The organism is Pseudomonas sp. SWRI22 (assembly GCF_014268395.2).
GTDB classification, from domain to species: domain Bacteria; phylum Pseudomonadota; class Gammaproteobacteria; order Pseudomonadales; family Pseudomonadaceae; genus Aquipseudomonas; species Aquipseudomonas paracarnis.
The window spans coordinates 3,095,411-3,153,081 of sequence record NZ_JABWQK020000001.1 but is presented as its reverse complement, the minus strand read 5'-3'; the positions used below and the strand labels follow the sequence as shown (position 1 = coordinate 3,153,081).

General features: G+C 59.4%; 47 protein-coding genes and 2 pseudogenes (2 of these 49 running past the window's edge). 29 read left to right on the top strand and 20 right to left on the bottom strand.

Annotation, left to right across the window (positions count from 1 at the left end):
* The 13 genes and pseudogenes from tssE to HU730_RS13745 all read left to right on the top strand — a co-directional run.
* Nucleotides 1-129: the 3' portion of a type VI secretion system baseplate subunit TssE gene (tssE, locus tag HU730_RS13805; protein ID WP_034129256.1), read on the top strand. Its footprint begins 387 nt before the window's first position; the window shows 129 of its 516 coding nt (coding positions 388-516); its start codon lies beyond the left edge, outside the window; its stop codon occupies nt 127-129.
* Nucleotides 126-1,985 (top strand): type VI secretion system baseplate subunit TssF, encoded by a 1,860-nt coding sequence (tssF, locus tag HU730_RS13800; protein ID WP_072445649.1) that lies wholly within the window; start codon nt 126-128, stop codon nt 1,983-1,985. The genes tssE and tssF overlap by 4 nt, the downstream gene beginning before the upstream one ends.
* Nucleotides 1,949-2,992, top strand: coding sequence for a type VI secretion system baseplate subunit TssG (gene tssG, locus HU730_RS13795; RefSeq protein WP_054919762.1), 1,044 nt, complete (start codon nt 1,949-1,951; stop codon nt 2,990-2,992). The genes tssF and tssG overlap by 37 nt, the downstream gene beginning before the upstream one ends.
* Nucleotides 2,985-5,645 (top strand): type VI secretion system ATPase TssH, encoded by a 2,661-nt coding sequence (gene tssH, locus HU730_RS13790; protein WP_186527262.1) that lies wholly within the window; start codon nt 2,985-2,987, stop codon nt 5,643-5,645. Before tssG ends, tssH begins: the two co-directional genes overlap by 8 nt.
* 156 nt (nt 5,646-5,801) lie before the next feature.
* Nucleotides 5,802-7,745 carry a type VI secretion system tip protein VgrG gene (locus HU730_RS13785; protein WP_186527263.1) on the top strand — a complete coding sequence of 648 codons (1,944 nt, stop codon included), beginning with the start codon at nt 5,802-5,804 and terminating at the stop codon, nt 7,743-7,745.
* 15 nt (nt 7,746-7,760) lie between these two features.
* The gene (locus HU730_RS13780) at nt 7,761-8,195 is read left to right on the top strand and encodes a DcrB-related protein (protein ID WP_120247443.1); all 435 of its coding nucleotides are present in this window, start codon (nt 7,761-7,763) and stop codon (nt 8,193-8,195) included.
* Nucleotides 8,196-8,207: 12 nt separating this feature from the next.
* The gene (locus HU730_RS13775; protein ID WP_217862458.1) at nt 8,208-12,584 is read left to right on the top strand and encodes an RHS repeat-associated core domain-containing protein; all 4,377 of its coding nucleotides are present in this window, start codon (nt 8,208-8,210) and stop codon (nt 12,582-12,584) included.
* On the top strand, nt 12,578-13,129 hold the full coding sequence (locus tag HU730_RS13770) for a hypothetical protein (protein ID WP_034129263.1): 552 nt from the start codon (nt 12,578-12,580) through the stop codon (nt 13,127-13,129). The genes HU730_RS13775 and HU730_RS13770 overlap by 7 nt, the downstream gene beginning before the upstream one ends.
* Nucleotides 13,126-13,434: a hypothetical protein gene (locus tag HU730_RS13765; RefSeq protein WP_034129264.1), complete on the top strand. Its 309-nt coding sequence runs from the start codon at nt 13,126-13,128 to the stop codon at nt 13,432-13,434. Before HU730_RS13770 ends, HU730_RS13765 begins: the two co-directional genes overlap by 4 nt.
* Nucleotides 13,435-13,518: 84 nt before the next feature.
* Nucleotides 13,519-13,950, top strand: a complete 432-nt coding sequence (locus HU730_RS13760) for a hypothetical protein (protein ID WP_034129265.1) — start codon at nt 13,519-13,521, stop codon at nt 13,948-13,950.
* A 21-nt stretch (nt 13,951-13,971) separates the two neighbouring features.
* Nucleotides 13,972-15,108: pseudogene (locus tag HU730_RS13755) on the top strand (RHS repeat-associated core domain-containing protein); the annotation flags it as partial.
* 344 nt (nt 15,109-15,452) lie between these two features.
* Nucleotides 15,453-16,112, top strand: coding sequence for a hypothetical protein (locus tag HU730_RS13750; RefSeq protein ID WP_057975240.1), 660 nt, complete (start codon nt 15,453-15,455; stop codon nt 16,110-16,112).
* A 136-nt stretch (nt 16,113-16,248) separates the two neighbouring features.
* Nucleotides 16,249-16,911 (top strand): hypothetical protein, encoded by a 663-nt coding sequence (locus HU730_RS13745; RefSeq protein WP_186527047.1) that lies wholly within the window; start codon nt 16,249-16,251, stop codon nt 16,909-16,911.
* 129 nt (nt 16,912-17,040) lie between these two features.
* Here HU730_RS13745 and HU730_RS13740 read toward each other — a convergent pair whose 3' ends face one another.
* From HU730_RS13740 to HU730_RS13730, 3 genes are all read right to left on the bottom strand, one after another.
* Nucleotides 17,041-17,316, bottom strand: coding sequence for an HU family DNA-binding protein (locus HU730_RS13740; protein WP_003195589.1), 276 nt, complete (start codon nt 17,314-17,316; stop codon nt 17,041-17,043).
* A gap of 190 nt (nt 17,317-17,506) precedes the next feature.
* On the bottom strand, nt 17,507-18,655 hold the full coding sequence (locus HU730_RS13735) for an FAD-dependent oxidoreductase (RefSeq protein ID WP_054896057.1): 1,149 nt from the start codon (nt 18,653-18,655) through the stop codon (nt 17,507-17,509).
* Nucleotides 18,656-18,691: 36 nt separating this feature from the next.
* The gene (locus tag HU730_RS13730; protein ID WP_014720509.1) at nt 18,692-18,859 is read right to left on the bottom strand and encodes a rubredoxin; all 168 of its coding nucleotides are present in this window, start codon (nt 18,857-18,859) and stop codon (nt 18,692-18,694) included.
* A 195-nt stretch (nt 18,860-19,054) separates the two neighbouring features.
* On the opposite strand from HU730_RS13730, the gene HU730_RS13725 reads away from it, so the two are divergent.
* Together HU730_RS13725 and ubiA are read left to right on the top strand one after the other, a co-directional pair.
* The gene (locus HU730_RS13725) at nt 19,055-19,618 is read left to right on the top strand and encodes a chorismate lyase (protein ID WP_186527046.1); all 564 of its coding nucleotides are present in this window, start codon (nt 19,055-19,057) and stop codon (nt 19,616-19,618) included.
* The gene (gene ubiA, locus HU730_RS13720) at nt 19,618-20,508 is read left to right on the top strand and encodes a 4-hydroxybenzoate octaprenyltransferase (protein ID WP_014720511.1); all 891 of its coding nucleotides are present in this window, start codon (nt 19,618-19,620) and stop codon (nt 20,506-20,508) included. Before HU730_RS13725 ends, ubiA begins: the two co-directional genes overlap by 1 nt.
* Nucleotides 20,509-20,631: 123 nt before the next feature.
* On the opposite strand, the gene HU730_RS13715 is transcribed toward ubiA, so the two are convergent.
* A complete protein-coding gene (locus tag HU730_RS13715) occupies nt 20,632-21,009 on the bottom strand; it encodes a hypothetical protein (RefSeq protein WP_186527045.1) in 378 nt (125 codons plus the stop codon).
* Nucleotides 21,010-21,161: 152 nt separating this feature from the next.
* Between HU730_RS13715 and phoB the strand changes: the two genes are divergently transcribed.
* From phoB to HU730_RS13700, 3 genes are all read left to right on the top strand, one after another.
* Nucleotides 21,162-21,851, top strand: coding sequence for a phosphate regulon transcriptional regulator PhoB (gene phoB / locus HU730_RS13710; protein WP_003195617.1), 690 nt, complete (start codon nt 21,162-21,164; stop codon nt 21,849-21,851).
* A 126-nt stretch (nt 21,852-21,977) separates the two neighbouring features.
* Nucleotides 21,978-23,264: a phosphate regulon sensor histidine kinase PhoR gene (phoR, locus tag HU730_RS13705; protein WP_254914116.1), complete on the top strand. Its 1,287-nt coding sequence runs from the start codon at nt 21,978-21,980 to the stop codon at nt 23,262-23,264.
* A gap of 257 nt (nt 23,265-23,521) precedes the next feature.
* Nucleotides 23,522-24,862, top strand: a complete 1,341-nt coding sequence (locus tag HU730_RS13700; RefSeq protein ID WP_003195620.1) for a hemolysin family protein — start codon at nt 23,522-23,524, stop codon at nt 24,860-24,862.
* A gap of 140 nt (nt 24,863-25,002) precedes the next feature.
* On the opposite strand, the gene HU730_RS13695 is transcribed toward HU730_RS13700, so the two are convergent.
* The 7 genes from HU730_RS13695 to HU730_RS13665 all read right to left on the bottom strand — a co-directional run bounded on the left by HU730_RS13695 (nt 25,003) and on the right by HU730_RS13665 (nt 34,554).
* Nucleotides 25,003-25,902 (bottom strand): response regulator, encoded by a 900-nt coding sequence (locus HU730_RS13695; protein WP_034129124.1) that lies wholly within the window; start codon nt 25,900-25,902, stop codon nt 25,003-25,005.
* A 164-nt stretch (nt 25,903-26,066) separates the two neighbouring features.
* The gene (phoU, locus tag HU730_RS13690; RefSeq protein ID WP_034129125.1) at nt 26,067-26,828 is read right to left on the bottom strand and encodes a phosphate signaling complex protein PhoU; all 762 of its coding nucleotides are present in this window, start codon (nt 26,826-26,828) and stop codon (nt 26,067-26,069) included.
* A gap of 115 nt (nt 26,829-26,943) precedes the next feature.
* Nucleotides 26,944-27,777 carry a phosphate ABC transporter ATP-binding protein PstB gene (pstB, locus tag HU730_RS13685; RefSeq protein ID WP_003195626.1) on the bottom strand — a complete coding sequence of 278 codons (834 nt, stop codon included), beginning with the start codon at nt 27,775-27,777 and terminating at the stop codon, nt 26,944-26,946.
* 177 nt (nt 27,778-27,954) lie between these two features.
* Nucleotides 27,955-29,625: a phosphate ABC transporter permease PstA gene (gene pstA, locus HU730_RS13680; RefSeq protein WP_034129126.1), complete on the bottom strand. Its 1,671-nt coding sequence runs from the start codon at nt 29,623-29,625 to the stop codon at nt 27,955-27,957.
* Between the two features lie 15 nt (nt 29,626-29,640).
* Nucleotides 29,641-31,674 (bottom strand): ABC transporter permease subunit, encoded by a 2,034-nt coding sequence (locus HU730_RS13675; protein WP_186527048.1) that lies wholly within the window; start codon nt 31,672-31,674, stop codon nt 29,641-29,643.
* A gap of 484 nt (nt 31,675-32,158) precedes the next feature.
* The gene (locus tag HU730_RS13670) at nt 32,159-33,145 is read right to left on the bottom strand and encodes a phosphate ABC transporter substrate-binding protein PstS (RefSeq protein ID WP_003195633.1); all 987 of its coding nucleotides are present in this window, start codon (nt 33,143-33,145) and stop codon (nt 32,159-32,161) included.
* 119 nt (nt 33,146-33,264) lie between these two features.
* Nucleotides 33,265-34,554 carry an MFS transporter gene (locus HU730_RS13665; protein WP_034129128.1) on the bottom strand — a complete coding sequence of 430 codons (1,290 nt, stop codon included), beginning with the start codon at nt 34,552-34,554 and terminating at the stop codon, nt 33,265-33,267.
* 406 nt (nt 34,555-34,960) lie between these two features.
* On the opposite strand from HU730_RS13665, the gene HU730_RS13660 reads away from it, so the two are divergent.
* Together HU730_RS13660 and HU730_RS13655 are read left to right on the top strand one after the other, a co-directional pair.
* Nucleotides 34,961-35,365, top strand: a complete 405-nt coding sequence (locus HU730_RS13660; protein WP_003176975.1) for an acyl-CoA thioesterase — start codon at nt 34,961-34,963, stop codon at nt 35,363-35,365.
* Nucleotides 35,366-35,423: 58 nt separating this feature from the next.
* A complete protein-coding gene (locus tag HU730_RS13655; protein WP_186527044.1) occupies nt 35,424-36,323 on the top strand; it encodes a D-hexose-6-phosphate mutarotase in 900 nt (299 codons plus the stop codon).
* 116 nt (nt 36,324-36,439) lie between these two features.
* Here the strand turns inward: HU730_RS13655 and HU730_RS13650 are convergent, their stop codons facing one another.
* From HU730_RS13650 to HU730_RS13615, 8 genes and pseudogenes are all read right to left on the bottom strand, one after another.
* Nucleotides 36,440-36,976, bottom strand: coding sequence for a DUF3299 domain-containing protein (locus HU730_RS13650; RefSeq protein ID WP_014720519.1), 537 nt, complete (start codon nt 36,974-36,976; stop codon nt 36,440-36,442).
* 77 nt (nt 36,977-37,053) lie between these two features.
* Nucleotides 37,054-37,299 (bottom strand): GlsB/YeaQ/YmgE family stress response membrane protein, encoded by a 246-nt coding sequence (locus HU730_RS13645; protein WP_005792540.1) that lies wholly within the window; start codon nt 37,297-37,299, stop codon nt 37,054-37,056.
* A gap of 105 nt (nt 37,300-37,404) precedes the next feature.
* Complete coding sequence (locus HU730_RS13640) at nt 37,405-38,490, bottom strand: 5-(carboxyamino)imidazole ribonucleotide synthase (protein ID WP_020302828.1); 1,086 nt, start codon at nt 38,488-38,490, stop codon at nt 37,405-37,407.
* Between the two features lie 11 nt (nt 38,491-38,501).
* Nucleotides 38,502-38,993, bottom strand: coding sequence for a 5-(carboxyamino)imidazole ribonucleotide mutase (gene purE / locus HU730_RS13635; protein ID WP_003195648.1), 492 nt, complete (start codon nt 38,991-38,993; stop codon nt 38,502-38,504).
* A gap of 197 nt (nt 38,994-39,190) precedes the next feature.
* A complete protein-coding gene (locus HU730_RS13630; protein WP_052200006.1) occupies nt 39,191-39,727 on the bottom strand; it encodes a HipA domain-containing protein in 537 nt (178 codons plus the stop codon).
* Nucleotides 39,724-39,876 carry a hypothetical protein gene (locus HU730_RS13625; RefSeq protein WP_080757762.1) on the bottom strand — a complete coding sequence of 51 codons (153 nt, stop codon included), beginning with the start codon at nt 39,874-39,876 and terminating at the stop codon, nt 39,724-39,726. The genes HU730_RS13630 and HU730_RS13625 overlap by 4 nt, the downstream gene beginning before the upstream one ends.
* A 39-nt stretch (nt 39,877-39,915) precedes the next feature.
* A complete protein-coding gene (locus HU730_RS13620; RefSeq protein ID WP_052200007.1) occupies nt 39,916-40,122 on the bottom strand; it encodes a hypothetical protein in 207 nt (68 codons plus the stop codon).
* Between the two features lie 110 nt (nt 40,123-40,232).
* Nucleotides 40,233-40,565, bottom strand: a pseudogene (locus HU730_RS13615) (hypothetical protein); the annotation flags it as partial.
* A gap of 151 nt (nt 40,566-40,716) precedes the next feature.
* On the opposite strand from HU730_RS13615, the gene HU730_RS13610 reads away from it, so the two are divergent.
* Complete coding sequence (locus HU730_RS13610) at nt 40,717-41,370, top strand: reprolysin-like metallopeptidase (RefSeq protein ID WP_034129131.1); 654 nt, start codon at nt 40,717-40,719, stop codon at nt 41,368-41,370.
* Nucleotides 41,371-41,429: 59 nt separating this feature from the next.
* On the opposite strand, the gene HU730_RS13605 is transcribed toward HU730_RS13610, so the two are convergent.
* Nucleotides 41,430-42,344, bottom strand: a complete 915-nt coding sequence (locus HU730_RS13605; protein ID WP_034129132.1) for a LysR substrate-binding domain-containing protein — start codon at nt 42,342-42,344, stop codon at nt 41,430-41,432.
* A 181-nt stretch (nt 42,345-42,525) separates the two neighbouring features.
* On the opposite strand from HU730_RS13605, the gene aspA reads away from it, so the two are divergent.
* The 8 genes from aspA to HU730_RS13565 form a co-directional block, all read left to right on the top strand.
* On the top strand, nt 42,526-43,950 hold the full coding sequence (gene aspA / locus HU730_RS13600; RefSeq protein WP_186527043.1) for an aspartate ammonia-lyase: 1,425 nt from the start codon (nt 42,526-42,528) through the stop codon (nt 43,948-43,950).
* Nucleotides 43,951-44,342: 392 nt separating this feature from the next.
* Nucleotides 44,343-45,788, top strand: a complete 1,446-nt coding sequence (locus HU730_RS13595) for an alanine/glycine:cation symporter family protein (protein WP_034129133.1) — start codon at nt 44,343-44,345, stop codon at nt 45,786-45,788.
* 76 nt (nt 45,789-45,864) lie between these two features.
* Nucleotides 45,865-46,842: an asparaginase gene (locus tag HU730_RS13590; RefSeq protein WP_072445656.1), complete on the top strand. Its 978-nt coding sequence runs from the start codon at nt 45,865-45,867 to the stop codon at nt 46,840-46,842.
* A gap of 115 nt (nt 46,843-46,957) precedes the next feature.
* Nucleotides 46,958-51,595 (top strand): hypothetical protein, encoded by a 4,638-nt coding sequence (locus HU730_RS13585; RefSeq protein ID WP_186527042.1) that lies wholly within the window; start codon nt 46,958-46,960, stop codon nt 51,593-51,595.
* Nucleotides 51,596-51,658: 63 nt separating this feature from the next.
* Nucleotides 51,659-52,651, top strand: a complete 993-nt coding sequence (locus tag HU730_RS13580; RefSeq protein ID WP_186527041.1) for an AraC family transcriptional regulator — start codon at nt 51,659-51,661, stop codon at nt 52,649-52,651.
* 127 nt (nt 52,652-52,778) lie between these two features.
* Nucleotides 52,779-53,813 carry a histone deacetylase family protein gene (locus HU730_RS13575; protein ID WP_034129137.1) on the top strand — a complete coding sequence of 345 codons (1,035 nt, stop codon included), beginning with the start codon at nt 52,779-52,781 and terminating at the stop codon, nt 53,811-53,813.
* Nucleotides 53,810-54,901, top strand: coding sequence for a polyamine ABC transporter substrate-binding protein (locus HU730_RS13570; RefSeq protein ID WP_060763881.1), 1,092 nt, complete (start codon nt 53,810-53,812; stop codon nt 54,899-54,901). Before HU730_RS13575 ends, HU730_RS13570 begins: the two co-directional genes overlap by 4 nt.
* A 115-nt stretch (nt 54,902-55,016) precedes the next feature.
* Nucleotides 55,017-57,671: the 5' portion of a DUF6543 domain-containing protein gene (locus HU730_RS13565; protein WP_186527040.1), read on the top strand. Its footprint extends 1,956 nt past the window's final position; 2,655 of the gene's 4,611 nt are visible here — the first part of the coding sequence; the start codon lies at nt 55,017-55,019; the stop codon falls past the right edge of the window.

Here is a 57,671-nt window from a genome sequence, read left to right as displayed (position 1 = left end):
CTGAGTTTCGAGATTGAAGGCGACCTGTGGGCACAGCCGGTGCCGTTGCGTTTGCTGTTGCAGACCGACGTGGACCTGGAGTCCGGCCATGTGCGCGTGCTGAATGCCGACCAGCGGAGACGCCCATGAACCCGCGCCTGCTGGAGCTGTACAACCAGGAACTGCACCACGTGCGCGAAAGCGCTGCCGAGTTCGCCAAGGAATACCCGAAGATCGCCAGTCGGCTGACCCTGTCCGGTATGGACTGCGCCGACCCGTACGTCGAACGTTTGCTTGAAGGCTTCGCCTATCTCACGGCCCGCGTGCAGCTCAAGCTCGACGCCGAGTACCCGACCTTCACCCACAACTTGCTGGAAATCGCCTACCCGCACTACCTGGCACCGACGCCGTCGATGACCGTAGTGCAACTGCAGACCGACCCCGATGAAGGCTCCCTGGCCGGCGGTTTCCCGCTACCCCGTGACACGGTGCTGCGTGCCGCCCTGGGCCGTGAAACCCAGACCTGCTGCGAGTACCGCACCGCGCACCCGGTGACACTGTGGCCGTTGCAGGTCAGCAACGCCGAATATTTCGGCAACCCCGCCGCCGTGCTCGGGCGCCTGGCCGCCAGCGAACCGAAAGCCAAGGCCGGCCTGCGCCTGACCCTGCGCACCGGTGCCGAGCTGCCGTTCAACAGCCTCGACCTGGATACCTTGCCGCTGTACCTGAGCGGCGCTGATGAACAACCGTTTCGCCTTTACGAACAACTACTGGGCAACGCCTGCGCGGTGTTTGCGCGCGAGCCCGGTGGCGATTGGGTCGAGCGCCTGCCCCAGGGCGCGTTGCGCTCGCGGGGGTTCGATGATGCCGATGCGGCCATGCCGGTGGTAGCGCGGGCGTTCCAGGGCTATCGCCTGTTGCAGGAGTACTTCGCCCTGCCCCATCGCTTCCTGTTCGTTGAGTTCGCCGAGTTGAGCCGTGCGGTCAAACGGTGTGACGGCCAGGAGCTGGAACTGATCGTGCTGTTCGACCGCCACGAACCGAGCCTGGAAGGCAGTGTCGGCGCGGCGCAGTTCTTGCCGTTCTGCACGCCCGCCATCAACCTGTTCCCCAAGCGCGTGGACCGCATCCATTTGTCCGACCGGGTCAATGAACACCACGTGATCGCCGACCGTACGCGGCCGATGGATTTCGAGATTCACTCCTTGAGCGGCATTACTGGCCATGGCACCGGACCGGAGCAGCCGTTCTTGCCGTTCTATGCGGTGCGCGATCCGTCGCGCTATGGCCGCGACCAAGCGTATTACAGCGTGCGCCGCGAGCCGCGTGTGCTGTCCAGCGATCAGCGCCGCAATGGCCCGCGCTCCACTTATGTGGGCAGTGAAACCTTCGTCAGCCTGGTGGACAGCCGCCAGGCGCCGTATCGCCATGACCTGCGCCAGTTGGGCGTGACGGCACTGTGCACCAACCGGGACCTGCCGCTGTTCATGAGCGTGGGCAACGGCAAGACCGACTTCACCCTGGCCGACAGTGCACCGGTACTGGCCGTGCGGTGCGTCGCCGGGCCAAGCCGCCCGCGTGCCAGCCATGCGCATGACGCCAAGGCCTGGCGCCTGATCAGCCAGTTGTCGCTCAACTACCTGTCCTTGAGCGAAGAGGGCCAGGGCGCCGGCGCCTTGCGCGAACTGCTGCGCCTGTACGGCGACAGCAATGACGCCGCCCTGCAATTGCAGATCGAAGGCCTGCGCGAAGTCAGCAGCAAGGCGGTGACTCGACGCCTGCCGATGCCTGGCCCGATTGTGTTTGGCCGCGGCCTGGAAATCACCTTGGAGTTCGATGAAAACGCGTTTCGCGGCACCGGCGTGTTCCTGCTCGGTGCAGTGCTGGAGCGCTTCCTGGCACGCTACGTGTCGATCAACAGCTTTACCGAGACGGTAATCCGTACCACCGAACGCGGCGAGATCATGCGATGGAAAGCCAAGCCCGGACGGCGTCCGACCCTGTGAGAACCCTGGACGCGATGCACCAGGAGCCCTGGGAATATGACTTCTTCCAGGCATTGCGGCGCATCGAGTGCGAAACGCCCGAGCTGCCACGCCTGGGCCATTCCCTACGCCTGGCCGATGACCCGCTGCGCCTGGGGCAGCAGGCCGATTGCACCTTCGCACCCGCCACCCTCGCCTCGGTCGACCCCGGTGGCGACGGCAAGCCGGCGCGGTTGGAGCAGTTCTTTTTCGGCCTCGGCGGCCCCAACGGGCCGCTGCCGCTGCACATCACCGAGTACGTGCGCGAGCGCCAACGCAACAACGCCGACAGCACCAGCAAGCAGTTCCTGGATGTGTTCCACCATCGCTTGCTGACCCTGTTCTATCGGGCCTGGGCCGAGGCGCGGCCAACGGTCAGCCATGACCGCCCGGACGATGACTACTGGTCCGCCCGCCTCGCCGCCCTGAGTGGCCGCGGGATGCCGAGCCTGCTCAATCAAGGGCTGATCCCCGATACCGCGAAGCTGCATTACAGCGGCCATCTGTCGGCGCAAACCCGTTACCCGGATGGCTTGAAAGCGATCCTCAGCGAGTACTTCGGCCTGCCGGTAGAGATCGAGGAATACGTCGGCCAATGGCTGGAACTGCCCGAACGCAGCCGCGTGGGGGTCAGCGCCAACCAGTTGGGCGTGGACTTCTGCCTGGGTAGCCACGTGTGGGACCGCCAGCACAAATTCCGCATCCGCCTGGGCCCGCTCACGCTGGATGACTACATGGGCATGCTGCCCGGCCAACAGCCGTTCAACGAGCTGGTGGCGTGGGTGGCCGAGTACCTGGGCCATGAAATGGACTGGGACTTGAACCTGGTTTTGCAACAACCCGAAGTTCCGGCGCTGCAACTCAACGGCCAGTTCCGCCTGGGCTTCAACACCTGGCTCGGCCAACCTGCGCATGACGCCAACGACCTAATCCTGGCCCGGCATTACGCCGACCACGCCACCACCTCAAGGAATCCAGAGCATGGGTGAAATCAGTCGCGCCGCACTGTTCGGCAAACTCAACAGCGTGGCCTACAAAGCCATCGAAGCCGCCACCGTGTTCTGCAAGTTGCGGGGCAATCCGTATGTGGAACTGGCCCACTGGTTTCACCAGTTGCTGCAACTGCAGGACTCGGACCTGCACCGCATCATCCGCCAGTTCAACGTGGAGCCGGCGCGCCTGGCCCGTGACCTCACCGAAGCCCTGGATCGCCTGCCGCGTGGCTCGACGTCGATCACCGACCTGTCGTCCCACGTGGAAGAAGCCGTAGAACGCGGCTGGGTGTATGGCAGCCTGATGTTCGGCGAAAGCCAGGTGCGCACCGGTTATCTGGTGCTGGGCATCTTGAAGACACCGAGCCTGCGCCATGCGCTGCTGGGTTTGTCCGGCGAGTTCGACAAGATCAAGGCCGAGGCCCTGAGCGAGCGCTTTGATGAATACGTCGGTGACTCGCCGGAAAATGCCTTGAGCGCCAGCGATGGCTTCAATGCCGGCGTCCCTGGCGAGGCCAGCGGTGCCATGGCGCCCAGCGCGATGGGCAAGCAGGAAGCGCTCAAGCGCTTCACTGTGGACCTGACCGAACAGGCCCGCAGCGGCAAGCTCGACCCAATCGTGGGCCGTGACGAGGAGATTCGCCAACTGGTGGATATCCTCATGCGTCGGCGCCAGAACAACCCGATCCTCACTGGTGAGGCCGGGGTGGGCAAGACCGCCGTGGTCGAAGGTTTCGCCCTGCGTATCGTCGCCGGTGACGTACCGCCTGCGCTCAAGGACGTGGAACTGCGCAGCCTCGACGTGGGCCTGTTGCAAGCCGGCGCCAGCATGAAAGGCGAGTTCGAACAGCGCCTGCGCCAGGTCATCGAAGACGTGCAGGCTTCACCCAAGCCGATCATCCTGTTTATCGACGAAGCCCATACCCTGGTAGGTGCCGGTGGCGCCGCCGGCACCGGTGACGCGGCCAACCTGCTCAAGCCTGCCCTGGCCCGTGGCACCTTGCGTACCGTGGCGGCCACCACGTGGGCCGAGTACAAAAAGCACATCGAGAAAGACCCGGCCCTGACCCGCCGTTTCCAGGTGGTACAGGTTGCCGAGCCGTCGGAAGACAAGGCCCTGCTGATGATGCGCGGCGTGGCTTCCACAATGGAAAAACACCACCAGGTGCAGATCCTCGACGAAGCTCTGGAAGCCTCGGTGAAGCTCTCCCACCGCTACATTCCGGCGCGCCAGTTGCCGGACAAATCCGTGAGCCTGCTGGACACCGCCTGCGCGCGCGTCGCCATCAGCCTGCACGCGGTCCCCGCGGAAGTGGACGACAGCCGTCGCCGTATCGAAGCCCTGGAAACCGAGCTGCAAATCATCGCCCGTGAGCATGCGATCGGCATTGCCATTGGAGCGCGTCAAACCCATAGCGAAGCGCTGCTGACCGCCGAACGTGAGCGTCTGGCCACGCTGGAAAGCCGTTGGGCCGAAGAGAAAACCCTGGTGGATGAGCTGCTCGCCACCCGCGCAACCCTGCGCGAGAAGGCCGGGGTTGTGGACAGCGGCAACGATGAACTGCGTGCAAAACTGGTCGATCTGCAACAGCGCCTCACCGCTCTGCAAGGCGAAACCCCTTTGATCCTGCCGACCGTGGATTACCAGGCCGTGGCCTCGGTGGTCGCCGACTGGACCGGCATCCCGGTGGGCCGCATGGCCCGCAACGAACTGGAAACCGTGCTCAACCTCGACCAGCACCTGAAGAAACGCATCATCGGCCAGGACCATGCCCTGCAAATGATCGCCAAGCGCATCCAGACCTCCCGCGCCGGCCTCGACAACCCGAGCAAGCCGATTGGCGTGTTCATGCTGGCCGGCACCTCGGGTGTGGGCAAGACCGAAACAGCCCTGGCCCTGGCCGAAGCCATGTACGGCGGCGAGCAGAACGTCATCACCATCAACATGAGTGAGTTCCAGGAAGCCCACACCGTGTCCACACTCAAGGGCGCGCCACCGGGCTATATCGGCTACGGCGAAGGCGGTGTGCTGACCGAAGCGGTACGGCGCAAACCCTACAGCGTGGTACTGCTCGATGAGGTGGAGAAAGCTCACCCGGACGTGCACGAGATTTTCTTCCAGGTGTTCGACAAGGGCGTGATGGAAGACGGCGAAGGCCGGGTGATCGACTTCAAGAACACCCTGATCCTGCTGACCACCAATGCCGGTACCGAACTGATTTCCCACGTCTGCAAGGACCCGGCGAACATCCCCGAGCCCGAGGAAATCGCCAAGGCCCTGCGCCAGCCTCTGCTGGAGATTTTCCCACCGGCCTTGCTCGGTCGCCTGGTGACCATCCCGTACTACCCGCTCAGCGATGAGATGCTCAAGGCGATCACGCGCCTGCAACTGAACCGCATCAAGAAGCGTGTGGAGAACACCCATAAAGTCGCGTTCGAGTATGACGACGCAGTGGTCGACCTGATCGTCTCGCGCTGCACCGAAACCGAAAGTGGCGGGCGCATGATCGATACCATCCTCACCAACAGCCTGCTGCCGGACATGAGCCGCGAATTCCTCACGCGCATGTTGGAAGGCAAGGCACTGGCGGGGGTGCGGATCAGCAGTCGGGATAATGAATTGCACTACGACTTCAGCGACACCGAATAACTATTGTTGGAATACGGTCAGTGTGGGAGCTGGCTTGCCTGCGATAGCGGTCTGACATTCAGCATGGATGTTGACTGATCCACCGCTATCGCAGGCAAGCCAGCTCCCACAGTTGATCCGGTTCCGTCAGTGATGACGGTATTTACGGGACTACCGATGCTATTCAACCAAGCCTCACGCCTGGCCAAGATCAACAGCCCCCTCGGGCCGGATGTGCTGCTGCTCAACGAAATGGGCGGCGGTGAAGAGCTGGGCCGGCTGTTCAACTATGAGCTGCAACTGACGTCCCTGGACGCCAACATCGACCTCAACCAATTGCTGGGTAAACCGATGAGCGTCGGCCTGCAACTGGCGGACGGCGGCGAGCGGCATTTCCACGGGATCGTTGCGCGGTGCAGCCAGAACATCGACAAAGGCCAGTTCGCCAGTTACCAAGTCACCCTGCGCCCTTGGCTGTGGTTGCTCAGCCGGACCTCCGACTGCCGTATCTTCCAGAACCTGAGCATCCCGCAGATCATCAAGCAGGTGTTCCGTGACCTGGGTTTTTCCGACTTCGAAGACGCGCTCAGCCGGCCGTATCGCGAGTGGGAGTACTGCGTGCAGTACCGCGAGACCAGCTTCGATTTCGTCAGCCGGCTGATGGAACAGGAAGGCATCTACTACTTCTTCCGCCATGAACAGGACCGCCATGTGCTGGTGCTGGCCGACGCCTATGGCGCCCACACCAGCGTGCCCGGCTACGCGTCGATCCCCTACTACCCCAAGGACGAGCAGCAGCGCGAACGCGACCATATGCACAATTGGCACTTGGCGCAGGAGGTGCAGCCGGGCTCGCTGGAGCTCAACGACTACGACTTCCAGCGCCCCAGCGCGAGCATCGACGTGCGCTCGGCCATGCCGCGCCCGCACACCGCCGGCGACTACCCGCTGTACGACTACCCCGGTACCTACGTGCAAAGCGCCGACGGCGAACACTATGCGCGCACCCGCATCGAGGCCCTGCAAACCCTGCATGAACAGATCGAGTTCAGCGGCAATGCGCGCGGCCTGGGCTCGGGCCATCTGTTCAGCCTCACCGGCTTCAGCCGCCAGGACCAGAACCGCGAGTACCTGATCGTCGGTTGCCGTTACTTCGTCGTGCAAGAAAGCCTGGAAAGCGGTGGCGGTTCAGGCTCCGCGCAGTTCGAAAGCAGCCTGACCTGCATCGACGCCCAACAGAGTTTCCGCCCGCTGGCCAACACCCACCGTCCTATCGTCAAAGGCCCGCAGACCGCGCTGGTGGTAGGCCCCAAGGGCGAGGAAATCTGGACCGACCAGTACGGCCGCGTGAAGGTGCATTTCTACTGGGACCGCCACGACCAATCCAACGAGAACAGCTCGTGCTGGATTCGTGTGTCGCAATCCTGGGCCGGCAAGAACTGGGGCTCGATGCAGATTCCACGCATCGGCCAAGAGGTGATCGTCAGCTTCCTCGAAGGCGACCCCGACCGACCGATCATCACCGGGCGGGTTTACAACGCTGAGCAGACGGTGCCCTACGACTTGCCGGAAAACGCCACCCAGAGCGGCATGAAAAGCCGCTCCAGCAAAGGCGGCACGCCGGCCAACTTCAATGAAATCCGCATGGAGGACAAGAAGGGGTTGGAGCAGTTGTATATCCATGCCGAGCGTAACCAGGACATCGTGGTGGAGGTGGATGAAAGCCACTCGGTGGGGCATGACCGGAATAAGAGCATCGGGCATGACGAAATCGTGACCGTCGGCAACGACCGGGTACGCGCAGTCAAGCACGACGACATGCTCATGGTGGGGTTCAGCAAGACAGACGCCATCAGTAAAAGTTACCTGATTGAAGTGGGCGAAAACCTGCGTCTGGTTTGTGGCAAAAGCGTGCTGGAGCTCAATGCCAGCGGGCAGATCAATCTCACCGGTGTTCAGATCAATGTGTATTCCGAAGGCAGCTCCGAGATCAACACCGGAGGCAATCTGCATTTGAATATTGGCGGCAAAGGCGGCACCACACCCATGGGCCAAGGGGTCAAGGGCGACATTGACGCCGCCGTCAACGCCATGTTTCCCAAGCCGTCTTCCGGCCAATAACGAGACTCCGTTTCAATGACCTATCGACTCAATGAATTTGAATTCACCCTGCCCAGCGATGAGGTTCAGGATGCTTCCATCAATATTCTGAAGTTCGCCGCGCTGGGTACGTCGCTGATCGTTAGCCGCAGCCTGCTGGGTGATGGCGAGACGCTGCAGAGCAACTTCGAAGAGCAACTGGCGAAGCTGGAAAAGCAGGTACAGGACTTGCGCTATCAACCGGCCAAGGCTCTTCGTGTAGGCGCGGCGCAGGAGATAGACGCCATCGAAGTGCATAACCAGTTCAGCAAAGGCACCGAGCGCATCCATCAATACCAGTTAGCACTTGTGATACCCGGCACTCGGCAGATGCTTGCCCTGAGTTATGTCAAAGCCCAACCCCTGGGCGATGCTGAAAGCGCCCATTGGGCAACCATCAAAAGCACCCTGCAGCTGAATCCCAAACCTTGAAGCCCCTAATCCATGTCTGACGCTCTCTGGGCGGCACGCCTCGGCGACGGCCTGCTGCACACTTCGGCGATGGCCGACATCCTGGGCGGCGTGCTGGAAATTGCGGCCAACATCGCTATTACGGCCGTCGCCACGGCTGCGATTGTGGCCGCCACCGGTATTACGGTTGTAACCGGCGGGCTAGGCTGCTTTGTACTAGGCGCCGTGGTAGGCATCATCGTCGGCATTGGCATGAGCAAGACGGGGGCAGACAAGGGACTGACAAAAGTTTGTGACTGGATAGGCAATGCGTTATTCCCGCCGGTGGTGATGGCGACCATTGCCACCGGCTCACATAACACCTTCACCAACGGCATACCCGCTGCGCGTGCCGCAGGCGCAATCGGCCCGGTCAGCCCGCAACCTGCCGAAGGCGGCAATCCCGAGGAAGCCAGCTACCTGGACATGGCCAAGGGATTTTTCTCGCAGATGTGGCGCCCCACCGTGGCGGTTCCTGCGCCGGGCGCAGTCCCCAAACCGCTGGACATCGTCATCTGCACCAAGCATCCACCCATGCCACCGCAGTTTATTGCCGAAGGCTCCAGCAAGGTCACGATTAATGGTCAGCCGGCCGCCCGCAGCGGTGACCGAAGTACCTGCGACGCATCGATTGTCGAGTCGGGGATGATCTCCAGCAACGTGCGTATTGGCGGCAGCCCCGTGGTGGTGCGCGAGATCCGCAGCGGCAAGACCCCCGGTGTCGGGCTGGCGGTGACCGCGCTGTTGATGCTGCGCGGTGGGGGCTCCAAGTTTTTCAGCAAGCTGCCGTGCATGGTCGTTGGTGGACTGGTGTCGTGGGGCACCAGCCAAGTGACCAATGCCATTACCTCCGCGGTAGCAGGCTCGCCTAACCCGGTACACAGCTCCACGGGCGCGAAAATTCTTGATGGGGAAGACGATCTGGACTTCGCCCTGCCCGGCCTGCTCCCTATCGAGTGGCAGCGCTACTACAGCAGCCGGGACGAGCGTCGCGACGGTCTGTTCGGTGCCAGCTGGAGCGTGATCTACGAGGTCTGCGTCGAGATCGGCGTACACCCCGAAGGTGGGCAACGGCTGGTCTATACCGATGAGCAAGCGCGACAGATCGACATGGGCGTGATCCCGCTGGGCGGTGCCGTATTCAGCGCAGGAGAAGGCTTGAGCGTACGGCGCAATACCAATGGCCAACTACTGATCGAAAGCGTTGATGGGCTATATCGGCTATTCGAACCCACGCCAGGCAACGCCTCACACATGCGCCTTAGCCAATTGGGGGATCGCAACGACAACCGAATCTTCCTTGACTATGACATTCAGGGTCGGCTGAGCCACTTACGAGATACGTTCGACCATGTGCGTGTCGAACTTGTTTACAGCCAGCAATGGCCTGCGCGAGTGGAGCAAGTCAAACGGCTATACCCCGATCACAGCCGAGAAACCCTTGTCAGTTACGGCTACGATGCTCGCGGCGACCTGGCCGAAGTTCGCGATACCGACGCAAATGTGCAACGCCGCTTCACCTACGACAGCGGCCAGCGCATGGTCGAGCATCAGCTGCCCACCGGGCTGCGTTGTTACTACCAATGGGACTGTGTGGACGGTAGCGAATGGCGCGTGGTGCGGCACTGGACCGACGAAGGTGACGAGTACCGGTTCGACTATGACCTGCCGGGCGGTGTGACGCGCATTACTGATGGTTTGCAACGGGTCAGCACACGCCGCTGGAACCCGCAGTATCAGATAACCGAGTACACCGACAACCTGGGAAAAACCTGGCAGTTTGAATGGAATGACGAGCGTCAGCTGCTCAGCGCCACCGATCCGCAAGGCGGCAAATGGCAGTTCGGCTACGACGAGTCCGGCAACCTGTGCAGCACTCGGGATCCATTGGGGCGTATCGAGTCGACTTTATGGCTGGAGCATTGGTCGCTGCCGTTGGTGGAGACCGATGCGGCAGGCCACGCGTGGCAATATCAGTATGACCAGCGCGGCAATTGCGTCAGTGAAATCGATCCGTTGGGGCATGTCACACGGTATCGCTACGATACGTTTGGACAGGTGGTGGAGATCATCGATGCCACGGGCAAAAGCAAAACCCTGCGTTGGAATGAAACCGGACAGTTAATCCAGCATATCGACTGTTCGGGGTACCCCACAGCATTCGAGTACGACCGCCAGGGTCATTTGCAGGTGGTCATTGACGCCTTGGGTGAGCGCCAGCGCTATCAACACGACAGCCAAGGCCGGTTGCTACAGAGCGAAATGCCGGACGGCCGCATCGAGCAGTACCTGCGTGACACCAGCGGGTTGTTGATCGGCTATACCGATGCCGCAGGTCACATTACCCGCTACCAATACGGACGCCGCGGGCAAGTGCGCCAACGAATAGATGCCCATGGCCGGCAGATTGAGTTCCGCTACGACGCCTACGGACACCTCCAAACCCTGACCAATGAAAATGGTGAGAGTTACCGCTTTACCTGGGACCCGTGCGACCGTCTGGTAGAGCAGCAAGACCTCGACGGCAGCGCCCGACGTTATGCCTATGACCTTCTGGATAACGTAGCCGCCGTTGAGTACGTGCCCACGGGGCAGACACCTGAGCCTTCAATTGTGCATCGACTTGAACGCGATGCAGTGGGCCGCTTGCTGTTGAAACAAACCGATGATGGTCGCACCGAATACGCCTATGACCCGTTGGACCAACTCACCGCTGTCACCTTCATCGGCAATGACGAAACCACCCAGGCACTGGCCTTCGCCTACGACGCGCGCGGCCAATTGCTTATCGAACAAAGCGCCGCCGGCAGCCTGAACTACCACTACGATGAGCTCGGCAACCTGATCCAGACGCAATTGCCCGACGGCCGTTGGCTCAACCGCCTGTACTACGGCAGCGGCCACCTGCACCAGATCAACCTCGACGGGCGCGTCATCTGCGACTTCGAACGCGACCGCCTGCACCGTGAAGTCCTGCGTACCCAAGGCCAGATCACCACGCGCAGCGAATACGACCGCAGCGGCCGCCTGCGCTCACGGATACGCCGTTCCAACGGCCAGCCCACGCAACTGCCGGCCGCCCAGCAAAAACACTTTGACTATGACCCGGCCGATAACCTGATCGGCCGCCTGGAGCGTGACCGCGATAACCGTCGGGACCAGCGCCAACTGCTCCACTACGACGCCACCGGGCGCATTATCGCCAGCCAGGACAACGCTCAGGGCCAGCGAGAAACGTTTGCCTACGATGCCGCTGCCAACCTGCTGGACGGTCCGTCAGCCAGTGCGGGGCTGGTGGTGCATAACAAGCTGTTGACCTATCAGGACAAACGCTACCGTTACGACGGTTTCGGCCGAATGATCGAAAAGCGCAGTGCCCTACGCGGCGTACAGCTCTTTGCCTACGACGCAGAGCATCGCCTGATCGAAGTCCGTAGCCAGAAGGATGGACGCGAAACGGTCGTAAAAATGACCTATGACCCCCTCGGCCGGCGCATCGCTAAAACCGAACATGACAGCAACGGTTATCCGTTGGGTGAAACCCGCTTTGATTGGGAGGGGTTGCGCCTGCTGCAGGAGCATCGGCATAGCCAGACCAGCCTCTATCTCTATGAAGAAGACGGCTATGTACCGCTGGCTCGAGTGGACGGCACGGGTGAGCATCAAAGCGTGCGCTACTACCACAACGACCTGAATGGATTGCCTGAGCAACTGACCGAAGCTGATGGGAAAACGGTGTGGCAGGCGCGCTATCAGGTGTGGGGGAATGCGGACGAAGAAGTGCGTGAAGCGTACTTTATCGAAGAGCAGAATTTGCGGCTCCAGGGGCAGTATCTGGATCGGGAGATTGGGCTGCACTACAACACGTTTCGGTTTTATGATCCGGATGTGGGGAGGTTTACGACGCCGGATCCGATTGGGTTGATGGGTGGATTCAATCTTTACCAGTACGCGCCGAATCCCATTGGTTGGATTGACCCGTGGGGATGGGCAGGTGACCCTGCGAAAGCGACACACATCACTTACGTCGGCGTGAAAGACGGTAAACCTTATGTGGGTTACGCCAGCAAGCCTGGGTTGGGGCATTCCGCGCAAGCTGTGTTGGACTACCGCTATCCTAATAAGCAAATTTTTGACGTTGCACCAGAGGCAGTATTCAAAGGAGATGGGCAAAAAGGAAAAGACATTGCAAGGGGCCTGGAACAAAGAATATATGAAGACAAATTGAAAGAAGGCCCTGTCGCGAACAAACAAAGACCTGTCGGCCCGAATAACAAAAGACGGGATATTTATCTCGCGGCCGCAGATAAACATAGAGGCGTCAAACCTCAAAAATCAACTAAGAAATTCAAAGGTCCCGGAAGATGCTGAAGAAGATCACATGGCAAGAAGGCAAGATTCTAAGTTTAAAACTAAAAGATGACCTCTACACGCTTGTCCAGATGCGTGAAAACTACTACCTGCAGTTTTTCGACTTGACAAATACTCAGGATACCTGGACAGGTGTAAACCTCCAAAAAGTCGACCCGCTATTTTTTATCTTCGCGTCCACGAAGGCTTTGAAGGGCCTCGCCATAAGTGAGCCGTCATCGGATAAAGTCCGCATAGACATGCGCCCTCCCGAAAAAAAAATGCTGAGAGCTATTATTGGCGGCAATTACGGCGCGGATCTTATAGAACTGACTGATTCTTTTGAAACTCTTGATGCAATTACATTGAAAAGCAACTTAACATTAACCGACGACCTCGACACCATTTATAAATATGAATTATCAGGCATGATCGGCGATCCAGAAAAGCTACAAAATCGTTTAATAAACTATTTTGAAAACGGAGTGAATTGGGACAAATCCAAAGAATTCTTATTCAAAGGCATCTCAGCGCCACACGCCAAAAAATTGAGTACAACCAAATGAAAAACAAAGAGTTACAGGACTTTCAAAAGCATCACCTTAATCTAGAGGGTGAAAAAAAACTTATCGCCAAGATAACGAGGCTGCTCGAAGCACTTATCAGTGAATTGCAACAACTTCCTGAAAAAACAAATCAATCAACCATCTTGGAACACTTCAAAAAGTGCATACTTAACATTAATTATTTCGAGAATGAAATAGAAACTATCGAACGCGAATCTATATTTGAACACATTTATACCTTAGGAAAAATTGTCGGCCTTGACCCAACATCAGAGTATGCTGATGAGTGGCGAGGCGATTGGTAACGGATCAAATGGCTGAGGCAAAAAGGGATGGATGCATTTCGTTTTAATTAAAGTTATTCTCTTTATCTACAATGGATGCGGAAGATGAACATTCTTAATCTAATAGAAAACGCTGACTGCACGACAGCACCTTCTACTGGGTTGCCGAGTAATCCCGTCCCCGATGACTTGACCGATTTTTATAACCATTACAGCAGCGCTGTTTTCTATCCAAAGGCACAGTACAGCTTCATGATTCAGGCGCCAGAACTTGAACGCTCCGACTTTGTCGTTATGGACGAAGACTTGGAGGACCCAGACTCAGCTAACTGGTACGCGCTCGTTAAATGTGCGGATCAAATAATTTCAATTAACCTGAAACCTGGCCCGCAATTTGGCTACTGCTACGACTCGTTCTGGGACAGTTACCCGACCGCCGATGAGAGCACACTGATCGCAAAATCATTTACTGAGCTGATTGAGAAGATCATTAAATCCGGAGGTAAAAATTTATTCTGGATACCGGGCCACACTTGATAGTGAGACCAGACTATATGACCCGACGACCGTTGGCTCAACCGCCTGTACTACGGCAGCGGCCACCTGCACCAGATCAACCTCGACGGGCGCGTCATCTGCGACTTCGAACGCGACCGCCTGCACCGTGAAGTCCTGCGTACCCAAGGCCAGATCACTACGCGCAGCGAATATGACCGCAGCGGCCGCCTGCGCTCACGGATACGCCGTTCCAACGGCCAGCCCACGCAACTGCCGGCCGCCCAGCAAAAACACTTTGACTATGACCCGGCCGATAACCTGATCGGCCGCCTGGAGCGTGACCGCGATAACCGTCGGGATCAGCGCCAACTGCTCCACTACGACGCCACCGGGCGCATTATCGCCAACCAGGACAACGCTCAGGGCCAGCGAGAAACGTTTGCCTACGATGCCGCAGCAAACCTGCTGGACGGACCATCAGCCAGTGCGGGGCTGGTGGTGAATAACAAGCTGTTGACCTATCAGGACAAACGCTATCGTTACGACGGCTTTGGCCGAATGATCGAAAAGCGCAGTGCCCTACGCGGCGTACAGCTCTTTGCCTACGACGCAGAGCATCGCCTGATCAAAGTCCGTAGCCAGAAGGATGGACGCGAAACGGTCGTAAAAATGACCTATGACCCCCTCGGCCGGCGCATCGCTAAAACCGAACATGACAGCAACGGTTATCCGTTGGGTGAAACCCGCTTTGATTGGGAGGGGTTGCGCCTGCTGCAGGAGCATCGGCATAGCCAGACCAGCCTCTATATCTATGAAGAAGACGGCTATGTACCGCTGGCTCGAGTGGACGGCACGGGCGAGCATCAAAGCGTACGCTACTACCACAACGACCTGAATGGATTGCCTGAGCAACTGACCGAAGCTGATGGAAAAACGGTGTGGCAGGCGCGCTATCAGGTGTGGGGGAATGCGGACGAAGAAGTGCGTGAAGCGTACTTTATCGAAGAGCAGAATTTGCGGTTCCAGGGGCAGTATCTGGATCGGGAGATTGGGCTGCACTACAACACGTTTCGGTTTTATGATCCGGATGTGGGGAGGTTTACGACGCCGGATCCGATTGGGTTGGCGGGAGGCGGCAATCTTTACCAATACGCTCCTAACCCGACGGGTTGGATAGACCCCTGGGGCTGGGCCTGTTCCTCAGCACAAAGGAGGCAGAATAAAGTCAACGGTAAAGCCGCTGAAAACCTGGTGCATCAGAAGCTATTAAATAATCCCAAAGTGACCGTGCTCGGTACACAGGTTTATGTCAAAACTCCAGGTGCAGGGAGAGGCCGCTACGTAGACATTTTGATAAAAAATAACAAAACCGGGAAAGTCGTCGCAATTGAGGTCAAGTCAGGTGGTGCTGTACGGTCTAAAGCCCAGCTTGCAAAAGACAAAATCATCGCCGATGGGAAAGGCATATTTGGTAATTCTGGAAAGAGCACAAAAGGCGTAACCGTTAGCGAAGCCAGGGTCCCACTATGGAGGTTGCCGTAATGACTGAAACTGTAAAAGATATATTGAAGTTACTGACCTCATTCTTAGCAGAACCCTTTGCGAAACATGGGTACGCGCTAAAAAAAGGCAGAAATTTTGAAACGAATGGCGAGCGTGGTCGAGTTCGTCGCTACACGATAAATCTATCCAAGAGCAAGGGATGGTTTTCTCTCCACTTGACGCTTCAGATAGTGGACCCAGCGCTGATGACGTGCGTGAACAACGTCCTTAATAAAGCACTCCGAGACGAACGGTTTGAATATCCGGAAAACTGGTCCCAGTCTATTATCGAGAAGACTATTAAAACCCGGACTTCCAACCATGTTGTCGCCGAACTGACGGACTGGCGGCCACTAAAAAATCCCGGCGAAACGCTTGAGAACTTCAATGAGCGTTTTTCAATATGGTTGTATTCATTTGACAGCCTGGATGAAAAACCTGACTGGAAAGAGCAGTTGCTGACCAGTATTGGATTAGCCCAATGTTGGTTTGACGAAGCAGATTCGGAAGACTGGATTCGCACCAACACTGATTATCCTGCTCTTTATTTGCTATATAACGAAGGTCTAAATCAGAAACTTGAGGACAAATACAAAGCTGTGCTGAGGTCCTCTGAAGACCCAAATGAAGTGGAACTGTTTTACCTGCATCTGTCTTGATAGCCAGAACAACACCCAAGGTCAACGGGAACCTTCATCTACGATGCCGAGCATCGCTTGATCGAAATCCATAGCGAGAGGCGCTCTGCCACGTCATTCGCCAAACGAAAAGGTTGTTTCTAAAGGATCACCGGCTATGGGTATCAATCAAATTATCCTCTCAGAGCAAGACCATAACCTTGGACAAATAGGCGGAGGTGCTTGGCTTAGAGACCTTGAACTGTGGCCTAAAGATCCGCAAACCGGTCAGCTTATGCTGCCGGTGATTACGATGACCTCAACGTTCTTGGACGTCCCATTCATACCCTCCGGGATGGCGCTTACGGTGTTCGTCTCCGTTGAGCGAACTGACGAAACGTACACACGATCGTCTGTACGAAAGTTGACTGTCCATCAACAAAGCGAGATGGAAAAGCTTCAACTTGGCCATAGCCAGGTTCTGCTTCACGCGCTGGCGACTTCCGAACTCACACCCGCTACGTTGGTTGATCCAATTCCGCGAACGTATATTGCCCAGCAACCGTTCACTCCCGAACAAATGGAGGAGGAATTGGAAGACGTGGACAGTGGCGCGGGTATCAGCAAGGCCCTTGGGCGCCCCGCTTGGTTGCAAGACCCTTTGTATGAAAGCCCTCGCTACTATTTCTTGGCTCAACTCACCGACGCCGACATTGCAAAAATCAGCCCTAGTCACGAAGGAATATTCGGTGGAGGTATCGGCTATGTGTTCGCCGATAATCGAGCGAAAAAGCTGAAGGAAGGGGATGTGGGCGGCTATTTCCTAGTTCAATTCACCTGAAAATGCGATTAGGCGAGCTGGCTTAATCTGGCATACGCATCAGCACCCAACAAAAAATGGGCACCCGACCCAGTCGGCGTGCCCATCTTCTTTACCGCCCCGCCTCCCTTCGAGACGGTACCGCTTAACTTACGGGTTGACGCTGTCTTTGAGCGACTTGCCCGGCTTGAACGCTACGGTGTTGCTCGCCTTGATTTTCACTGGCTCACCGGTTTGCGGGTTTTTGCCGGTGCGGGCGCCGCGGTGGCGTTGCAGGAAAGTGCCGAAGCCGACCAGGGTGACGCTGTCCTTGCGGTGCAGGGCGCCGGTGATTTCTTCGAGGACGGCGTTGAGGACGCGGTTGGCCTGTTCTTTGGTGAGATCGGCTTTTTCAGCGATAGCGGCTGCGAGATCTGGTTTACGCATATGTGAAGCCTCTTTGACGGTTTTTTGTTGTTATGTCCGTGCTGCTCTCTGGTGGAGCAGCGCCAAGGCGCCGCAGGCTCTACTCTGCGGCAGACGGGAGTGAGGATGGCATGCCCTCGGGCGCCGCGCCAGTCTCGCGGCGGCCTTTCTCGGGGTATGAACGTGATGTTTGCGACAGAACGGGTGGTATTTACGCCAGTAACGGCGGAAGTTCTTTGTTCAGCGCCAGTTTTTCCATGACAGCGCTGCCAGTCAGTGCGTAACCCAGCAGGCGGCCGCTGGCATCGCGGCACAGGGCCTTGATGTCGGCACCCTGCCCTTCGACACTCCAGACGCCTTCAGTGCCTCGTGGCGCAGGTGATACCACCAGCGGGCACACCGGGGTTTTCACGGTGATGGGCATCGGTCCATAGCTCACCGCCGTGGCATTGCCGGCCAGGGTTTGCGCCAGGGCACGGGCGCAGCTCATCAGCGGCATCACGTACAACAGGTTCAGGCCATCCACCTCGGCGCAGTCGCCCAGGGCATAGATATTGGCGTGGGAGGTCTTGAGGTGGCGGTCCACCATGATCCCGCGGTTGATTTGCAGGCCGGCCGCTGCGGCCAGGTCTACACGCGGGCGCAGGCCAATGGCAGACACCACCAGGTCACAGTGGATCACTTCACCGTCCGACAGGTGCGCTTCAAGGCCATCAGCCGTGCGTTGCAGGCGATTGAGCACCGGGCCCAGGTGGAAACGCGCGCCGATGCCTTCCAGCCCGGCTTGCACCGCTGCGGCTGCCGCCGGGTGCAGCAGGGTCGGCATGACTTGCTCACACGGCGCGACCAGGTCGATTTCATAGCCGCCCAGGATCAGATCATTGGCAAACTCACAGCCGATCAGGCCAGCGCCAAGCAGCAGCACGCGCCGTTTGCCGGCAGCAGCGGCACGAAAGCGCGCGTAGTCTTCCAGGTCGTTGATCGGGAAAATCAGCTCAGCCGCATCGCCTTCGACCGGTACGCGCACGGTTTCTGCGCCCCAGGCCAGGACCAGGTCGCGGTAGCTCACCGCTTCCTCGCCGATCCACAGGCGCTTGTGGCCTGGGTCGATGCCGCTGATGCGCGTATGGGTGCGCACCTGGGCCTTGAGTTGCTCGGCCATGGCGCCAGGTTCGGCCATGCTCAGGCCATCGGCTTCCTTGTTCTTGCCAAAGCCGGTGGAGAGCATGGGCTTGGAGTAGGAGCGTCCGTCATCGGCAGTGATCAGCAGCAACGGGGTCTCGCTGTCGAGCTTGCGAAACTCCCGGGCGACGTTGTAACCGGCCAATCCTGTGCCGATGATCACGACAGGTGCGTTCATTCCTTTCTCCTTGTAGTACGTTTCTTAAATTCGGGATTACGCGATTTCGATCATTTCGAAGTCCGACTTACCCACGCCGCAGTCCGGGCACAGCCAGTCTTCCGGGACGTCCTGCCACAGAGTGCCTGGTGCAATACCGTCATCCGGCCAGCCGTCCGCTTCGTTATAGATAAGGCCACAGACGATACATTGCCACTTCTTCATTACATGCTTCCTCAGGTTCAGGCGTGTTGGCCGGCGGTCGATGGATCCAGCGTTGCCGCGCGGCTCAGGGCGTTTTGTACTGATCGGGGCCGGCAGATGCAAGCACGATCGACGCAAACGGCCGGTTTGGCGCGGCAAAAGTTCAGGGTGCCATGGTAAGCTCGCCGCCTCTTTTGCTGCCAATACTGACTCACCGTGCCGCACTCAATCGCCCTTTCCGATGCTTGCCAATGGCTGACCCAGAGCCTTCTGAGCCCCTTGCCCGCGCCCTTGACCCTCAACTGGCTGTTTGACGAAGGCTCGCTGACGCGACGGCTGACGTGGCTGTCCAACGAGGGTTTCAGCGTGACGCCGCTGTTCGAAGGCTGGCAACCGTTGCGCGACGACGAATGCGCCGCCCTGGACCTACCGCCGGCCAGTATCGGTTGGATACGCGAGGTGTATTTGCGCGGGCACGGCCAGCCTTGGGTGTTCGCCCGCAGCGTGGCGGCCCGCAGTGCCTTGCAGGGCGACGGGCTGCACATGGACGAACTGGGCAGCCGCTCGCTGGGCGAGTTGCTGTTCTGCGACCGCGCCTTTACCCGCCAGGCCATTGAAGTGTGTCACTACCCTCGTGCCTGGCTGCCGACAGCGGACCAGGCCGATAATCTGTGGGCGCGCCGCTCGCGCTTCGACCGCGGGGCGCTGAGCGTGCTGGTGGCGGAAGTCTTCCTGCCCAGTTTCTGGCACGCGCTGCAAGATCATCCGGAGAACTGCTGATGTACCAACGTCTGCTCAAGTCCTTGAACCGCCTGAACCCCAGGGCCTGGGATTTCATTCAGTTGACGCGCATGGACAAGCCGATCGGCATCTACCTGCTGCTGTGGCCGACGCTGTGGGCCCTGTGGATCGCCGGCAAGGGTTCGCCGTCACTGATCAATATCGTGATTTTCGTGCTGGGCGTGGTACTGACCCGGGCCGGCGGCTGCGTGATCAATGACTGGGCCGACCGCAAGGTCGATGGCCATGTGAAACGCACCGAGCAACGCCCGCTGGTGAGCGGCAAGATCAGTTCGAAGGAAGCGCTGGTGTTTTTTGCCGTGCTGATGGGCATCAGTTTCCTGCTGGTGCTGCTGACCAATGCCAGCACCATCCTGCTGTCCCTGGGCGGCCTCGCACTGGCGGCAAGCTACCCGTTCATGAAGCGCTACACCTATTACCCCCAAGTGGTGCTGGGCGCAGCGTTTTCCTGGGGCATGCCGATGGCGTTTACCGCCGAGACCGGCCATTTGCCTGCCACCGCGTGGCTGCTGTACATCGCCAACCTGTTGTGGACGGTGGGCTACGACACCTATTACGCCATGACCGACCGCGATGACGATTTGAAGATCGGGGTGAAATCCACCGCCATTCTGTTCGGTGACGCTGACCGCGTGATCATCCTCACCCTGCAAGGCCTGGCGCTGGCGTGCCTGTTGCTGGCCGGCGCACGGTTCGAGCTGGGCGGGTGGTTCCACCTCGGGTTGCTGGCGGCAGCGGGCTGTTTTGTCTGGGAATTCTGGTACACACGGGACAGGGACCGCATGAAGTGCTTCAAGGCGTTCTTGCATAATCACTGGGCGGGGTTGGCGATTTTTGTCGGGATCGTGGTGGATTACGCGGTTCGCTGAGGATTCTGTGGTGATTGTTGGGGCGCCATCGCAGGCAAGCCAGCTCCCACATTTTGATTGTATTCGCACATCAAAAAAATGTGGGAGGGGCTTGCCCTCGATGGACTCAGCAGCGCCGCAGACTTAAGGCTTGATGATGTGCCAGACGCTACCTTTGCCATCACCGGTCATGTCACCGGCTTTCTTGTCGTCCTTGTAGGTGTAGACAGGCTTGCCTTTGTAGGCCCACTGGCTGGTCTGGTCGTCGCGGGTGATCACCGTCCAATCGCCGGTCTTGGTGTCGGTGGACTCTGCCTTCAGCGGTGGCCAGTTGGTCGCGCACTGGTCCTTGCACACTGATTTGCCATCAGCGTCCTTGTCGAAGGTGTAGAGCGTCATGCCCTTGTGGTCCACCAACATCCCATCTTTAGTCATCGCCGGCTCTGCCGCAAACGCCAACCCTGGCAGCGTCAACACCGCAGATACCAGCAGGGTTTTCCAGGAAACAGTGCTGTAAGTCATCGGAACCTTCCTTTTGTGGTTGTCAGGATTCGGACCCAAAGGGTAGTTCAGAGTGCCGTTAATTGCCCAAGCGACTAAATTACTGTCACACGACTGCAATAATTCCGTTATCTAATGCGGCGCAAGACAGTTAAATGACAAGAGGATTGAGCATGGTTGGCAGGAGCATTCTGATCGTTGACGACGAAGCGCCCATTCGCGAAATGATCGCCGTCGCGTTGGAAATGGCCGGCTATGACTGCCTGGAGGCGGAGAACTCCCAGCAGGCCCACGCCATTATCGTCGACCGCAAGCCGGACCTGATCCTGCTCGACTGGATGCTGCCCGGCACCTCGGGCATCGAATTGGCCCGCCGTCTCAAGCGTGACGAGCTGACCGGGGATATCCCGATCATCATGCTCACCGCCAAGGGCGAAGAGGACAACAAGATCCAGGGCCTGGAAGTGGGCGCCGATGACTACATCACCAAGCCGTTTTCCCCACGGGAACTGGTGGCGCGCCTCAAAGCCGTGCTGCGCCGCGCCGGCCCGACCGATGGCGAAGCGCCTATCGAAGTCGACGGCTTGATCCTGGACCCGATCAGCCACCGCGTGACCATCGACGGCAAGCCCGCGGAGATGGGGCCGACCGAATACCGCCTGTTGCAATTCTTCATGACTCACCAGGAGCGCGCCTACACCCGTGGCCAACTGCTCGACCAGGTATGGGGGGGCAACGTCTATGTGGAAGAGCGCACTGTGGACGTGCATATCCGCCGCCTGCGCAAAGCCTTGGGCGACGCGTACGAGAATCTGGTACAAACCGTGCGCGGTACCGGCTATCGGTTTTCTACCAAAGGTTGAGCAATCAGCCACAAGCCGCAAGTTAAAAGCGGGACTGCTTAAGCTTGGAGCTTGCAGCTTGAAACTTGAAACTGCTCCGAAGGACGCACCTTGAACCAGAACTGGCATGGCACCCTGATCCGCCACATGCTTCTGTTGATCACTGCCTGCCTGCTGGTCGGGCTGATCAGTGGCTATTACGGCTGGAGCCTGGCCGCCGGCATCGCGTTGTACCTGGGCTGGACCCTCAAACAATTGCTGCGCCTGCATGAATGGCTGCGCCAGCACAAACCCGATGAGGCCCCCCCCGATGGCTATGGCCTGTGGGGCGAGGTGTTCGACAGCATCTACCACCTGCAGCGCCGCGACCAACGGGTACGCGGGCGCCTGCAAGCGGTGATCGACCGGGTGCAGGAGTCCACCGCCGCGCTCAAGGACGCGGTGATCATGCTCGACAGCGACGGCAACCTGGAATGGTGGAACCGTGCCGCCGAGACTCTGCTGGGCCTCAAGACGCCCCAGGACAGCGGCCAGCCGGTGACCAACCTGGTGCGTCACCCGCGCTTCAAGGAATACTTCGAGCAGGACAACTACGAAGAAGCCCTGGAAATCCCCTCGCCCACCAACGACCGCGTGCGCATCCAGCTGTACCTGACTCGCTACGGCAACAACGAGCACTTGATGCTGGTACGTGATGTGACCCGTATTCACCAGCTGGAACAGATGCGCAAAGACTTCGTCGCCAACGTTTCCCATGAGCTGCGCACGCCCTTGACGGTGATTTGCGGCTACCTGGAGACGTTGCTGGACAATGTCGATGAGATCAACCCGCGCTGGAGCCGCGCCCTGCAGCAGATGCAAGTGCAAGGCTCGCGCATGCAAACCCTGCTTAACGACCTGCTGTTGCTGGCCAAGCTTGAAGCCACGGACTACCCCTCGGACAACCACCCCGTGGCGGTGCAGAGCCTGTTGCAGACGATCAAGAACGATGCCCAGGCCCTCTCGGGCGAACGCGGGCAGCAAATTACGCTGGAGGCCGACCCAACTGTATTGCTCAAGGGCAGTGAAGGCGAATTGCGCAGTGCATTCTCCAACCTGGTGTTCAACGCGGTGAAGTACACCCAGGACAAGGGCAATATCCGCATTCGCTGGTGGGCCGACGAGCACGGCGCGCACCTGAGTGTGCAGGACTCGGGTATCGGTATCGACGCCAAGCACCTGCCGCGCCTGACCGAGCGCTTCTACCGTGTCGACTCCAGCCGCAACTCCAACACCGGCGGCACCGGGCTGGGCCTGGCCATCGTCAAGCATGTGCTGCTGCGCCATCGGGCCCGCCTGGAAATCAGCAGCGTGCTGGGGCATGGCAGTACCTTTACCTGTCATTTTGCGCCGGCGCAGGTAAACCGTTCGCGAGCGGTCGAGGCCGATGATTAAGCGGAAGTGAGCACGGCCCACTGTGGGAGCTGGCTTGCCTGCGATGACGGCGGGTCAGCCAAATTATCGGTAGCAGGCAGACCGCCATCGCAGGCAAGCCAGCTCCCACACGGGTTCTGCGACACGACTTTGCAGCCCCGCCCGGCAGCGGGCACTAGGCAAGCGCCCCGTCAGCCGCTACATTGGCCGACTTGCGCCTGCCTTTCAGGCCTACCTGTCACCCCTTATTGAACACACGGAACCTGCAAAACCCCATCATGGACCCTTCCCCTGGCATTACCCTCGCTACACTCTTCGCCGATTTCGGCATGATTCTTTTTGCACTGATCCTGGTACTGCTCAACGGTTTCTTCGTTGCGGCGGAATTTGCCATGGTCAAACTGCGCGCCACCCGCGTCGAGGCCATCGCCCATAAGAACGGCTGGCGCGGGCAGATCCTGCGTACCGTGCACAGCCAGCTCGACGCCTACCTGTCGGCTTGCCAGCTGGGTATCACCCTGGCGTCCCTGGGCCTGGGCTGGGTCGGTGAGCCGGCCTTTGCGCACATCCTCGAGCCGATGCTGGGCGCGGTCGGCGTGCAGTCGCCGGAAGTGATCAAGGGCGTGTCGTTCTTTGCCGCCTTCTTCGTGATTTCCTACCTGCACATCGTGGTCGGCGAACTGGCCCCCAAATCCTGGGCGATTCGCAAACCCGAGTTGCTGTCGCTGTGGACGGCCGTGCCGCTGTACCTGTTCTACTGGGCGATGTACCCGGCCATCTACCTGCTCAACGCCAGTGCCAACGCCATCCTGCGTATCGCGGGCCAAGGCGAGCCTGGCCCCCACCATGAGCACCATTACAGCCGCGAAGAACTCAAGCTGATCCTGCACTCCAGCCGTGGCCAGGACCCCAGCGACCAAGGCATGCGCGTACTGGCCTCCGCCGTGGAAATGGGCGAGCTGGAAGTAGTGGACTGGGCCAACTCCCGGGAAGACCTGGTGACCCTGGACTTCAACGCCCCGCTCAAGGAAATTCTCGCGCTGTTCCGCCGCCATAAATTCAGCCGCTACCCAGTGTATGACGCGGTGCGCAACGAGTTTGTCGGCTTGCTGCACATCAAGGATTTGCTCCTGGAACTGGCTGCCCTGGACCATATCCCCGAATCGTTCAACCTGGCCGAATTGACCCGCCCGCTGGAACGCGTATCGCGGCATATGCCGTTGTCGCAACTGCTGGAGCAGTTCCGCAAAGGCGGCGCGCACTTCGCCCTGGTAGAGGAAGCTGACGGCAAGATCATCGGCTACTTGACCATGGAAGACGTGCTGGAAGTGTTGGTGGGCGATATCCAGGACGAACATCGCAAGGCCGAGCGCGGCATCCTCGCCTACCAGCCCGGCAAACTGCTGGTGCGTGGCGACACGCCGTTGTTCAAGGTGGAACGCCTGTTGGGCGTCGACCTGGACCACATCGAAGCCGAAACCCTGGCCGGCCTGATCTACGACACGCTCAAGCGCGTGCCGGAAGAAGAAGAAGTGCTGGAAGTTGAAGGCTTGCGGATCATCATCAAGAAGATGAAAGGGCCGAAGATCGTGTTGGCCAAGGTGCTGTTGCTGGACTGACTGTAGACCAGTCGCCCTCTGTAGGAGCGAGCTTGCTCGCGAAAAACTCACAGGCGCCGCGTTTATTCAGGAAGCACGCGTTATCGTTGGCGTTTTTCGCGAGCAAGCTCGCTCCTACAGGGGATAGGCGTCGCGGTGCTTCACGCACCCGGCACGAAATGCTTCTGCGCCGTGCCACGGGCGATCAGGCGGGATATGTAGTCCAGCTTCTGCGCATCCTGGTCGATAAAGCGGAAAGTCAGTTGCAACCAGTCGCTGTCGGGCTTGGGCTCGTAGGCGACGATGGCGTGCAGGTAGCCGTTGAGCCGTGCGACTTCGGCGTTGTCGCCCTGTTCAAGGTCGAGCACGGCGCTTTCCAGTACTTGTGGCAGGACCTCGCCACGCTTTACCACCAGCAACGCTTCCTTGATGCTCAGGGCCTTGATCACGCATTGCTGGGTGCCGCTTGCGAGGCGCAACTGGCCCTGACCGCGACTGCCCGTCGGCGCCGCTGCTGCGGGGGCCTTGGCTGGCGGTGTATTGAGCAGACCTTTGCTGGGCGCCGCCACCGGGGCCGGCTTGACCGCTTCGGGTTTGCCGCCGGTCAGGGCGCTCAGGGAGTCGTTGCCAAAGGCTGAGTTCATCTTGGTCGGCGCGCTGGCAATCAGCGCATCGAGGCGACCGATCTTGTGCAGGGCCTGCTTGACCTTGTTCAGCAACTGCTCGTTGGTGAACGGCTTGCTGACGTAGCCGGAAACCCCCGCCTGAATCGCCTGCACCACGTTTTCCTTGTCGCCACGGCTGGTCACCATCACGAACGGCATGGCCTTCAGGTGCGCTTGCTCGCGGCACCAGGTCAACAACTCAATGCCAGACATTTCCGGCATTTCCCAGTCACACAGCACCAGGTCGAAGGTTTCGCGCATGAGGATGGATTGCGCCTTTTTGCCGTTCACCGCATCTTCGATCTTGATCCCGGGGAAGTAATTACGCAGGCACTTCTTCACCAGGTCGCGAATAAACGAGGCGTCATCCACCACCAACACACTGACTTTACTCATCGACCCTTCATCCTATAAAAACGTCTGCAAAACGCCTGACTGATGGCATTTTGCCAAAACTCGCGGGTCACAGAAGGACTTTATGGCGCCTGCTGTGCAAAAAATTCACATGCCGCAAACGAAAACGCCCGGCCAGAGGCCGGGCGTTAATTTCTCGGGCAACCTTACTTATCGTCAGATTCGCCCGGAACATTAGGGATTAGATCAGCAGTGCCTTCAACTTCGGCCTTCATGCGCTTTAGGCCCATGTGCCGGACGTCGGTGCCCCGCACCAGATAAATCACCAATTCCGAGATATTGCGCGCGTGGTCGCCGATACGCTCCAGGGAGCGCAGCACCCAGATAATGTTCAAGACCCGCGAGATCGAACGCGGATCTTCCATCATGTAGGTGGCCAACTCGCGCAGCGCGGTCTTGTATTCGCGGTCGATGATCTTGTCGTACTGCGCCACCGACAACGCCAGTTCGGCGTCAAAGCGGGCGAAGGCGTCGAGGGCATCGCGCACCATATTGCGCACCTGATCGCCGATATGGCGCACCTCCACGTAGCCACGGGGGGCTTCACCCTCTTCGCACAGTTGGATGGCGCGGCGGGCAATCTTGGTGGCTTCATCGCCGATGCGCTCCAGGTCGATCACCGACTTGGAAATGCTGATGATCAAACGCAGGTCCGAGGCCGCTGGCTGGCGGCGGGCAAGAATGCGCAGGCACTCTTCGTCGATATTGCGTTCCATCTGGTTGATCTGCTCGTCAATCTCACGCACCTGCTGAGCCAGGCCCGAGTCGGCCTCGATCAGCGCGGTGACCGCATCATTGACTTGCTTCTCCACCAGCCCGCCCATCGCCAGGAGGTGGCTGCGCACTTCCTCAAGCTCGGCATTGAACTGCGCGGAGATGTGGTGGGTAAGGCCTTCTTTGCTAATCATGGGGTTGCTCCGCAAAAGCTGTAAGCCGCAAGCTACAAGCTGCAAGCTGATGTGTGTCGTTCCGTTGAACTGCTCTTACTTGCCGCTTGAAACTTGCGGCTTGCAGCTGCTCCAACTAGCCGTAGCGACCGGTGATGTAGTCTTCGGTCTGCTTCTTCGCCGGATTGGTGAACAGGGTGTCGGTATCGCCGAACTCCACCAGCTTGCCCATGTACATGAACGCGGTGTAGTCGGAAACCCGCGCCGCCTGTTGCATGTTGTGGGTCACGATGACGATGGTGAACTTGGACTTGAGCTCGTAGATCAGCTCTTCGACTTTCAAGGTGGAGATCGGGTCGAGCGCCGAGCACGGTTCGTCGAGCAGCAACACTTCCGGCTCTACGGCGATGGTACGGGCGATCACCAGGCGCTGCTGCTGGCCGCCGGACAAGCCGAGTGCCGATTCGTGCAGGCGGTCCTTGACCTCGTCCCACAATGCCGCGCCCTTGAGCGCCCACTCAACCGCTTCGTCGAGGATGCGTTTCTTGTTGATGCCCTGGATACGCAGGCCGTAGACCACGTTTTCGTAGATGGTCTTGGGGAACGGGTTGGGCTTCTGGAACACCATGCCCACGCGGCGACGCAGCTCGGCCACGTCTTCGCCCTTGCGGTAGATATTGGTGCCGTAGAGGTTGATTGCACCTTCTACACGGCAACCGTCCACCAGGTCATTCATGCGGTTGAAGGTACGCAACAACGTCGACTTGCCGCAGCCCGACGGGCCGATGAAGGCGGTCACACGCTGTTTGGGGATGTTCATGCTGACGTCGAACAGCGCCTGCTTGTCACCGTAGTACAGACTCAGGCCCGGTACTTCGATGGCCACGGTTTCCTGGGCCAGGCTCAGGCTCTGCTTGTCGCGACCCAGGGCAGACATGTTGATGCCGTGGGATTGGGTTTCGTGTTGCATGGGATGCTCCCTGTGCTACCAATTCATTTCGTTGAACCGCCGGGGCGGCTTACTCAAATTCTGTGCCTGACACCGAGCCCTGTGGGAGCTGGCTTGCCTGCGATGCGGGTGGCGCGGTATTGCAGTAAAACCGCGGTGATGCCATCGCAGGCAAGCCAGCTCCCACATTGGATCGCATTAGCTGTCCAGCGCTTTGTATTTTTCGCGCAGGTGGTTACGAATCCACACTGCCGACAGGTTGAGCGTGGCGATCACCAGTACCAGCAGCAAGGCGGTGGCGTACACCAACGGCCGTGCGGCTTCGACGTTGGGGCTCTGGAAGCCGACGTCATAAATATGGAAGCCCAGGTGCATGATCTTCTGGTCCAGGTGCAAGTACGGGTAGTTGCCATCCAGCGGCAGCGACGGCGCCAGCTTCACTACACCCACCAGCATCAGCGGTGCCACCTCACCCGCGGCACGGGCCACGGCGAGGATCATGCCGGTCATCATCGCCGGGCTGGCCATTGGCAGCACGATCTTCCACAACGTTTCCGCCTTGGTCGCGCCGAGCGCCAGGGAGCCTTCACGCACGGTGCGAGGAATCCGCGCCAAGCCTTCTTCGGTGGCCACGATCACCACGGGTACCGCCAGCAGCGCCAGGGTCAGCGAAGCCCAGAGCAACCCCGGCGTACCGAAGGTCGGCGCAGGCAGCGCTTCAGCGAAGAACAGACGGTCGACCGAGCCCCCCAGTACATACACGAAGAAGCCCAGGCCGAACACGCCGTAGACGATGGCCGGTACGCCGGCCAGGTTGTTCACGGCGATGCGGATGATGCGCGTCAAGGTGTTCTGCTTGGCGTACTCACGCAGGTACACCGCGGCCAGTACGCCAAACGGGGTCACGATCATTGCCATGATCAGGGTCATCATCACGGTGCCGAAGATGGCCGGGAAGATCCCGCCTTCGGTGTTGGCTTCCCGTGGGTCATCGCTGAGGAATTCCCAGACCTTGCTGAAGTAGAAGCCGATTTTGGTCATCGTGCCCATGGCGTTCGGCTGGTAGGCGTGCACCACTTTGCCGATGCCGATTTCCACTTCCTTGCCGTTGCCGTCACGCGCCGTCAGGGCGTCGCGGTTGAACTGGGCATGCAGGTCGGCCAGGCGCGCTTCGATGTCCTGGTAGCGGGCGTTCAGCTCGGCGCGGTCGGCGTCCATGTCGGCCTGGGCGGCAGCGTCGAGCTTGCCTTCAAGTTCCAGTTTGCGACCGTGCAGGCGGATGCGCTCCAGCCCGGCGTTGATCGCGCCAATGTCGGTTTTTTCCAGGCTCTTGAGCTGAGCGGCCAGCTTGTTCACGCGGTCCACGCGGGCTTGCAGCTCCGGCCACGCGGCCTCGCCTTCGGCAATCACCTTGCCGTCCTGCTTGACGTTGACCAGGGTGCCGTAGAAGTTGCCCCACTCACGACGCTCGATGGCCATCAGGTTCGCAGGCTTGGTCTGGTCCTTCAGCCACTCACCGACAATCCAGGTGAAGTCGTTACCGTTCAGGTCGCGGTTGCCGACCTTGATCAGCTCACGGGTCATGAATTCCGGGCCTTGGTCCGGCACCGGCAGGCCCGCGCTTTTCAGGCGCTCGCGCGGCACTTCTTCTTTCTGCACCACTTCGCCGATGACGATGTGGTTGGCCTGGCCTGGCACGTTGTAGTTCGCCTGGATCAGGTCGGCCGGCCAGAAATGGCCCAGGCCCCGCACCGCAATCACAGCCAGCAAACCAATGGTCATGATGACCGCGATGGACACCGCGCCACCGCTGATCCAGACGCCGGGGGCGCCGCTCTTGAACCATCCATTCAGGGAGTTCTGTTTCACAGACTTCTACCTTTCTTAAAGCGACGAGTATTTCTTGCGCAGACGCTGACGAATCAGCTCGGCGAGGGTGTTCATGATGAAGGTGAACAACAGCAGCACCAGCGCCGAGAGGAACAGCACGCGGTAATGACTGCCGCCCACTTCCGACTCGGGCATCTCCACCGCAACGTTGGCCGCCAGGGTGCGCAGGCCCTCGAACAGGTTCATCTCCATCACCGGGGTGTTACCGGTAGCCATCAGTACGATCATGGTCTCGCCCACAGCGCGGCCCATGCCGATCATCAGCGCCGAGAAGATGCCCGGGCTGGCGGTGAGGATGACCACGCGGGTCATGGTCTGCCACGGCGTGGCGCCCAGGGCCAGGGAACCCAGAGTCAGGCCGCGTGGCACGCTGAACACGGCGTCTTCGGCGATGGAGTAGATGTTCGGGATCACCGCAAAACCCATGGCCAGGCCGACCACCAACGCGTTGCGCTGGTCGTAGGTAATGCCCAGATCGTGGGAGATCCACATGCGCATGTCACCGCCGAAGAACCAGGTTTCCAGGTACGGGCTCATGTACAGCGAGAGCCAGCCCACCAACAGGATCACAGGAATCAGGATCGCGCTTTCCCAACCATCGGGAACGCGCAGGCGGATCGACTCAGGCAAGCGGCTGAAGACAAAGCCGGCGACCAGGATGCCAATCGGCAACAGCATCAACAGGCTGAAAATGCCCGGCAGGTGCCCTTCCACATACGGCGCCAGGAACAGGCCGGCGAAGAATCCGAGGATCACCGTCGGCATGGCTTCCATCAGCTCGATCACCGGCTTGACCTTGCGGCGCAGGCTCGGCGCCATGAAGTAAGCGGTGTAGATCGCTGCAGCAACCGCCAGTGGCGCCGCCAGCAACATGGCGTAGAACGCGGCCTTCAAGGTACCGAAGGTCAGCGGGGCCAGGCTCATCTTGGGTTCGAAGTCAGTGTTGGCGGCCGTGGATTGCCAGACGTATTTAGGCTCGTCGTAGTTCTCGTACCAGACCTTGCTCCACAACGCGCTCCACGACACTTCCGGGTGCGGGTTGTCGAGCAACAACGGTTGCAGCTTGCCACCCGCCTCGACAATCACACGGTTGGCCCGTGGCGACATGCCGAACAGACCCTGGCCGTCGACCACCGGGTCCACCAGCAAGGTGCGGTGGGCAGTGCTGTGGAACACGCCGAACTGGCCAGCAGCATCCAGGGCGGTGAAGCCTTTGCGGCGCTCTTCAGCGCTGATTTCGACGATGGGCGCGGTGCCCATCTGGAAGGTGCGGATCTGCTTCAGGCGCTGTTCGCCATCCGGGTCGCGGGCCATGAACCACTGGGCCAGGCCGCCTTTGGAGTTACCCAGGATCAGCGAGATGCCGCCGACCAACTGGGTGCTGGCGGTGATTTCCGTGTCGGCGTCTTCCAGCAGTTTGTAGCGACCGTTGAGGCTCTTGTCGCGCAGGCTGAACACGTCGGCCAGGGCACGACCGTTGATCACATACAACCACTGCTGGCGTGGGTCGATGAAGATCGCCTTCACCGGCTCGGTCATCTGCGGCAGCTCGACGCGCTTCTGCTCGCTGGTGACTTCACCGGTCATCATGTTTTCTTCGCGGCTCAGGGTCAGCACGTTCAAGTGCGAACCGGCGGAACCTGCCACCACCAGGGAGGTGTCGGTGGCGTTGAGCGCAACGTGTTCCAGCGGGCGACCGGCGTCATCCAGCATGATCGGCGTTTCGCCGTAGGGGTACTCGATCGCTGGACTGATGGTTTTGTTGCCGTCCGGATACGACACCTTATAGGTGTGGCGAAACACCAAAGACTGGCCATTGGACAAGCCGAGAATCACCAGCGGGCTGCCCGGCTGATCTTCACCAATGGAAGCAACGCTGGTACCGGCCGGAATCGGCAGGTCGACACGCTTGAGCTCGGCACCGGTGTCCACGGCAAAGAACAGCGCCTGGCCCTTGTCGGAAACCCGCATGGCGACCTGGTTCTGTTCTTCGAGGGAGATCATCAACGGCTTGCCGGCGTCCTGCATCCAAGCGGGCGTCAACGCGTCTTCCTTGGTCAACGAGGCGCCCTGGAACAATGGCGCAACCACATAGGCGAGGAAGAAGAAGATCAGGGTAATGGCGGCCAGCACGGCGAGGCCGCCGACCAGCACATACCAACGGGTGAAGCGATCCTTGAGCGCGCGGATGCGGCGCTTGCGTTGCAGCTCAGGCGTATTGAAATCAATGCGCTTGGGAGGGGAAGTCGTCGTCATGGTGGAATTGGCCAGATCATTCATGCGCACACCCTAGCGATCCTGTATGACAGAAAGATGACAGTGCAGTGACGCAACAAATCCGCCGCGAAGCAGGGCTGGCAGCGGATAAAAAATTAGGGATGCAGACTGCTTATGTGGGAGCGGGCTTGCCCGCGATGGCATCAACACGATTTCAACGCTAAACCGCGTCGCCAGCATCGCGGGCAAGCCCGCTCCCACAGAAAAGCATGCGTCTACATCAGGTATCGCAGGCTTAGTTGCCTTCTTTCAGACCCAGGTCAGCCAGGGCCTTGGCGGCGACTTTGGCTGGCAGTGGGATGTAGCCGTCTTTGACCACTACTTCCTGGCCCTGCTTGGACAGCACCAGTTTCACGAACTCAGCTTCCAGCGGCGCCAGTGGCTTGTTCGGGGCTTTGTTGACATACACGTAGAGGAAACGCGACAGCGGATACTTGCCGTTCAGGGCGTTTTCTTCGGAGTCTTCGATGTAGTCAGTGCTGCCTTTCTTGGCCAATGGCACGGTCTTCACGCTGGCGGTCTTGTAGCCGATGCCCGAGTAACCGATGCCGTTCAGCGAGGAGCTGATCGACTGCACGACCGAAGCCGAGCCCGGTTGTTCGTTCACGTTTGGCTTGTAGTCGCCTTTGCACAGGGCTTCTTCCTTGAAGTAGCCGTAGGTGCCGGATACCGAGTTACGCCCGAACAGTTGCACTGGCTTGTTGGCCAGGTCGCCGGTCACGCCCAGGTCACCCCAGGTTTTCACATCGGCTTTGGCGCCGCACAGACGCGTCGACGAGAAGATCGCATCGACCTGTTCCATGGTCAGGTGCTGGATCGGGTTGTCCTTGTGCACAAATACCGCCAGGGCATCCACGGCAACCGGGATTGCCGTTGGCTTGTAGCCGTACTTCTGCTCGAAGGCCGCCAGTTCGGTGTCCTTCATCTTGCGGCTCATCGGGCCCAGGTTGGAGGTGCCTTCAGTCAACGCAGGTGGCGCAGTGGCAGAGCCGGCAGCTTGAATCTGGATGTTGACGTTCGGGTATTCCTTTTTGTAACCCTCGGCCCACAGGGTCATCAGGTTAGCCAGGGTATCGGAACCGACGCTGGACAGGTTGCCCGACACACCAGTGGTCTTGACGTAAGCCGGGATTGCCGGATCAACACCAGCGGCCACCGCGTTGGCGGTCGCAACGCCAGCAGCGACAAAAGTCATTGCCGCCATCAAACGTTTCAGTTTCATGCCTTGCTCCTAGCAGATAGGGATAATTGGATCGGGGCCAAGTATCGGCAGGCCGTGTGAACACTCTATGTCTGAAATATGACAATTAGATGAAAGGCCACTATCTGAATGTGCAGGCTTCAGCGACCGCGTTTCCACAGATACCCGCCCACCAGCATCCCCATCACACACAGGACGGCCACATAGTAAGCCGGGCCCATCGGGCTCTCCTTCATCAGCAGCGACACCGCCAATGGCGTCAACCCGCCGAACACGGCATAAGCAACGTTGTAGGAGAACGACAGACCGCTGAAGCGCACCACCGGCGGGAAAGCTTTGACCATCACGTAGGGCACCACGCCGATGGTGCCGACAAACAGACCCGTCAAGGCATACAACGGGAACAGCCAGTCGGGGTGTGCCATCAGGCTGTGATACAGCGTCCAGGAAGTCGCCAGCAGCAGTGCGCAACCTGTGACCAGCACGCGACCGGCTCCAAAGCGGTCGGCCAGCGCACCCGAGGCGATGCAACCCAGGCTCAGGGTCACGATGGCCAGACTATTGGCTTGCAGCGCAACCGTAGGGCTGAAGTGGTAGATGGTTTGCAGCACGGTCGGGGTCATCAGGATGACTACCACCACGCCGGCCGACAATAGCCAGGTCAGCAGCATCGACAGCACAATGGCGCCACGGTGATCGCGCAACACGGCGCGCAAGGGCAGTTCAGCGGCCAGGCTCTTGCGTTGCTGCATCTCGGCGAAGATCGGGGTTTCATGCAGCCAACGACGCAGGTACACCGACAGCAGGCCGAATACGCCGCCGAGCAGGAAAGGAATCCGCCAGGCGTAATCAGAGACCTGTTCCGGTGTATAGGCGCTATTGATGGCGGTAGCCACCAACGAGCCCAGCAGAATACCGGCGGTGAGGCCGCTGGTCAGGGTGCCGCAGGCGTAGCCGATGTGGCGCGGCGGGACGTGTTCGGAGACGAACACCCAGGCGCCCGGTACTTCGCCGCCGATCGCCGCGCCCTGGATGATGCGCATCAGCAGCAACAGGACCGGCGCCCACAGGCCGATCTGCGCGTAGGTGGGCAGCAGACCCATGATCAGGGTGGGTACGGCCATCATGAAAATGCTCAGGGTGAACATCTTCTTGCGCCCCAGCAGGTCACCGAAGTGCGCCATGATGATGCCGCCCAAGGGGCGCGCCAGGTAGCCGGCGGCGAAGATGCCGAAGGTCTGCATCATGCGCAGCCATTCGGGCATGTCGACAGGGAAGAACAGTTTCCCGACCACGGTGGCGAAAAACACAAAGATGATGAAGTCGTAGAACTCCAGCGCTCCACCCAGGGCAGACAGCGACAGGGTTTTGTAGTCGTTGCGGGTCAGCGGGCGCGAGGGTTGCGCACTGCTTGCGGGCACGGAGGACATGGCAAGGCTTCTCTTATAGTAATCATCGTAAAGGACTGCACGCCCGTGACTTGCGGCGGGTTTGGCAAGATAGCAAATCGCCCGAAAAAGCACAGCGCCAGGAGCACAGTTGCGCGCAAAAGCCCCGATACAGCGTCTATTTACCGACCAAATGAGCGTCGGGAGGTCGTCGTGGCGCCAGGGTCTCGATATACTCGCCGGTGCAAGCGCCAGACCCGCTGTCTTGAGGGGCTGCTGTGCCAAAACGTTGTTGGGTGCCATCCAGCCGATTTGGCAGAGTTTCCCTTTAGTTCGCCTTACGAGAAACGCATCGAGCGGTGTATGTTGGTGCTGAAACGTTTTTCTAAGAAGACGGCTATCCACTTGAAATACCCATGAAGCGTCACGGGTCAGAGGCACCCTCGGCATGATCGAACTCGAACAAGAAGATCCTATCCCGCAAGGCGATCTCGCCCTGCAAATCACCGCGCTCCCGCGTGAAACCAACGGTTTTGGCGATATCTTCGGCGGCTGGCTGGTCGCGCAGATGGACCTCGCCGGCACGGCAATGGCCAGCAAGGTCGCCGGTGGGCGCGTGGCCACCGTGGCCATTGATCGCATGGCGTTTCTGGTGCCGGTGGCCGTGGGTGCGCAGCTTTCCTTCTATACCCAGGCCCTGGAAATCGGCCGCAGTTCGATCCAGATGATGGTCGAAGTGTGGAGCGACGATCCGTTGTCCAGCGAATGGCGCAAGGTGACCGAAGCCGTATTCGTGTTCGTCGCCATCGATGGCAGCGGCCGCACGCGCTCGGTACCGTCACGGGCGCGTTAAACCTCGCCGGGTTTTAACGGTCAATTGCCCCATTGCCTGCCACTAAGAGAGCTTTGTCATGCCTACGCCCCACGTTGAGACGGTAAAAATCGACGAGCTGGACTGCTGGTGCATCCGCCACAACGGCGCCGAGTTGATGGTGGCCCAACAGGGTGCGCATATCTTCAGTTACCAGCGCGAGGGCGAACAGCCGCTGATCTGGCCGAACCCTGAGGCCGTGTTCAAGCAGGGCAAAGGCATTCGTACTGGCGTACCGGTGTGCTGGCCGTGGTTCGGGGTGTTCGACCGCAACCCGCAAAGTGTCAAAGCCATGCGCCAGAGTAATCAGCCTGCCGGCGCCCACGGTTTTGTGCGCACCGCCCGCTGGGAATTGGCCACCACCGAACTCGACGGCCAGACGCTGCGAGTGGACCTGATATTGCCGGTGCCGGCTGGCGGCTTTCCAGGCTGGCCCCATCAGGTAGACCTGACGCTGAGCCTGCTGTTGGATGACCAACTGCACATCCGCCTGACCAGCCACAACCGCGGCGCCGACATCGTGACCCTCAGCCAGGCATTGCACACCTACTTCGCCGTGAGCGATGTGCGCAAGGTTCAGGTCGAGGGCCTGGATGGCGTGGCCTACATCGATACCGCCGACGGGTGGGCCGAGAAACAGCAAGCCGGGCTGCTGCACTTCAGCGCCGAAACAGACCGCATTTACCTGAATACGCCGGCACAGCTGAATATCGTCGATAGCGATTGGCAGCGCCGTATCCAGCTCACCAGCGAAGGCTCGAAATCCACCGTGGTCTGGAACCCCTGGACCGAACGCGCCAAGGCTTTCGACGATATGGCCGATGACGGCTGGCAGGGTATGTTGTGCATCGAGACGGCCAACGTGCTGGACGATGTGGTGAACCTGGCGCCCGGGGAAAGCCACACCTTGGGCGTGAGCATCACGGCCCAGGCCTTGTAAACCCAACCCAATGTGGGAGCTGGCTTGCCTGCGATGCAGGCAACTGGGTGTATCAGGAACACCGAGGCGCTGCTATCGCAGGCAAGCCAGCTCCCACAGGGGTTATGCTTTGGGCTTTAGAGATCAGACTCCTGCACCACCCGAACCTTCCCGGCCTCCAGCGCATACGCGGCATCCGCCAAGTCGTTATTGACCTTCTCCACCTTCAACGTGCCCGTGACCCACAGCGGCGTGTAGATATCATCCAGCTTCAACCCCTTGGGATAGCGCACCAGCACCAGTTGATTAGGCGGCGGTGGCGGCACGTGTATGCAGGCGCCCGGGTAAGGCACCAGGAAGAACAATGTGCTGCGGCCCTTGGCGTCCGTTTCAAGCGGCACCGGATAGCCGCCAATGCGGATATTCTTGCCGTTCATGGCCGCTACGGTCTTGGTGGAATACATCACCGCAGGCAGGCCCTTGCTCTGCTTCAAGCCACCCTTTTCGGTGAACGTGCCTTGAGCTTCGGGGGAGTTGTGGTCGATCTCGGGCATGGCTTCGAGAGCTTTCTGATCCGACAGCGGCATCAGGTCGAGCCAGTCGGTTTCCGGCAGTTCGCCAGCGTGCGCCAGGCCAGAGCCCAGCAGAAGAAGCGTTAACAGAAGACGGCGCATGGAGAGGCTCGGCAAATACAAGGGCCGAGCATTCTAGCCCTCTGCGCCTGCGCAGCGCAGAGGACTTTGTCGGCTGATTACTTCTTTTTAATCAGGCCGTAGATCACCAGCAACACGATGGCACCCACCAGCGCGCCGATGAAACCTGCGCCCTGGCCTGCCTGGTAGATCCCCAGGGCCTGACCGCCGTAGGTCGCGGCCAGGGAACCGGCGATACCCAGCAGGATGGTCATGATCCAGCCCATGCTGTCGTCGCCAGGCTTGAGGAAGCGCGCCAGCAGGCCGACGATCAAGCCGATAAAAATGGTTCCGATGATACCCATGGCATTTCCCTCTGATTGGTATGAGTCATGCCAAAGCCTAGTCAGCCTTTGGCATCCTGCAATCAGAGAGACGCAGAACCCCAATGGTTCCCGCCGTGGTCAGGCTTATTGTTCGGCGATCAGCGCTTCAACCTTGAGGATCTGCGCCTGCAGCGTCGCACGGTCCTTGCAACGCAGGTTGGCGTGGCCGACCTTGCGCCCGGCCTTGAAGGCCTTGCCGTAGTGATGCACGTGACAATCGTCGATCGCCATCACACGCTCCACCGGCGGTACAGAGCCGATGAAGTTGAGCATGGCGCTCTCGCCGACCTTGGCCGTGGAGCCCAACGGCAAGCCCGCCACCGCCCGCAGGTGGTTTTCGAACTGGCTGCACTCGGCGCCTTCGGTGGTCCAGTGCCCGGAGTTGTGCACACGCGGGGCGATTTCGTTGGCTTTGAGGCCGCCGTCGACTTCAAAGAACTCGAACGCCATTACACCAACGTAATCCAGCTGCTTGAGCACACGGCTGGAATAGTCTTCGGCCAGGGCCTGCAGCGGGTGGTCAGTACTGGCTACCGACACTTTCAGGATGCCGTTGACGTGGGTGTTGTGCACCAACGGGTAAAAGCGGGTTTCGCCATCACGGGCGCGTACGGCAATCAGCGAGACTTCGCCGGTGAACGGCACGAAGCCTTCCAGCAGGCAGGCAACGCTGCCGAGCTCGGCAAAAGTGCCGACCACATCGGCAGCGGTACGCAGGACTTTCTGGCCCTTGCCGTCGTAGCCCAGGGTGCGGGTTTTCAACACCGCCGGCAGGCCGATGCTGGCGACCGCCGCGTCCAGGTCCGCCTGGGACTGGATATCGGCGAAGGCCGGGGTCGGAATGCCCAGGTCCTTGAACATGCTCTTTTCGAACCAGCGATCGCGAGCGATGCGCAAGGCTTCGGCGCTCGGGTACACCGGCACGAACTGCGACAGGAAGGCCACGGTTTCGGCCGGGACGCTTTCGAATTCGAAGGTCACAAGGTCAACTTCATCGGCCAATTGGCGCAGGTGGTCCGGGTCGCTGTAGTCAGCGCGCAGGTGTTCACCCAGGGCCGCAGCGCAGGCGTCCGGCGCCGGGTCCAGGAAAGCGAAGTTCATCCCCAGCGGCGTACCCGCCAAAGCCAGCATGCGGCCCAGTTGGCCGCCACCGATTACACCGATTTTCATCGTCAACAACCTCAGGCGATGCGTGGGTCTGGATTGTCCAGCACGCTGTCTGTCTGCTCAGCACGGAATTTTTTCAGCACCGCATGAAACTGCGGGTGCTTGGCGCCCAGGATGCTGGCGGACAGCAAGGCTGCGTTGATCGCACCGGCCTTGCCGATCGCCAGGGTTGCCACCGGAATGCCAGCCGGCATCTGCACAATGGACAACAGCGAATCCACGCCCGAGAGCATCGACGACTGCACCGGCACGCCAAGCACGGGCAGGTGAGTCTTGGCCGCACACATGCCAGGCAAGTGCGCCGCGCCGCCGGCACCGGCGATGATCACCTCGATGCCACGGGATTCTGCTTCATCGGCATACTGGAACAGCAAATCCGGGGTGCGGTGGGCGGAGACCACCTTCACTTCGTACGGAATGCCGAGTTTTTCCAGCATATCGGCGGTGTGGCTAAGGGTGGACCAATCGGACTTGGAGCCCATGATCACGCCAACCAATGCACTCATCGTCGTGCCTCTTCTCTCTGGGCGCCCGCAGGCGCGTCAAAAAACAACAAGCCACGCGGGAAATCCAGCGTGGCTTGGTGTACGAATTAAGGCCGGTTTGGACCGGCCGAAGGCCGCGCAGTATACCGTAATAATCCAGATAAACAGCCCCTGGGATGACCATCTGTCTAGCGGCGCAAAGTGGCGGTTTTATTGACTTAAGAGTCAGGCAAAAGGTCCAGTCGATGGGTCTTGGCAATGGCATTGATCATCACCGACGAGACCCCCGTTTTTGCAGCGATCACGGGCCATTGCATCACCGCTTCATGCACCTCGCGGATGATCTGCTTGGCCTTCAGCCCTTTGATCTGGCTGCCCACACTGAGCAGGTCAGCCACCACAAAATGGTCGCGCCTACCGTTGATGCTCATCTGATGGCTGTCGACCCAGAAATTTCCAGGCATATAGGACCAGGTAACGTCATAGGCAGGCGACAAATACCAGGTACCGTCAGTGTCCAGCAAAAAGCTGATGTTCTTGGTGTGGTCGTCCTGATTTCGAGCGATAACGTTGAACACCATGCGCCTGAAAAACTGCTCCGCCTCCCGACGCCCCAGTTTCAGCGCCCTGAACACGTTCAGGGCCTCGGCGTAGGAGTACTCACCCGGTTTTTTGTAGTCGGCATGATCCAGCGCGCACAAGGTCGCGGTGTGAATGTTGTCACCTTCATCGGTGCGGTCGAATCGCTTGGTCATGAAGTGAGCAAGCCCTCTTCAAGCAGACGGCACTCCGTCATTACCACGCCGGCTTGCCTGGCCATCAAGTAGTAGGCGTACTCGATGCGACCAAACCCCTGGCTATCGGCAAGCACATCGGTGTTTTTTGCGACATCGAACTTGAGCAACCAGTAGCTATAGCCTTTGGGCGCCGGAACCTGCCCTGATCAGATATGCCCTTCGCGATTGATGGCAATGATCGCCTTTGCGCGAGCGCCACCAGCACTTGTGCCCATCTGGATCAAGCGCGGCAACGCGGCGTCGTCGACGCTAGGGTCATTGGATGTCAGCCGGTCCTCCAGGCTTTGGCGCCCCGAGAGCACCTCCCCAGCCAACTGGGTCAGCGCCGCTGATCTCGATGGTTTCGGCCTCATTGGCCTCAATGTTCATAAGTGATCGCGTATTGAAAAATACCTTTTGGTCAGAAAAATGATCAAAAAATGACAAAAAGCGATCTATTGAGCACTAAACCACTCAATGTCATTCAAGCGAAACCTTGATCTCCTTGCGCCGCCCCACCTTCCAGCTTGCGCCACAACAACCGCACATTGGCCTTACGCACCAACGCGCAGCGATACAAGCGAATCTCCAGCGGCACATGCCATTGCGGCCCGCCGCGCACCAGCCGTTCGCCACGGGCCAGTTCCGCACGCACGCTCAATTGTGGCACCCAGGCGATGCTCAGGCCTTTATTGCACAGTTGCGCGATCCAACGAGGGAAGAAGCCCGGCACCAGGGGGTGCGCCGCCACCTCTTGCATGCTTTCGCCCAGCCCGCCTTCGAGGTGATGTAAATGGCGCAGCACTTCACCGAGCTCTCCAGGCTGCGGATGCGTCGATTGGGTAACACAGCGCCGCTTCACCGTAACGTAGAGAGTTAATTACCGCCAGGCGGAAACCTTCATCAATAAACTCGCTGGCACCCTGACTCACTCTCTATAACTTGGAACTTCTTGAAAGGATTAAAGGATGACTAAGACAGTCGAACGCACACAAAAAAAAGACATTACCATTATCGCCGCCATTCATGATGACGTGACGCAGACAAAACGAAAGACCATTTACGCTGATTACTTTCACGCAGTCGTAAAAGAACTGGAAAGCTTCGCAGAGCGAAAAATCAATGTCGTCTTCGCCCAGGGCGAGCCCCAAAGCAACATGGAATACAAAGGCGATGTTATTGAGGTCGCTGCCACACGCTGGAGTGCGGTCGGCGCTCAACTTCTAGAAGATATGACGAAAGAAGGCCTAGAAACCAATGAGCTGACCAAAGTCCTTCTCGTCACCAACGACAAATTAAATGATACGGTTTTAGGCATCGCGAGCACATACGGGGAAACCCAAGGCGGAACATACGCCATCGCATCATTGGTCTCGCCAGAAGTCATCGCGCATGAGATCGGTCATTTATTAGGAGCCAAACATGACGACTCTGAAGTTCATGTCAAGCGCCGCTGGGCCAGTGGCCTTAAGCTCCTTGAGGCCTGGTGGCTATTCGGAACCTGGTACGAGGACATTAAGACTCATACCTATATGACACCCTACAGTAGCAGTTCCACTACTTACACTTTCAGCCCCGCCAATCGGCAAAATATTAAGAATTACCTAGCCAACAAAGATTAATACCGACACCTCTTTATACCGCTGTATTCCCATCGGTTCGATCATTGGCTTTCCTCCGCTTAGGCGGAGGAACTCACTGCAATGCCACTCTCGAGCTTCCTCCACAACAACCGCACATTCGCCTTGCGCACCAACGCGCAGCGATACAAGCGAATCTCCAGCGGCACATGCCATTGCGGCCCGCCGCACACCACCAGTTCGCCACGTGCCAACTCTGCACGTACGCTCAACTGCGGCACCCAGGCGATCCCCAAGCCTTCGAGCGCCATGCTCTTGAGGCTGTCGGCCATGGCGGTTTCATAGATGGTGGTAAAGCGCAGAGCCCTCTGGCGCAGCAGCAAATTCACCGAGCGGCCCAGGAACGCGCCGGCGCTGTAGGCCAGCAGCGGCACGCTGCCCTCGCCCTCCAGGTCGAACAGCGGCTTACCCTCGGCATCGGCGGCGCACACCGGGAGCATTTCGGTGTTGCCCAGATGCAGCGACGGGAAAATCTCGGCGTCCATTTGCATCGCCGCGTCCGGGTCGTAGAACGCCAGCATCAGGTCGCAACCGCCTTCGCGCAGGGCGTGCACGGCGTCGCCGACGTTGGTGGCCACCAGCCGCGTGGCGATATTCAAGCCCTCGTTGCGCAACTGAGCGATCCAGCGCGGGAAGAACCCCAAGGCCAGGGAGTGGGCGGCCGCCACTTGCATGACTTCGCCCTGCCCGCCTTCCAGGTGATGCAAATGGCGCAGTACTTCACCGAGCTGTTCGACCACGGTGCGCGCCGTCACCAGAAACAACTGCCCGGCCGCTGTCAGTTCCACCGGCGTGCGTGAACGGTTGACCAACGTCAGCCCCAGCGCGGCTTCCAGGCTGCGGATACGCCGACTGAACGCCGGCTGGGTGACAAAGCGCCGCTCAGCCGCCTGGGAAAAACTACGCGTCGCCGCCAGGGCGCTGAAGTCTTCCAACCACTTGCTCTCAAGGTTCATCACTGCCTCCCACGGAATGCACCATTTTGGCACACACGCCCGCCAAGATAACCGGGTCACATCCACATTATGCCGTTTGTGCATAGGCCAGTGTTTAACAGCATTGGCCCAAAAAGTTCTACAAGCCTAGCATTCGCAGCGTTCCGGCCAGTTCCGGGTCCATATTGAGATGATTTCCGTCATGTCCTCTGCTGCATCATTCCGTACCGAAAAAGACCTGCTTGGCGTACTCGAAGTACCGGCTCAAGCGTATTACGGCATCCAGACCCTGCGAGCGGTGAATAACTTCCGCCTCTCGGGCGTTCCGATTTCGCATTACCCGAAATTGGTGGTCGGTCTGGCAATGGTCAAGCAAGCGGCCGCTGACGCCAACCGCGAGTTGGGCCAGCTCAGCGAAGCCAAGCACGCTGCCATCAGCGAAGCCTGTGCTCGTCTGATCCGCGGCGATTTCCACGAAGAGTTCGTGGTGGACATGATTCAAGGCGGCGCCGGCACTTCAACCAACATGAATGCCAACGAAGTCATCGCCAACATCGCGCTGGAGGCCATGGGTCACCAGAAGGGCGAATACCAGTACCTGCACCCCAACAACGACGTGAACATGGCGCAGTCGACCAACGACGCCTACCCGACCGCGATCCGCCTGGGTCTGCTGTTGGGCCATGACGCGCTGCTGGCCAGCCTCGACAGCCTGATCCAGGCGTTCGCCGCCAAAGGCGCCGAGTTCAGCCATGTGCTGAAAATGGGCCGCACCCAGTTACAAGACGCCGTGCCGATGACCCTCGGCCAGGAATTCCGCGCTTTCGCCACTACCCTGGGCGAAGACCTGGCGCGCCTGAAGACCCTGGCACCGGAGCTGCTCACCGAAGTGAACCTGGGCGGCACCGCCATCGGCACCGGCATCAACGCCGACCCACGTTACCAGGCCCTGGCCGTACAACGCCTGGCCACCATCAGCGGCCAGCCGCTGGTACCGGCGGCCGACTTGATCGAAGCCACCTCCGACATGGGCGCCTTTGTACTGTTCTCCGGCATGCTCAAGCGTACCGCCGTGAAGCTGTCCAAGATCTGCAACGACTTGCGCCTGCTGTCCAGCGGCCCACGCACCGGCATCAACGAGATCAACCTGCCGGCACGCCAGCCAGGCAGCTCGATCATGCCCGGCAAGGTCAACCCGGTGATTCCGGAAGCGGTTAACCAGGTGGCATTCCAGGTGATCGGTAACGACCTGGCCCTGACCATGGCAGCCGAAGGCGGACAATTGCAGTTGAACGTGATGGAGCCGCTGATCGCCTTCAAGATCTTCGACTCGATCCGCCTGCTGCAACGCGCCATGGACATGCTGCGCGAGCACTGCATCGTCGGCATCACCGCCAACGAAGCACGCTGCCGCGAACTGGTGGAGCATTCCATCGGCCTGGTCACCGCGCTGAACCCGTATATCGGCTATGAAAACGCCACCCGCATTGCGCGTATCGCTCTTGAAAGCGGGCGCGGCGTGCTGGAACTGGTGCGTGAAGAAGGCTTGCTCGACGACACCATGCTCGACGACATCCTGCGCCCGGAAAACATGATCGCTCCACGCTTGGTCCCGCTGAAGGCCTAAGCGTTTGTTGCACCGCTCACCAGGTTGAGGGACTAGACACCTCTCACCTTTTGAGGGCCTGAAGGCTCGTTCTTCAGGCCCTTTTTTTTGCCTTGAGGTTGCTCCATGACGCCCATAAAAAATCTAATATCGCACCGCAAACCTTCCTCCCCTTCCGCGACCGCGCTGAAACCTTTAATCGCCCCGTGCAGACGGATCACGCTCGCCTAGGTATAGTGCCGCCCCTCTTCGCGTCTGCGGCTGTCGGTAACGAGGCCCGGGAACCACGCGAAAGCGCATGAATAACAACACCCGCAAAAGGATGGGGATCGAGCGTCGTGCACTGCCTGGTGCCGAGCGATGCGTCGGACCGTCCTGCGTTTGCCATTAGAAAAATCAGCGAGGAACACTCCATGCTCGAAGTCATCAACGACTTCCTCTCAGGGAAAGTACTGATCGTGCTCATAGTCGGGCTCGGCGGTTATTTCACGATCCGCTCGCGTTTCGTGCAGTTGCGTCACTTTTTCCACATGTTCTCGGTGTTTAAAGACAGCCTCAAGAGCAGCGCCGGCCAACTCAGCTCGTTCCAGGCGCTGATGCTCAGCCTGGCCGGCCGCGTGGGTGCCGGTAACATCGCCGGTGTCGGCATTGCCGTGACGTTGGGTGGCCCGGGTGCCGTGTTCTGGATGTGGGTCACCGCGCTGGTGGGCATGTCTTCGAGCTTTATCGAGTGCTCCCTCGGCCAGTTGTACAAGCGCACCGACGCTGAAGGCACCTACCGTGGCGGCCCGGCGTATTACATCCAGCACGGCCTGCACAAGCGCTGGCTGGGGATGGTCATGGCGTTCCTGCTGCTGGTGACCTTCGGCTTTGCCTTCAACGGCCTGCAAGCACACGCTGTCACCCACTCGCTGAACAACGCCTTCGGGCTCGACACCACCTACACCGGCCTCGCGCTGGCGGTGTTGCTGGGCCTGGTGTTCATCGGCGGGATCAAGCGTATCGCCTCGATCGCCGACCTGCTGGTGCCGGTCAAGACCCTGGTCTACATCGCCGTGACCCTGTACGTGATCGTGCTGCAATTCGACCACGTACCGGCCATGCTCGCGACCATCGTCAAGAGCGCGTTCGGCCTCGACCAAGCCTTCGGTGGCCTGGTGGGCAGCGCGATCATCATGGGTGTAAAGCGCGGCGTGTTCGCCAACGAAGCAGGCTTGGGCAGTGCGCCTAACGTGGCGGCAGTGGCGTCGGTAGAACACCCTATCGCCCAAGGCGTGGTGCAAGCGTTCAGCGTGTTCCTCGACACCTTCGTGATCTGCACCTGTACTGCGTTGCTGATCCTGCTGTCGGGTTTCTACACCCCAGGCTTTGAAGGCGACGGCATTGCCCTGACCCAGAACTCCCTGGCGGCAGTAGTGGGTGACTGGGGCCGCATGTTCATCTCGGTGGCCCTGGCGTTGTTCGTGTTCACGTCGATCATGTACAACTACTACCTGGGCGAGAGCAACCTGCGCTTCCTGGTCGGCAACAACCGCAAGGTGCTGATGGGTTATCGCGCTTTGGTGCTGGTGCTGATTTTCTGGGGCTCCATCGAGAACTTGAGCACGGTGTTTGCCTTCGCCGACATCACCATGACCATGCTCGCGTTCGTCAACCTGTTCGCCCTGGCGTTCCTGTTCAAGATTGCCATGCGCATCCTCAACGACTACGACAACCAGCGCGCGGCGGGTATCAAGACCCCGGTGTTCGATTCCAGCCAGTTCCCCGACCTGGACCTGGACCGCAAGGCCTGGCCGGCCAACCCGGTGAAAACCGAAGCGGCCCCGGCAGCTGAACTGAGCGCTCAAGCGCAACGTTAATCACGGCTAGATGACACGCCGCCCGGCCTTGGGCATGCTCTGGGCCCGGCGGCGTTTTTCGTTCAGGAGATTTTCGATGCAATCAGCTAATAACGTGATGGTGCTCTATACCGGCGGCACCATTGGCATGCAGGCCAGCGCCAATGGCCTGGCACCCGCGTCTGGTTTTGAAGTACGCATGCGTGAACAGTTCGCCGACGCAGACCTGCCCGCGTGGCGCTTCCGGGAAATGTCACCACTGATCGACAGCGCCAACATGAACCCCGCTTACTGGCAGCGCCTGCGCAGCGCCGTGGTCGAGGCGGTAGACGCCGGCTGCGATGCCGTGCTGATCCTGCACGGCACCGACACCCTGGCCTACAGCGCGGCGGCCATGAGCTTCCAACTGCTGGGCCTGCCGGCACCGGTGGTGTTCACCGGTTCGATGCTGCCCGCCGGTGTGCCCGACAGCGATGCCTGGGAAAACGTCAGCGGTGCGTTGACAGCCTTGGCCGAAGGGTTGGAGCCGGGTGTGCACCTGTACTTCCACGGCGCGCTGATGGCACCGACCCGCTGCGCGAAGATTCGCAGTTTTGGGCGCAATCCGTTTGCGGCCTTGCAACGCAAGGATGACTTCGCCCGTGCCGAAACCCTGCCGGCAGCGCTGGATTACCGTCAGCCCAAAGCCTTGGCGAACGTCGGCGTACTGCCGCTGATACCCGGTTTCGACGCTGCACAGCTAGACGCAATCATCAGCAGCGGCATTCAGGGCTTGGTGCTGGAGTGCTTCGGCAGCGGCACCGGGCCGAGCGATAATCCGCAGTTCCTCGCCAGCTTGCAGCGTGCGCAAGATCAAGGTGTGGTGGTGGTCGCCATCACTCAGTGCCATGAAGGCGGTGTAGAGCTGGATGTCTACGAGGCCGGCAGCCGCTTGCGGGGCGCCGGCGTGTTGTCCGGCGCAGGCATGACCCGCGAAGCCGCGTTCGGCAAGTTGCACGCCCTGCTCGGTGCCGGCCTTGCCGTCGAGGAAGTGCGGCGCCTGGTAGAGTTGGACCTGCGTACCAACCCAGCTTGAACGCCCAAGACAGCCCTACATAAGCACTGCTATTCCCTGCTTGCTGATACCTAACATGGAAAACCCGAGCCTGCTCTCGGCTTTTTCCATTGATCGGCAAGACAGGGATGCCCGCATGACAACCTCCAGCTCCACACCCTCGCAGCAAACGCCTCCAGACACTGAAACACACAAACTGGCCACTCAACTGTCCGTCGGACCTTCGTTCCGTGAAGCCGCTCGCGAACTGCTGCGCCAGTCTTTACTGGAGAAATACCCAGACCTGGACATCGACCCGGCCATGACACTGATGGGCACTCCCACCTGGGAGCTCATCGATGACCAGATCGTGCCAGGGCCAACACGCTATGAAACCTTGAGCAGCATCCTGGCCCGGCAGGCCATCCTCAAGGTGCCGACGCTGTGCGTCGAGGGCAATCACTTCCTGACCCTGAAGCCGTTGACCACCTCCCCGCTTCATTTGCCCGTGCGTATTGTCGAAATCGCCAATCTGATCAATACCCTGGCGCCGGTGGTCTACCGGGCCTTTCAGGAACAGTTGGTAACGTTCTGGAACCAGAGCAACGGCAACGGTCCTCGCTGGCAAACACTCACCCAGAGCCTGCGCGGGGCCTGGAATGTGCAACACGTCGATGCCTGGACCGACGAAGACTGCACGATGGCCCGAACGCTGTTTCATGCACCCACCCGCTCCGCTCGCCAAGACAATAACCCTTATGGCAGCCGCGCTTATCTGATTGATGCCGACCTGGTAAAAGGTTCCAAGACGCAGCACACCGACCAAGTATTCATGACCGTGCTCGAGGGCAAACTCGAAGACAAAACCCTGATCCTCTGTTACTCACCCTTCAAGGGATACGAGAAATACGACACCTACCAACAGCTAGGCGATTCGTTGAAGGATCACCTGGAGCAACCGGAGGCTTTTGATCGCCTGGAGTGGCGCCTTTATGAACCTGACGGCGATTTTTTCGAGCACGCTGCCTGCAAGCTGATCGCCCTGCAACTTGAGACTGTGGAAAACCTCAAAACCGGGGATTACAAACAGCCCAGCGCGAAACACCCGCCCCTGCAAACACTCCCGATGCCTGCCGAAAAAGCCATCGCCAAAGGGCCGGGCCCAGGCTGGTATCAAACCCAACTGCCGGACTGGCTGACCGATGCCTCTGCCAGCGATCAGTCGCTTTATTCACGCCACCTCAAGGACTTGGCCTCGCTCAATAGCCTGAATGCCGGCAAGACCTACGATGACGGTATTCCCAGCATTCATCAGTTCGCCTTGGACCAGTTGAAAATCGAGCTGCTCAAGGACCACCCGACGCTGCATTACCTGAAGCTCGACAAGCTGAAAATCCAGGTCAAGAGCCTTGTGGTATGGGGCCTTTTCACCGTGCCCGGGCAGTTCGAAACCACCACGTTCAGCCTTGCCGAACTGGCCCTGCAAAACCTGATTGCACTGCCCACCGGTAATAAAACGTTGCTGAGCGACATCCGCCAATCCATACCGGATCGGATAACCGTGGCTTACCTCGAAACACTGATCAGCCGCTGTAATATCGGTGTCACGTACCCTGCATTGATCCGCAGCAAACTGCTGGATGACCCGGCCGAGGCGTCACGTCGCAAAAAACTGTACCGCGATCACCTGCGAGTCCAATTGCCGATGCTGGCCTTACAGCACAAGATTCGCCGCATGGGCGGGATTGACGAGCGCGGCTACCGCTACGTTGTGGCTGTGATGCAGCCTGAAAGCGGCGACCATTACGTCGACGGCAAAGCCATCATGGTGCGACGCCTGAGCTTCAACCCCAAGCGCCGGCTCATCAACGGCAACGATGACGTCACCAATATGTACATCATCGGCCCAGAAAATGCTCAAGACGGCCCTTGCCTGCTATACCGCCCGTTGTTTGAACCCGCGTTGCTGCAATACCCATCACCGGCAAACTTGCTGTATGCCATCAGCCAGTCGCGCACGTTGCGCGATTCGGTGATTAGCTGGCTACCGGACGCGGTGCGTAACCACTACGCCAATTATGTCTTTACCAGTCATTGGCCGTCGCCGTGGGTCATCGCCGACTTTCTGGTAAACCCCATCGAGCTATGGACCTATAGCGGTCCCGTGAGTCTTGGTGAGGAGAGCCTCAACGGGGATATGTTCAAGACGCTGTTCGAGAGCAACGCCAAAGCGCTGATTGAACTGGCGGACCGCCAATCGGTATCGAATGCCGAAAGCCGCTGGGACACGCTAAAGCAGGCCGGTTGGGTGCTCTTCAATGCCGCACTGCCCTTTATGGGGCGCGTCGCAAGCACTAGCGCGTGGATCTGGCAAATCGTCGAACAGCTGGAAACTTTTGCCCAGGCCCATGAGGAGGGCGACAAGCCTGCACAATGGTCTGCGCTGACCGATGTGCTGCTTAACCTGGGTATGGCGATCACCTTACACAGCGCACAGCGCAGCAGACCTAAGTTCGAGCCGGCCAGGATCGAGCCCACCAAAGTCAAGACGACCGAGCTTGCGCCTGAAACGCCGGGCCCCTCCAGCACGATAAGCTTCACCGTCGAGCAACTGCCTGAGCGAACCTCGCTGGCCCCGCCTCCCGATCACGAGATCGCACTGAACACGAGCGGCGCAATCAACCGCACGCCAGCGCTGGAAACCTCGATGCTTGAAAGCTTTAAAACAGAAAAGCCCGCTGACCTCGGCGCCGTCATAGACCAGCCGGCTGCTGACCGCTACCTGTATCAGTCAGGAGAGCAGCACTACGCTCCCGTCGGCGAAAACTGGTTCATGGTGAAAGTGGACGACGATAAAAACATTGTTGTCATTGACCCCAACCAGGCCAACCGCATCGGCCCCATACTGATTCACAACGCTCAGGGCGAATGGTCCGTCGACCACCGGGTGCGCCTGCGCAAACCCAGTACCGATCGGTTGAAAAATACCGCCAAGGACCTTGCGATCACCGAAGCCGACGCATCGCGCAGAAAATTGAAAGCGTTTGAAAGCGCGAAGAAAACCCAGCAGCACCTACTGCAAGAAACCCGCAAAGCAATGGACGAGGCCCCCAGTACCAGTGCCCAAGCCAAACGCCAGGCCTACCTGGACACGCTCGATGGCCAATCGGAAGACTACGAACAAGCACGGCAACACCTGATGACCATCGCCGTCTTCACCTCGGAGCCTGAGTTCCAAGTAAAAGCCATTGGCTATCTACAGGCCCAACTGGCGCTCAATGAAGCAGGGGTAAACGAAGAACTCGTACCCTTTACTTCAAAACTTTCGCCCGTTCTGGAACAGCTCCCAATCCATGCACCGCCACCTCATACCAGCGATATCGCGGACTACCAACAGATCGTCGAGATGAGCGACAGCATGATCAAGCGCCTGGATTACGCTCAGTCACGCTTCACCGAACTACGCAAATTCGGCCCGGCCGGATTCGACGTGATCAGGGAGAGCAAGCGCAAACTGCCCCGCTATATGAGCGACGATCTCAGGGCCCTGCAGGTGACGTTGGCGCGTCACTTGTGCCTGGCCCCTGAATCCCTCGCAACCGAACCCCATGCCTGGGAGATGCTCAACGACACGCTCGACAGTGCCGACGTCGCGGTACAGACCCTGCGTGACACCCTGGATGAGCGAAGCGAATATCGCCTGGACGAGCGTATTGATGCCTTGAGCAATCTAGTGGAGCAGTTCAAGTTCATCGATGAGCGCTTGAAGGACTTTTCTCAAGAGTTCTCCGAACAGATCCAGGCCCAACCCCTGGAACGCCTGAGTCGATCGCTGCAAGGGTTCGCCAACCGCGCCAAGGCGGCACTTGTCCCTCTGCACGAGGAACAGAAACTGACGCGAATCAGGCCCACCCCTCCCCCTGCGCTACCCAGGCCGCTGAAAAAATTTATCCAGACACGCTACAACGGCGTGTTGATTGGCGAACCCCGCTTGGACCCCATAGGGACCGTATCAAGGTTCGTTGATATCAAGACCCCGATAACCGGCCAGGTCCTGGCCACCTTTCATGAGAAGACTCCGGGTATGTGGGTCGAACACATCGAAACGCCCCCGGCACAGGCCACATCCGCAACGCTCACGCTCCACGACGCCACCACCGCGGGCGAGAAACTACTGGCCCAATTGCCGAAGTTTCAAGAACGCGCCAGCCAACAAGCCAACGATACCTCGCGCACGGCCATCGGCATCGAGTACATGTTTCACCAGCACGCCTGGTTGCTCGAGCGCAGCGAGCAAGATATTGACGAGGCATTGATCAAAGCCAAAGTCACGGCACAAACCAAGCAATCCAGCGCAGACCTGCGCAAACGACTCAAGGCTGCCACAAAAGCACTTTACGCACGAGCCACTGAAACCGTGGCAAAGCTGATCAAGCAACAGCCGCCGACCATTGCCCATGTCGACTGGCTCATTAACCACCGCGAAATTGCGATCAAAAAGGTCACGACCCGGCAGCCTCTCAAGGGCGCCACTTGGAGCTATCAAGATGAGTATGCCGTCATTGATCTGTCTACCAGCAAACCCCTCTGGTATGCACATTTCCAATACTCGAGCGCCCACGCTTCACTTAACAGATTTCTCCATGCACGGTTGAAAACACCAGCAGAACAACAGCTCAAAGAGGTGGCTGACACGATCACCGACTTAAACGCAGAGGAACAACTCAACTACTACCGCAGCTCCATCAACCTGACGCAAGCCCAGCGCTTGTTTTTCCCGCCAGAGGTCTATTGACCTCCCCCTCGCGCAACGGCACATAACTTGCTCCAGCCTGGCAAACCCAGGCTGGAATCGATCATGCTGCATTCACACCTGACCACCCTCAATGCGGTCTCGCTGATACTGGAGACGTTCAAGCCTGACGGCATACCCAGCCAAACCCTGCTGGCCGGCAGTGGCATCAGCAGCGCCGACCTGGGCCGCGCCGATACGCGTATTATCACTCATCAGGAAATGCGCGTATGCGCCAACGCCGTGGCGTTGCGCCGGGGTATCGGCTTGGAACTGGGCCGGCGCATGCATGTGTCATCCTACGGCATGCTCGGTTATGCACTGCTCACCAGTGCCACCTTCGGTGACGCTTTGCGCCTGGCCCTGCGCTACCCGGCGCTGTTGGGAACACTTTTTGAACTGAGCCTGGAGGAGGACGGCCAGCGTGTCTGGTTCAGCGCCAGTGACTATCGCGAAGACCCAGCCCTGCACGCCTTCAATGTCGAGTTCTGCCTGCTCTCGCTGAAAGTCATCGGCGACGATCTGCTCGGCCAACCACTGCCATTACTCGGCGCGCGCTTTGAATACCCAGCGCCCGACTATCGAGCACGCTACGCCGAACGCTTCGACTGCCCGCTGCAATTTGGCGCCGCCAGCAATGCCTTTGCGTTCGACCGTGACTGGCTCGATCAACCCCTGCCGCTGGCCGACGCCGTCACCCACTGCGCCATGGTGGAACGCTGCCGGCGGCAGAATGCCGAGTTCACCGGTCGCCAGGCCTGGCTGGGGCGTGTGCGCCTGTTACTGGCCGCGCAACTGAATGCCGCTCCGGGCCTGGAGGGACTGGCAGGGCAGATGAACTGTTCAGCACGTACCCTGCGCCGGCATTTGCATGATTTGGGCTGCAGCTATCAGGAGTTGCTCGACGAACTACGCTTCGAACGCGCCAAACATTTGCTGGGGGAGGATGAACTGCCGATCTACCGGATCGCCGAGCAACTGGGCTTCAGCGAGACCGCGAGCTTCAGGCATGCGTTCGTGCGCTGGAGCGGTGTGGCACCGAGTCAGTTCAGGCCTTAGCAAGGGGCGAATAGCGGACAGACACATTGGCCATATCGATCCCCTTTTGGCCGCTCCTGCCGTTCTCCAAAACCCGGCGTCTGGCAACACTGCAAGGCATACCCCAGAGCCTTCGGAGAACAACAACATGCTGACGATCTACTCGGACGATCATCATTTGCACCATGGCCGCTGTGAACTGATGGACGGGCAACTGATGCCCTGCTTCGAAATGCCCTCGCGCGCCGACCATGTGCTGCAACGGGTCAAGGCGCGGGAGCTGGGGCCCGTGCAAGCACCGCTGGACTTCGGCCTGGCACCGCTGCAACGTATCCACAGCCGCGACTACCTCGACTTCTTCAAAGGCGCCTGGCAGCGCTGGACCGAATACGACCAGGACGGCGATCTGTTGCCCTACACCTGGCCTGCGCGCACGTTGCGCCGCGTGATGCCCACCAGCCTGCACGGCCAGTTGGGCTATTACAGCTTCGACGGTGGTGCGCCGATTACAGCCGGCACCTGGCAAGCGGCCTACAGCGCAGCACAAGTTGCCCTCACCGCCCAGGCCGCTATCGCCCAAGGCGCCCACAGTGCCTTCGCGCTGTGCCGCCCGCCGGGGCATCACGCCGCCAGCGATTTGATGGGCGGTTATTGCTACCTCAACAACGCGGCCATCGCAGCCCAGGCATTCCTTGATCAGGGCTGCAAAAAGATCGCGATCCTCGATGTGGACTACCACCACGGTAACGGCACGCAGTCCATTTTTTACGCGCGCAGCGACGTGCTGTTCACCTCGATTCACGGCCATCCGGAGGCAGAGTTTCCGTTCTTCCTCGGTTATGCCGATGAGCATGGCGAAGGCGAAGGCGCGGGTTTCAATTTCAACTATCCGTTGCCGGCCGGGTCCGGCTGGCAGGCCTGGAGCGCCGCGCTGGAACAGGCCTGCGCCGAAATCGAGCGCTACGCCGCCGACATCATCGTGGTGTCCCTGGGCGTGGACACGTTCAAGGACGACCCTATCTCGCAGTTCAAGCTCGACAGCCCGGACTACCTGACCATGGGCGCACGCATTGCCCGCCTGGGCAAACCCACGCTGTTCGTGATGGAGGGCGGCTACGCGGTGGAAGAAATCGGCATCAACGCCGTCAACGTGCTGGAAGGTTTCGAGGAAGCAGCCCAATGAACATACTCAAGTCGCTCGCCCTGTGCGCCGTGGTTGTCAGCGGCGCAGCCCAGGCCGAAGAAAAAACCCTGAAGGTCTACAACTGGTTCGACTACATCACGCCCAAGGCGCTGGAAGACTTCAAGGCCCAGCACCCGTCGATCAAGCTGGTGTACGACATCTTCGACACCAACGAAGCCCTGGAAGCCAAACTGCTCACCGGCAACTCCGGCTATGACGTGGTGGTGCCGTCCAACGTTTTCCTGGCCAAACAGATCGAAGCCGGCGTGTTCCAGCCCTTGGACCGCAGCCAGTTGCCGAACTGGAACCATCTTGACCCCAAACTGATGAAGCTGATCGAAGCCAACGACCCCGGCAATCAATACGCCGTGCCCTACATGTACGGCACCATCCTGATCGGCTTCAACCCAGCCAAGGTCAAGGCGGCCCTGGGCGACAACGCCCCCGTGGACAGCTGGGACCTGATCTTCAAGGAAGAGAACATCAGCAAGCTCAAGCAATGCGGCGTCGCACTGCTGGACTCGCCCTCGGAGATCCTGCCCCTGGCGTTGCAGCACTTGGGCCTGGACCCCAACAGCAGCAACCCCAAGGACTACGACAAGGCCGAAGCGCTGTTGATGAAGATCCGCCCGTACATCACCTACTTTCACTCTTCCAAATACATGGCGGACATCGCCAATGGCGACATCTGTGTCGCGGTGGGTTATTCCGGCAGTTTCTCCCAGGCCGCCAACCGTGCCAAAGAGGCAAAAAACGGCGTCACCGTGGACATGCGCCTGCCCAAAGAAGGCGCGCCGATCTGGTTCGACATGCTCGCCATCCCGAAGGGCGCGCAAAACCCACAGGACGCCTATACCTTTATCAACTACTTGCTACAGCCCGAGGTCATTGCGCTCATCAGCGATTTTGTCGGCTATCCCAACCCTAACAAGGATGCGACCGAACGGGTCGATCCGACCATTCGCAACAACCCCAACCTTTACCCGACCGAAGCGGCGATGGCGACGCTGTATACGTTAAAGCCTCTGGGACGTGATGCGGAGCGCGCCAGGACCAGAGCCTGGACCAAGATCAAATCCGGCACGTGAAACACTGGCGGGCGTAGATGCGCCTCGACGTATCTACCGCCCTCGACGCAACACAGCTCGCTACTTTGCTCATTTGCGAAGCCCGTCCGGGCCATCGAATGCAGAGGAGCTGCACATGCCCAATGACACCGCTAATAACCACCGTCCGCCCAGTACCTATGAACTGCTTACCCAGTTAACCACTGGCCCCACCGCCCGGGAAGTTGCCGCCGCCACCCTGCGCTCTGCACTCAAAGAGTTGTATCCCAACCTGAATATCGACCCCGATCTGGCCGTGGTAGTCAGCCCTCAATGGGAGGTGGTCGGTAACGCCGTCGAGCGCGCGCCGGCTGCTGTGGAATCGCTCACCTCAGTGCTTGCTCATCAGGCACTGTCCAGCGACAGGGTGACCTACCTCGACGGTCAACACTTCCTCACGCTACAACCCAACGCTACGGCTCCTGTACACCTCGCGGTGAAAATCGATGCCATTGCACGTTTGATCAACGAGTTATCCGACCTGCTGTTCGCCGCGTTCCAGGAACAGCAGCTGGACTTCTGGAACGCGTCCAATGGCGCCGCCGGCCCGCGCTGGCAGGCCTTCTCCAGCGCGTTGAGAAACGTGTGGAACATCACCGAAGAGCAAGGCCTGGATGAGCACGAATGCGCCATGGCCCGCACGGTTTTTCAGGAGCCAGACCGAGCCAGGCGTTCGCTGAAAGATCCCTATAAAAGCCATGCCTACCTGGTTGACGTGGATATTCTTGAAGATGGCCAGTCCACCCACCTCTACTTCCTGGACATTACCGTATTGGTAGGCGAACACGAGAACCGCCCAATGGTGCTGACGCACTCGCTTGTGAGCGGGTATGAGACGTTCGAGTCATTGGCCCAGTTCGGTGCTTCGCTGCCGGCAAGGCTGAATGCACCAGAGCGGGACACCACCTTGCAATGGCGCTTGTATGAGCCTGATGGCAACTTCTTCGATGCGCTGGCCTGCACACTGATCTCGCTGCAAATCCAGGTCATTGGCAGCCTCAGCGGGGCCGGTCTGCAGGATCAGCCACGCGCCCCAACTGTCGCCCGGATCGTGCCGAGCATCGAAGAGATGAGCGATCACCAGTTGTCGAATATTCGCCAGATTCACCAACAACTCCCGGACTGGCTAACCTCGGCGACGGACTCCGATACAGCCGCCTACAGCCGCTATATGATCGACCTGGCCCAACTGCACACCCATTACCACGGCGAAACATTCCAAGACGGCATTCCGTCTATTCGTGACTATGCCCGGACCCAGTTGCAAAGCCATATCCGCGACCCGGAAAAGGGCGTGCGTCTGAATCTGGATAAGGTCGAGGTTGTGATTGAAAGCCCGGTTCTGTGGGGCACATTTATCATTCCAGGTGCCGTCGACATCACTCGTCGTAACCTGATCGACCTGGCCTTGGAAAACCTTACCGGCTTGCCTACCGGCAACGCGACCGTGCACTACAACGGCAAGGACAACGGTGTACCCACCTGGCTGACTTACCGCTTTCTGAAAGACGTCATAGAAGACATTGATATAGGCCAGAACTACCCAGCCCTGGTCAAACAAAAACTGCTCGATGATCCGCAGCAATCGCGCCATCGACAGCAGATCTACACCCGCCACCTTCAGGTGCAACTGCCACTGCTGGCCTTGCAGATGAAAATCCGCGGCCAGGGCGGCATCGATGAACGCGGTTACCGCTACATCGCCGCGGTGATGCACAACGAAGAACAGGAGCGCAAAGTAGATGGGCAGCCCATTGTCATTCGCTGCCTGGCCTTTGTGCCCACCTTGCGTCCCGGCCATGAGCAAGACGTAGTCGCCAATATGTTCGTGATCGGCCCGAGGCATTCCGACGCCGGCCCCTGCGTGCTTTATCGGCCCCTGCTCGAACCAACGCTGATGCAATTTGCATCGAGGCAAAACCTGCTGTACGCCATCAAGCATGACCGTACCTTGCGCGAATCAGTGCTGGCCTGGCTGCCCGACGCACAACGCTTCAACTATGCCCAGTATGTGTTCCCAGACACCCTACCCTCGCCCTGGACCGTAGTGCGCGCACTGGTCGAGCCGCTTACCGTGCTGTACATGAGTGGCCCCGTGACGCTGACCAATGAGGAAATAGGCAATGACGCATTAGCGACGCTGTTCAACGCCAATGCCAATGCCATGGTTGAATTGGCGACACGCCAGTCGGTGTCCAACGTACAGAAACGGTGGGCGACCTTTCGACATGCAGGTTGGCAAATATTCAATGCCGCGCTGCCGTTCATGGGCCGCACCCTGGGAGTCGCCGCCTGGATCTGGCAAATCATGGACGACCTGCAAGCTGCCGAGGAGGCCGTGAACAAGGATGACGACTCAACAGCCTGGACAGCGTTGGTGGATGTATTCCTGAACCTGGGTATGGCGCTGACTCTGCATATAGCCCTGCGGCACCCGCGCCCTCGAAAGCAGTTCGATGCGGCCAGGATTGAGCCTGAATCCGAACGCACGACAATCGAAACGGTGAACAAACTGCCGGTTGCCGAGAAAAAATATACCTGCGTGCAGCAACCGGATATTCCCGACAATCAACTACCTGCCAAGCATCAAGGTGCCGTACACACTCGCGGCGCCCTGAGCCATAGTCGCCTGGGGCTGGCCAGAACCCTCGACAGTTTCAATGTTGCCAAACCCGATAAGCTTGGCGAGCAAAATAAAACCCCCGGCCGCCATCTCAATCTCTATCCACTCGCGGATCGGTGGTTTGCGCCC

Excerpts from the sequence above, each read along its gene's own strand:
- HU730_RS13780 (WP_120247443.1), top strand. The coding sequence starts at position 7,761 with ATGACCTATCGACTCAATGAATTTGAATTCACCCTGCCCAGCGATGAG.
- HU730_RS13740 (WP_003195589.1), bottom strand. The coding sequence starts at position 17,316 with ATGCGTAAACCAGATCTCGCAGCCGCTATCGCTGAAAAAGCCGATCTC.
- HU730_RS13620 (WP_052200007.1), bottom strand. The coding sequence starts at position 40,122 with ATGAGGCCGAAACCATCGAGATCAGCGGCGCTGACCCAGTTGGCTGGG.
- phoU (WP_034129125.1), bottom strand. The coding sequence starts at position 26,828 with ATGATTAGCAAAGAAGGCCTTACCCACCACATCTCCGCGCAGTTCAAT.
- HU730_RS13590 (WP_072445656.1), top strand. The coding sequence starts at position 45,865 with ATGCAATCAGCTAATAACGTGATGGTGCTCTATACCGGCGGCACCATT.
- HU730_RS13775 (WP_217862458.1), top strand. The coding sequence starts at position 8,208 with ATGTCTGACGCTCTCTGGGCGGCACGCCTCGGCGACGGCCTGCTGCAC.
- phoR (WP_254914116.1), top strand. The coding sequence starts at position 21,978 with ATGCTTCTGTTGATCACTGCCTGCCTGCTGGTCGGGCTGATCAGTGGC.
- HU730_RS13595 (WP_034129133.1), top strand. The coding sequence starts at position 44,343 with ATGCTCGAAGTCATCAACGACTTCCTCTCAGGGAAAGTACTGATCGTG.
- HU730_RS13585 (WP_186527042.1), top strand. The coding sequence starts at position 46,958 with ATGACAACCTCCAGCTCCACACCCTCGCAGCAAACGCCTCCAGACACT.
- HU730_RS13770 (WP_034129263.1), top strand. The coding sequence starts at position 12,578 with ATGCTGAAGAAGATCACATGGCAAGAAGGCAAGATTCTAAGTTTAAAA.
- HU730_RS13665 (WP_034129128.1), bottom strand. The coding sequence starts at position 34,554 with ATGTCCTCCGTGCCCGCAAGCAGTGCGCAACCCTCGCGCCCGCTGACC.
- HU730_RS13570 (WP_060763881.1), top strand. The coding sequence starts at position 53,810 with ATGAACATACTCAAGTCGCTCGCCCTGTGCGCCGTGGTTGTCAGCGGC.
- HU730_RS13650 (WP_014720519.1), bottom strand. The coding sequence starts at position 36,976 with ATGCGCCGTCTTCTGTTAACGCTTCTTCTGCTGGGCTCTGGCCTGGCG.
- HU730_RS13580 (WP_186527041.1), top strand. The coding sequence starts at position 51,659 with ATGCTGCATTCACACCTGACCACCCTCAATGCGGTCTCGCTGATACTG.
- HU730_RS13745 (WP_186527047.1), top strand. The coding sequence starts at position 16,249 with ATGGGTATCAATCAAATTATCCTCTCAGAGCAAGACCATAACCTTGGA.
- HU730_RS13765 (WP_034129264.1), top strand. The coding sequence starts at position 13,126 with ATGAAAAACAAAGAGTTACAGGACTTTCAAAAGCATCACCTTAATCTA.
- HU730_RS13760 (WP_034129265.1), top strand. The coding sequence starts at position 13,519 with ATGAACATTCTTAATCTAATAGAAAACGCTGACTGCACGACAGCACCT.
- HU730_RS13575 (WP_034129137.1), top strand. The coding sequence starts at position 52,779 with ATGCTGACGATCTACTCGGACGATCATCATTTGCACCATGGCCGCTGT.
- tssG (WP_054919762.1), top strand. The coding sequence starts at position 1,949 with ATGGAAAGCCAAGCCCGGACGGCGTCCGACCCTGTGAGAACCCTGGAC.
- tssH (WP_186527262.1), top strand. The coding sequence starts at position 2,985 with ATGGGTGAAATCAGTCGCGCCGCACTGTTCGGCAAACTCAACAGCGTG.
- purE (WP_003195648.1), bottom strand. The coding sequence starts at position 38,993 with ATGAGTGCATTGGTTGGCGTGATCATGGGCTCCAAGTCCGATTGGTCC.
- ubiA (WP_014720511.1), top strand. The coding sequence starts at position 19,618 with ATGTACCAACGTCTGCTCAAGTCCTTGAACCGCCTGAACCCCAGGGCC.
- pstB (WP_003195626.1), bottom strand. The coding sequence starts at position 27,777 with ATGCAACACGAAACCCAATCCCACGGCATCAACATGTCTGCCCTGGGT.
- HU730_RS13610 (WP_034129131.1), top strand. The coding sequence starts at position 40,717 with ATGACTAAGACAGTCGAACGCACACAAAAAAAAGACATTACCATTATC.
- HU730_RS13750 (WP_057975240.1), top strand. The coding sequence starts at position 15,453 with ATGACTGAAACTGTAAAAGATATATTGAAGTTACTGACCTCATTCTTA.
- tssF (WP_072445649.1), top strand. The coding sequence starts at position 126 with ATGAACCCGCGCCTGCTGGAGCTGTACAACCAGGAACTGCACCACGTG.
- HU730_RS13655 (WP_186527044.1), top strand. The coding sequence starts at position 35,424 with ATGCCTACGCCCCACGTTGAGACGGTAAAAATCGACGAGCTGGACTGC.
- phoB (WP_003195617.1), top strand. The coding sequence starts at position 21,162 with ATGGTTGGCAGGAGCATTCTGATCGTTGACGACGAAGCGCCCATTCGC.
- HU730_RS13785 (WP_186527263.1), top strand. The coding sequence starts at position 5,802 with ATGCTATTCAACCAAGCCTCACGCCTGGCCAAGATCAACAGCCCCCTC.
- HU730_RS13735 (WP_054896057.1), bottom strand. The coding sequence starts at position 18,655 with ATGAACGCACCTGTCGTGATCATCGGCACAGGATTGGCCGGTTACAAC.
- HU730_RS13630 (WP_052200006.1), bottom strand. The coding sequence starts at position 39,727 with ATGACCAAGCGATTCGACCGCACCGATGAAGGTGACAACATTCACACC.
- HU730_RS13695 (WP_034129124.1), bottom strand. The coding sequence starts at position 25,902 with ATGAGTAAAGTCAGTGTGTTGGTGGTGGATGACGCCTCGTTTATTCGC.
- HU730_RS13645 (WP_005792540.1), bottom strand. The coding sequence starts at position 37,299 with ATGGGTATCATCGGAACCATTTTTATCGGCTTGATCGTCGGCCTGCTG.
- HU730_RS13675 (WP_186527048.1), bottom strand. The coding sequence starts at position 31,674 with ATGCAGGACGCCGGCAAGCCGTTGATGATCTCCCTCGAAGAACAGAAC.
- HU730_RS13640 (WP_020302828.1), bottom strand. The coding sequence starts at position 38,490 with ATGAAAATCGGTGTAATCGGTGGCGGCCAACTGGGCCGCATGCTGGCT.
- HU730_RS13730 (WP_014720509.1), bottom strand. The coding sequence starts at position 18,859 with ATGAAGAAGTGGCAATGTATCGTCTGTGGCCTTATCTATAACGAAGCG.
- HU730_RS13660 (WP_003176975.1), top strand. The coding sequence starts at position 34,961 with ATGATCGAACTCGAACAAGAAGATCCTATCCCGCAAGGCGATCTCGCC.
- HU730_RS13700 (WP_003195620.1), top strand. The coding sequence starts at position 23,522 with ATGGACCCTTCCCCTGGCATTACCCTCGCTACACTCTTCGCCGATTTC.
- HU730_RS13670 (WP_003195633.1), bottom strand. The coding sequence starts at position 33,145 with ATGAAACTGAAACGTTTGATGGCGGCAATGACTTTTGTCGCTGCTGGC.
- HU730_RS13605 (WP_034129132.1), bottom strand. The coding sequence starts at position 42,344 with ATGAACCTTGAGAGCAAGTGGTTGGAAGACTTCAGCGCCCTGGCGGCG.
- HU730_RS13715 (WP_186527045.1), bottom strand. The coding sequence starts at position 21,009 with ATGACTTACAGCACTGTTTCCTGGAAAACCCTGCTGGTATCTGCGGTG.
- aspA (WP_186527043.1), top strand. The coding sequence starts at position 42,526 with ATGTCCTCTGCTGCATCATTCCGTACCGAAAAAGACCTGCTTGGCGTA.